This is a genomic window from Phyllobacterium sp. 01N428 (genome assembly GCF_056399405.1).
Genome location: NZ_JBFTRH010000009.1, coordinates 172,724 through 219,985, shown reverse-complemented (window position 1 = coordinate 219,985; position 47,262 = coordinate 172,724). Strand labels below are relative to the sequence as shown.

The window sequence follows — 47,262 nt, the reverse complement described above, 5'->3', positions numbered from 1 at the left end:
CTGCAAACCTTAGGGCGCATTCAGCAACCGCCAGCGGCGCCCCGCCCTCGTTGTGCCGGTATATAGACCCCACCCAACAAAACTGTCAACACGCCTTTTTCAATTTCTCAAAACTTTTTCCAACCACCACCCAACCCTGTGGATAAGCGCAATTTCATGCCTGGCGCAAACGCATTCTTAACCAAACGTCCGGCCGCTTCAGCGCATCGAACCAAAGCCCGTCAGGAAAGAGGTGAGATTGTCGGAAAGCGCATCGCAGAGGTAACCGCCCTCCTGAACGATGACGGAAGGCAGGCGTAACGCCGCGATGCGTTCGGCAATTCTTGCGAATCCCGCGGTGGATACCGCAAGCCCGCCGAAGGGATCGCCCTCGAAGGCATCAAGGCCAAGCGCGACGACGAGCGCCTGCGGTGCAAAGGCCTCGATGCGCCGGCATGCGGAGTCGAGAGCTTCCAGAAATATATCGTCGCCGGATTTGCGTGCCAGCGGCAGGTTGTAATTGTAGCCGAGCCCTGCCCCCTCGCCGCGCTCGTCGGCATAGCCCCAGAAGAATGGATAGAAGCGCACCGGATCGGCATGGATCGACACGGTAAGGACGTCGGCTCGGGCATAGAAAATCCCTTGCGTACCGTTGCCATGATGCAGATCCACGTCAAGAATGGCCACGCGATCAGCATGCTTGCGCAGCGCTTGCGTGGCGACGGCGGAATTGTTGATGAAGCAGAACCCGCCGGCAACGTCGGCGAAGGCGTGATGACCGGGGGGGCGGCAGAGGGCATAGGCGGCTGGTTCACCCGACATCACCGTTGCGGCTGCCTCCACCGCGCTCCAGGCGCTCCAGCAGGCACTTTCGAAGGTTTCCGCGGAAATCGGGCAGGACGTGTCGGCCATATGGTAGCCGGCCTGGCCGACCGCCGAGGCCGGATAGCTGCCGGAGCGATCGATGGGGTGAATATTCGGAATGACTTCCTGCGAGGCACCCGGGATCATCTGCCAGCGCCGATAGATGTTTTGCAGGAACTCGAGATATTCCGGCGAATGCACCGCTGCGATCGGGGCGAGACCATGATCGGACGGGTGGTGAATACTGCAACCTGCGGCCCGCGCGCCGGCAAGCAGGCGATCGATACGTTCGGGTTTTTCCGGATTGGGCTGCGGCGCGCCGCTCGAAAGGAAACCCTTCGGGTCGTGACGCCGCTGCTCTTCCGCGTAGAACGTTTTCATCGCCTCTCCTCGTCGATTTCATGTTCCGCCAGTGCGATGAAGGCATCGCCATAAATGGCGTGGATATGTTCGGCTTGCGACCACTCTATGCCAAGGCGGCCATAGAAATTCTGGGCGCCGAGATTGGCTGTATCCACGGAAAGCCGCAAGTAAGCGGCACCGTTTTCGCGGGCGCGGGCGGCAGCCGACTTAAGCAGGCGCTCCCCGACCCTGCTGCCGCGAAAGGCCGGCTCGACGTAAATGTCCTGAACATAGATGCCGGGCCTGCCGCGCCAGGTTGAGAAACTTCGAAAGTACAGGCACATGCCGGCAAAAGCGCCGCCAATCTCGGCGATAAGCGTTTCGAAAGCAGGCTTGTCGCCGAAACCGTAGCGCGCAAGATCCTCCGGCGAACTCGTCACCCGCGCTTCAGACCCCATGCCCCGTGCCATCGCAACAATCGCATCATGCAAGAGCTGCACGTCGCTCGCCTCGGCGAGGCGAATGGACACCGGCGCCATCAGAAGGCCACCCGGTCGCCGCCCTTCAAGGCGAGCATGCTGCGGGCCTCGGCCGGCGTTGCTACATCGAGCGACAGGGCATCGAGAACCGTCCGGATGCGCCGCACCTGATCCGCATTGGACCGAGCAAGTTCGCCGCGCCCGAGCATGAGGCTGTCCTCGAGGCCTACCCGCACATTGCCACCCATCGCGGCAGCCATCGAAATCATCGGCATCTGGTGACGACCCGCTGCCAGCACCGAGAAATCGTAGCTGTCGCCGAAGAGCTTGTCGGCAATACGCTTCATGTGGGTAAGATTTTCAGGATCAGCCCCGATACCGCCGAGGACCCCGAATACGAACTGGATGAAAAGCGGTCCCGCGACAAGCCCGCGATCACGGAAATGGGCAAGCGTATAGAGATGGCCGACATCGTAGCATTCGAACTCGAAGCGCGTGCCACAGCCCTCGCCGAGCCGCTTCAAAATATCCTCCATGTCGGCGAACGTGTTCTTGAAAATGGTGCTGCGCGTCGCTTCGAGGAGCTGCGGCTCCCAGTCGTGCTGCCAGGCGGTGTAGCGGTCAAGAGCAGGAAAAAGCCCGAAATTCATCGAGCCCATATTGAGCGAACACATTTCCGGTTCGGCCTGGAGCGCCGCGGCGAGGCGGTCGTCGAGCGTCATAACCGAGCTGCCGCCGGTCGAGATATTGATGACCGCATCGCAGGCCTGCTTGATGCGCGGCAGGAATTGCATGAACACGCCCGGATCGGCCGAGGGCCGGCCGCTTTGCGGATCGCGCGCATGCAGATGCAGGATCGAAGCGCCCGCCTCCGCCGCATCGATGGCCTGCGTCGCGATCTCGTCCGGCGTGACGGGAAGATACGGGCTCATGGTCGGCGTATGAACCGAACCGGTGACCGCGCATGTGATGATGACTTTTTTCCTCGCCATATCGCCCTCAACCGTTAGCGGGAAGATCGAGTTCACTTGCGAGCTGGCGCAGCGTGTCGTCGAGAATATTTGCGATTTCCGCGATCTCGTCGCGGGTAGTGATCATCGGCGGACATACCAGGAAATGATCGCCCTCGACTCCGCCGCGCGTACGCCGCGAATAGATGATGAGGCCTTTATCATATGCGATGTCGACGACGCGCTGGAAGGCATTCTTCTCCTTCGGCAATGGCCGCATCGTCGATTTGTCGGAGACGAATTCCGCTGCGAGAAGCAAGCCCTTGCCGCGCACATCGCCGATGAACGGATAGCGGGCGGCCAGCGCAACGAGCTCGGCCTTGAGAAGTTCGCCCATGGCCGCGGCATTGCCGACGAGATCATGCCGCTCAATTTCATCAAGAACCGCGCCGCCGGCAGCGCAGGCCAGCGGATTTCCGGCATAGGTATAGCCATGCTGGAAGCCGCCATTGTCAAGCACCGGCTGGACCATGCGCGAGGGTGCTACCATGGCGCCGAGCGGGCTATATCCGGAGCCGAAACCCTTCGACAGGGCGATGAGGTCCGGCCGGCAATTCCAGTGGTCGCCGCCGAGGAACTTGCCGGTGCGGCCGACGCCGCTCATGACTTCGTCATGGATCAAGAGCACGCCGTAGCGGTCGCAAATCTCGCGAATCCGGCTGTAATAGCTGTCCGGTGCGACGAGCGCGCCGGTTGATGCGCCGCCGATCGGCTCCATGATGAAGGCGAGGACTTCTTCCGGCCCTTCTGCGAGGATCGCTTCTTCGAGCTTGTCGGCGTAGCGCAGGCCGCGTTCCTCCATCGAGAAGTTATCGCGGTCGAGATAGGTTGTGGGCGCCGGAATGCTGGGCATTTCCTTCATCATCAGCCGGAATGGATCGGTCAGCGCCGCATAGCCCGTAACCGCAAGCGCACCGAGCGTGCCGCCGTGATAGGAGGGGAAACGCGATATGACCTTCCAGCGCCGGCTTTGGCCAATCGCCAGCGCGTATTGCCGGGCGAACTTCAGGCAGGATTCCACTGCCTCCGAACCACCGGAGACGAAGAAAACCTTGTCCATGCCAGCCGGCATATAGGCCGAGATGCGGCGCGCGAGATCTTCGGCGGGCTCGTTCTCGAAATGCAGCCGATATGCGAACGTGACCTTGTCGAGCTGCTTCTTCATCGTCTCGATGACATGGCGATTGCCGTGGCCGATATTCACCACCATGGCGCCGCTCGAACCGTCGATGTAGCGGTTGCCTGCTTGATCCCACAGGTAAATACCCTCGGCCCGGTCGACGAGCGGACGCCGCAGGCGGCTTTGGTAGAAGAGGTGCGAGGCGGCGCGCGGTGCAGGCGTGATCTTCGGCATTGGCTGGCTGGACATCTTTATTCCGTTGTTATCGTTGAAGGTAGCGGTCGAGGACGTTGGCAGTGACACGTTCGACCATTGGATCGCGGCGCAAGAGCCCGGAAACCCACTCGCAGGTTCCGGCGTGGAAGACCTCGCCCTTGCCGCGCGGAAAGTTTACGATCATGCCAGCGCCGCGCTTGTAGCGCTCGACGGCCGCATCGCCATGATTGCCGGCAAGAACATCGGCGACGAAGAGCGCATCCTCGTCGCCGAGGAACTGGGCGTCCGCAGGGATATCTGCGCTTTCCTCCTTGAGCGAGGAGAGACCAAGGCCAAGAATCTGCAATCCTTCCGGCGGGTTGCCTTCGCCGGTCGGCTCCGGCAGCCCGTGACGGATCACGTAGTCGAGGCCATCAACCTCGTAGCCGAAAATGTGGCTATCTGCACCGAGGACGTCGCCATAGTAGATGCCCGTCCCCGCGAAAGCCCAATGCTCCGGCCGGTAAATCGGAAATCCGCGCGCGCCGCGCGGTGCGCAGCCGCCCCAGCCGGCATAAAGTCCATACGTGGCATTAAGGCCGAAGGTCTCGGCGCCAGGGCGGCCGATTTCCTTCGCCTCCCATGAATTGGTGACGCGGCGAATATCGCCCGCGTGATAGAAGGGGTCTTCGGCGCGGGCGCGATATTTATAGCAGACCTGACGCTTGCCGGCGTTCTCGAGGCGGGTCTGCCACATGAAATTGCCGGCAAAGCGGGCGACGCGGCCGCCGCAATCGACATAGTCGTCAACCGCATCGCGCATCTCCCAGGTCCAGTACTCGTCATGGCCGACGAAGACGACGCAGTCATAGAAACCGATCAGATCGGGGGAAAAATGCAATTCGTGCTGGGTGACAAGATCGACACCATAGCCTGCACTCTCCGCCCAGCGAAAAAAGTGGCCGTCGTAACTGGCCCAGCCCGCAGAGGCATATTTCTTGGAATAACCGTTGGCATAGGCCCACTCCATGTGCGGATAGCGGGGCACCGTCGCAGGCGGAAGCGTGATTTCGAGCGGCACCCGCGGGGCTGTCGCGGGCAGGCGCACGAAACCGCGACCGAACGGTCTTTCCATGCTCACAATCGGCGCAAACTGATTGCGTTCCGGGCCGGTTATGCCCTGATAGTGGTTGGAGCCTCCCCAGCTGTTATAGGCAGCCCATGTTCCGCTGGCTGCGACCTGGAGAATGCGGCCGGCCTTTCTCCCTGGCGCCGGCTGCACGATAAACAGATGGTCGCAGGCGATGGGCGCGCCCTTGCGGCCCTCCGCGGTCAATCGCACCCGGTAGGCACCGGACGGCCACTCCGTTCCTATATTGAAATCAAATGCCGCCTCCCAGCCGCACCCTTCGACCGAGCATTGATCCGGGGTTTCCTGCCAGTAAGCACGGATATTCTCGGCTTCGAAGACGACCTCGACAGAGGCACCATCGCGGAAGATTTCTATAGCGAAGGTCGGCGCCGTCGAGCTGACGAAAAGCGTCACCCGTGCGCCCGGCTCATAGGACCATGCGTCGGTGTAGCACCAGATTTCGCCGCGATCGCCATCCATTCCCGGATATTCGTAATAGTGGCCGAGCACGGCTTCACGCCGTTCGGATTCGGTCAGTCCAAAGTCGGGAAAATCAGATTTTGCGTGCACGATGGCCACCTCCCTGGCCAGGATCGTTCACATTCATGCATCCCCCGTGACGAATAGTCAAAATGCGGCGGGGCATGCCGGAGCTATCAACGACCGGCCGCACCCTTGCACGGCCGGTCGACTATTGTTTTCAGAAAAGCGACTATGCCTTGTTCTTGTTGTAGACGTCGAAGACGACGGCGGCGAGGAGAACCAGTCCCTTGATCACCTGCTGCCAATCGATATTGACGCCCATGATCGACATGCCGTTGTTCATGACGCCCATGATGAAGGCGCCGATCACCGCCCCCATGACCTGGCCAACACCACCCATCGCCGAAGCACCGCCGATAAATACGGCCGCGATAACGTCGAGTTCGAAGCCGAGGCCCGCCTTCGGCGTTGCGGTGTTCAAGCGCGCCGCGAAAATCAGTCCGGCGAGAGCCGCAAGCACACCCATGTTGACGAAGGTGAAGAACGTCAGCCGCTCGGTCTTGATGCCCGAAAGCTTCGCCGCCTTTTCGTTGCCGCCCATGGCATAGATACGCCGCCCGATGGTCGTGCGCTTGGTCACGAACACGAAGAGCGCGATCAATAGCGACATGACGATGAGGACGTTGGGGAGCCCCTTATAGGACGAGAGCAGATAGGTCAAATAAAGGATGATGCCGGCAATGATCAGGTTCTTGGCAACGAAGAGCGCAAAGGGCTCACCCTGGTAGCCATGCTTCTCACGCTTGGCGCGTCCGCGAATGCTGAAATAGATCATGAGCGCGACGAGGACGATGCCGATGAGCATCGAGGTTATGTTAAAGGTCGTTCCGCCAAAAACATCGGGAATGAAACCCGAGCTCAAAAGCTGGAATTGCTGCGGGAATGGGCCTACCGACTGGCCGCCGAGCAGCCAGAGTGCGAGGCCCTTGAAGACAAGCATGCCGGCGAGCGTCACGATGAATGACGGGATCTTGTGATAGGCGACCCAATAGCCCTGCGCCGCGCCGATGGCGCCGCCCATGATCAGGCAAAGGATGGTCGCGGGAATATAGTGGATGTGCCACTGCACCATCATCACGGCGGCAAGCCCGCCGACAAATCCCGAGACCGAGCCAACCGAAAGGTCGATGTGCCCTGCCACGATGACGAGCAGCATGCCCAGCGCCATGATGATGATATAGCTGTTCTGCAGCACCAGATTCGTCAGGTTTACCGGTCGGAAAAGCGTTCCGTTCGTCGTGAACTGGAAGAAGATCATGATGAGGATCAGGGCGAGCACCAGACCGTATTCGCGGAAATTGCCTTTCACGGCCGATCCGTCGGTCTTGAAATCCTTCTTTCCCTGCGTTGCTGCTGTTTCGATAGTCATGATGCTTTCCCTTCAGCACGGATAATGGCGCGCATGATCTTTTCCTGGGTGGCTTCGCTTGCCGGCATTTCGCCGACGAGCCTGCCCTGGTTCATCACATAGATCCGGTCGCAGACGCCAAGCAGCTCCGGCATTTCCGACGAGATCATCAGGACGCTTTTGCCTTCGCTTACCAATTGGTTGATGATTGAATATATCTCATATTTTGCGCCGACATCGATACCGCGCGTCGGCTCGTCCAGGATCAAAAGTTCGGGATTGGCGAAGAGCCATTTCGACAGAACCACCTTCTGCTGATTGCCGCCGGAAAGGTTGCCCGTCTTCTGATAAATGCTCGACGAGCGGATGTTGGTTTTGCGGCGATATTCATTCGCCACTTTCAGCTCGGCCATGTCGTCAATGACACCATTCTTCGATACGCCGTCGAGATGGGCGATCGTCGTGTTGTGCTTGATATGGTCAATCAGGTTGAGCCCGTAGGTCTTGCGATCTTCCGTGACATAGGCAATGCCGTTGTCGACCGCCTTGCCGATCGTCGAGACATCGACCTTCTTGCCCTTGATGAAAACCTCGCCGCTGATCTTCTGGCCGTAGGCCTTGCCGAAGACGCTCATGGCGAACTCCGTGCGGCCTGCGCCCATCAACCCGGCAATGCCGACGACCTCGCCTTTGCGCACATTGAGATTGATGCCGTTGACGACGGTTCGGTCGCCATGGATGTGGTGGTGAACGACCCAGTCCTTCACCTCGAACACCACCTCGCCGATGTTGGGGTCCCGCGTCGGAAAGCGATCCGCCAATTGGCGCCCGACCATCAGGGTTACGATGCGGTCCTCGGAAATGTCCTTCTTGTCGAGCGTCTCGATCGTCGCGCCGTCGCGCAGGACGGTGATGCGATCGGCAACCTTACCGACTTCATTGAGTTTGTGCGAAATCAGGATCGAGGAGATGCCGTGCGCCTTGAATTCCAATAGGAGGGAAAGCAGCGCGTCGCTGTCCTTTTCGTTGAGGCTCGCGGTCGGCTCATCAAGAATGAGCAGCTCGACCTCCTTGGAAAGCGCCTTGGCGATTTCGACAAGCTGCTGCTTGCCGACACCGAGATTGGTGATCAGCGTCAGCGGATCTTCCTTGAGCCCGACCTTGGCAAGGAGTTCGCGGGTACGCGATTCTGCGACATGCCAGTCGATGATGCCGAATTTTGCCGGTTCGTTGCCGAGGAAAATGTTCTCTGCAATCGACAGCAAGGGAACCAGAGCCAGTTCCTGGTGGATGATGATGATGCCCTTCCTTTCGCTGTCGGCGATATCGCGAAAGTGCTGTTCTTCACCCTTGTAGTGGATTTCGCCCTCGTAGCTGCCATGCGGATAAACGCCGCTCAGCACTTTCATCAGCGTCGATTTACCGGCGCCGTTCTCGCCGACGAGCGCGTGAATCTCACCCTTGCGCACATTGAGATTGACATTGTTGAGCGCTTTCACACCAGGAAACGTCTTGGTGATGTTGCGCATTTCGAGGATAGTATCCATCAAGGTCCTCATCGATGCCCTTGCGACCGCTGGTCCGGCATCGCTCCCTTTGCATTTTTATTGGGCTTTGCGGTGCATTACCACCGGATTCCGCCAAAGCCACTTGTCAAGAAAACAAACCCCGCGCGGTAAGGCGCAGGGTTCGCTTCAGTTCGGTTGATTACTTCACCTGGTCTTCCTTGTAGTAGCCGGATCCAACGAGAATTTCCTTCCAGTTGGACTTGTCGACTTCGACTGGCTTCAGCAGGTAGGCCGGAACGACCTTGACGCCGTTATTGTACGTCTTGGTGTCGTTGATTTCCGGCTGATCGCCCTTCAGAACGGCGTCAATCAGGTTGGACGTTACCTTGGCAAGGTCACGCGTGTCTTTGAAGATGGTCGAATACTGCTCGCCGGCAATGATCGACTTGACCGACGGTACTTCCGCATCCTGACCGGAAACGAACGGGAACGGCTGATCCTTCGTGCCGTAGCCGACGCCGCGCAGCGACGAGAGGATACCAATCGACAGACCGTCATAGGGCGACAGGACGGCATTGACCTTCTTGTCGGTGTAGTAGGCCGAGAGAAGGTTGTCCATGCGCGCCTGGGCGACGGCGCCGTCCCAACGAAGCGTACCGACCTTGTCCATGCCCATCTGGCCAGATTGTACGACGAGCTTGCCGCTGTCGATCAGCGGCTGCAGGACGGACATTGCGCCATTGTAGAAGAAGAAGGCGTTGTTATCGTCAGGCGAACCGCCAAAGAGTTCGATGTTGAACGGGCCGGCTGCGTCCGGCAGTCCAAGTGCCTTCACCAGAGACGAGGCCTGGAGCACGCCAACCTGGAAATTGTCGAACGTGGTATAGTAGTCGACGTTCGGGCTGTCACGGATCAAACGGTCGTAGGCGATGACCTTGATGCCGGCATCATGTGCCTGCTGAAGGACATTCGACAGGGTCGTACCGTCGATCGCTGCGATGACCAGAACCTTGACACCCTTGGTGACCATGTTCTCGATCTGGGCGAGCTGGTTTGGAATATCGTCTTCCGCATACTGCAGATCGGTATTGTAGCCGCGCTCTTTCAGCGTCTTGACCATGTTGTCGCCATCGGCGATCCAGCGGGCCGAGGATTTCGTTGGCATTGCAATGCCGACAGTGCCCTTGTCCTCAGCAAAGCTTTGCGCGCCCATCACGCTCAATGCGAGCAGGCTTGCAGCAAATAGTTTCAGGATTTTCACGTCTGTTCCTCCCAGTTTTCCATCAAATTCGATGTGGCAATCCGAGCCTCAGCCGTTGGATTTTCTGCACCGAACCAGTTCCTCCCAGAGCGGGGTCGCACAACACTTATCGCAAAAGTATTACTTTTGAAATAGGCCTTTACACGTGTCGAAAAAATGTCGCGACCCCCTGCGGCGACGCTCGGCATAAGCCAGCCAAGCCGTTTACATCAATATAATACTATTATATTATTTTTGGAAGAAGGTTCGGCCGCTTATGTGTGGGACCTATAATTCATATACCCAAATATGCGGGAGGAAAGCCTTGAATCTGGTTCAATTGATCAATGCCAATGGAAAGCGGCAGGTTGCCGCGCGTCTTGGCGATGAGTTCCGGCACATAAAGCGCACAAAGTCTGTGCTCGAACTCGCCCATGCTGCCATTGAGGCCAAGACCAGCATCGCAGAAATTGTCGAGAGGCGCGGCCTCGGCAAGAAGGTAGACGTCGAAGCGGCCTATCGGGAGGGCCGCCTGCTTGCCCCGATCGACACCCATGATTCGGCGCATATCCACCTCACAGGTACCGGCCTTACGCATCTGGGTTCCGCGGCGACCCGCGACGCAATGCACCGCAAGATCGGCGACGCCAAGGAAGAGACGCTGACCGATTCGATGAAGATGTTCCGCATGGGTCTCGACAACGGCAAACCCAAGAAGGGCCAGACCGGCGTGCAGCCGGAATGGTTCTACAAGGGCAACGGATCGATGCTGACGGCACCGGGCGAGCCACTCCTGTCGCCCGCCTTCGCTGACGATGCGGGCGAGGAACCGGAGATCGCTGGTATCTACGTCATCGGCCCTGACGGCTCGCCGTTTCGCATCGGATTTGCGCTCGCGAACGAATTCTCCGATCACGTCATGGAGCGCGTCAACTACCTTTATCTGGCCCATTCCAAACTTCGGCCCTGTTCTGTCGGTCCAGAACTGATCGTCGGCGACCTGCCTGCTGATATCCGCGGAACGTCGCGCATATTGCGCAAGAACAAGACCATCTGGGAGAAGCCGTTCCTGTCGGGCGAGGACAACATGTCCCACACAATCGACAATCTCGAGCACCATCATTTCAAATACGGCGTGTTCCGCCAGCCCGGCGATGTTCATGTGCATATGTTCGGGACGGCCACGCTCTCTTTTGCCGATGGTGTGAAGGCAGAAAATGGCGACATCTTCGAAATCGAAGCGCCGGCGTTCGGTTTGCCGCTTCGCAACCCGCTCAAGATTGAAAAGCCGTCCAAGGTAAAAGTCAAAGCTCTCTAAGCCCTGCGCGATGTGCGGATCGCCGGTTTTAGCCGGCGGTCCCCTGCCCCGCAGCCACCACGCGCTCGGCGCCCTCGCGTATCACCACTCGCATAGCCTCTTTCGCCGCCTCCGCATCGCCGGCCTTGATGGCGTCGGCGATTGCCGCGTGCCTTGCGACGGAACGCACGTGGCTTTCGGAGTTCGGGATCGGCGAACTGATGGTAAATGTAGTAACCAGCGCGACTTCAATCAGGGCACTGATGGATCGCATGAAGGGGTTTCCCGAGGCCTCGGCAATGGCGATGTGAAACTGCAGATCGCTGTAGACGAAATCGGCCGCGGATTCGCTCGCGCTGCCCATCTTGCCAACCCAGTGGTAGAGCGTTTCAAGCTGAGCTTCGGTGCGGCGCAAGGCAGCAAGGCCCGCCGCTTCCGGCTCCAGAGCCAGCCGCATCTCGACGATGCTCGAAAGGAAATGGGCACTTGCCCCTGCCTCGAAATGCCAGACGAGGATGTCAGGATCAAACAGGTTCCATTGCGAACGCTCGCGCACCCGCGTGCCGATCTTTGCTTTCGGCTGGATGAGGCCTTTGGCAGCAAGCGTTTTAAGCGCCTCGCGAAGAACAGTACGCGAGACACCGAACCGATCCAGGAGTTCGGCATCGCCGGGTAGGATCGTGTTTTCCGGGTAAGCGCCGCTGATGATCTTAAGGCCGAGATCACGCATGACGTGGCCATGATGGGTACGTGATTGGCCCGCCGTGCGGAAGTCATAGTTGAGGAGATCGTTGTCTGCCAACTTTTTGCCTGCTATGTGCTTCGTGGGCAAAATCAGCCAACATTTGCCGCTGCTTAGCGCAAAAGCGGCAATGCCTCCCAGCTGTCCTCCCAACCTCTTGCCTCTATTTATAATATAATAATATCAATAACAATCTACAAAGCTTTATGCACACCCGAATCAGTCATTTTGATCGGTCGTTCGACGTCCCTATTATCGCAAACCGTGGGACTTGCACGTCGCCACTTGCATTATTTGATCGCTTTTCAGAACAACTTGCGCATGGTTGCACGGCACGGTTGATGCCGCGCACTTGGCTGCGGCTGGAAGCTGTGTTCTTATAAATCGAAGGAGACAGCAGACATGACGACACGCGGCTTTACGGGCCGGGGGCAATCCCCTGAAATCAAGGATCGCGTCCCGCCGGGGCAATCGCTGACAGAAGATTTTCCGGTTCTTTCTGCCGGCCCAACGCCGCGCGTTCGCACAGAAGATTGGAAGTTCACGCTCAAAGTTGGACCGAAGCCGGTCATCTCCTGGAACTGGGACGAGTTCAACGCGCTGCCGCAAACGAAGCTTACCCGCGACATTCATTGCGTGACCGCCTGGTCGAAGCTCGATACGCACTGGCAGGGCGTGCTCATCGACGATATTCTAGCCGAAGCCAATCTCGAGCCGCCCACCGACTTTCTTCTTGCGCATGGCTACGACGGCTATACGACGAACGTGCCGGTCAAGGATCTTACCGGTGGCAGAGCGATGATCGCAACGTCCTACGACGGCAAGCCGCTGACCGCGGATCATGGCGGACCAGCGCGGCTGCTCGTGCCGCACCTTTATTTCTGGAAGTCGGCAAAATGGATCAACGGCCTGCAGTTTACGGCGCGCGACGAACCTGGCTTTTGGGAATTGCGCGGCTATCACATCTATGGTGATCCATGGCGCGAACAGCGTTACACCGGCGATTAGGGCCTGAATCGTGCAGGACCAATCGGCGAACGCGCGAGTCGAATGGCAAACGGCGACCATAACCGGGATCGTTCGCCAGACAGCTCGCGTGAGCAGCTTTTTCTTCGCTCCCTCCCTACCCTTCGTCTACAAGGCCGGCCAACACGTCGATGTCCGGCTGAGCGCGCCGGACGGCTATCAAACGCAGCGAAGCTATTCCATCGCCTCTACTCCCGACAGCGGTGCAACGATCGAGCTTGCCATCGAGCGGCTCGATGACGGCGAGGTATCGACCTTCTTTCATGACGTGGCGCAGATCGGCGACGAGATCGAATTGCGCGGGCCGATCGGCGGACACTTCATCTGGACCGTCGCTGAGGGCGGGCCGATATTGCTGGTCGGTGGCGGCTCCGGCGTCGTGCCGCTCGTCTCCATGCTGCGCCATCGAAAGGCCCGGAGTTCGACTATCCCGGCGCTTCTTCTCTATTCGGCGCGAAGCTGGGATGAACTGATTTTCCGCGATGAACTGCTTATGCTTGCCGAGTCAGAAAACAATTTCGACTTGGCACTTGCCCTGACGCGCGACCCGGAGGCGCGCGCAAACCACTATACCCGTCGCATCGATGCATCCATCGTCAAGGAAAGCTTGGCCCGCCTTCCGGCCTCGCCCAAGCAAACGTTTGTCTGCGGCTCCAATGCATTCGTCACCACGGCTGCCGACGCGCTGGTCGCGGGCGGTACACCCGCCGGCTCCATCCGTGTGGAGCGTTACGGCGTCTAGCGAAACAACCTGTGCCTAATGGGCAACCGGCCTGCCGATGCGCATTCCGTTGCTTGCGTCAAACAGATGCGCATGTGCCGGGTCAATCGAGACCGTAATCACATCGCCGGGCCGGATCGAGAGTCGTTCGCGGAAGAGGCAGTTGATCTCCTGATCGCCTATGCTGCCCACCACCATGATTTCCGATCCGGTCGGCTCCACGACGTCCACCTTTACCGCGACGCCCTCGGATGCAACCTTAATGTGTTCCGGGCGAATGCCGTAGATGGCCTCATTGGAAGACGCTCTCTCCGTGCCCTTCGGCAGCGGCAGTCGCACACCATCACTCGTTACGAAAGCGTCGCCTTCGACATTGCCCTTGATAAAATTCATCGCCGGGGAACCGATAAAGCCGGCAACGAACAGGTTCGCCGGATAGTCGTAGAGGTCGAGGGGCGTGCCGATCTGTTCGACCAACCCGTCCTTCATGACCACGATCTTGTCGGCCATGGTCATGGCTTCGATCTGGTCGTGCGTCACATAAACAATGGTCGTGCCGAGGCGCTGGTGCAGGCTCTTTATCTCGCTGCGCATCTGCACGCGAAGCTTGGCATCGAGATTTGACAGAGGTTCGTCGAATAGGAAAACTTGCGGATCGCGCACGATGGCCCGGCCCATGGCCACACGCTGGCGCTGGCCGCCCGAAAGCTGGCGCGGAAACCGGTCGAGCAGTTTCTCGAGCCCGAGAATTTCAGCGGCGCGCCCAACGCGGCTCGCCTTTTCCTGCTTAGGCGCATTCTTGAGCATGAGCGCAAAGCCCATATTGTCGGCCACCGTCATGTGCGGATAGAGCGCGTAGTTCTGAAACACCATGGCAATGTCGCGTTCCTTGGCGGGCAGGTCGTTGACCACGCGATCACCGATGGCGATTTCGCCGCCGGTGATCTCCTCCAGGCCGGCAATCATGCGCAGCAGCGTCGACTTCCCGCAGCCGGACGGCCCAACGAGGATGACAAATTCGCCGTCATCGATATCGACGGAAACGCCATGCATGACATTAACATTGCCGTACGTCTTGGTGACGTCTTTGATGGATACCGAGGCCATGCGACCCTCCTTGGATAATCAGCCGCCCTTGACCGCGCCGGCGGTAAGCCCGGCGATGATCTGGCGTTGCGCAAAAACGGTGAGCAGCAGGACCGGCAAGGTCACGATAAAGGCGGCGGCCGCAAGCGGTCCCCAACTTACCTGCTCAAATGAAAGCATATTGTAGACAGCAACGGGCAAAGTCCGCGTTTCGCGGCTGGCAAGCACAATGCCGAAGACGAAGTTGTTCCAGGAGAAGATAACCGCGAGGATGAGCGACACGACGATTCCGGGCTTGGCAATCGGCAGGGCCACCATGCGAAATACCTGCCAGGACGTCGCGCCGTCGATCATTGCCGCCTCTTCGAGCTCCATCGGTGTCGTCTCGAAATAGCCGATCATGATCCAGATCACGATCGGAACCGTCACCACGAGGTGAATGATGATCTGGGGCCACAGTGTTCCGAGCAGCCCGAGGGTCTGGAACAGGAGAAACAGTGGAATGAGATAGGAAAGTCCCGGCGTCATGCGCGCGATCATGACGACGATGGCTGCCTTGTTTGCGCGCAGTCGGGCGATGCCGTAGCCGGCCGGCACGCCGACAAGCAGCGCAAGCAACGTCGCCGTACCTGTCACGAGCAGACTGTTCCAGAAATAGTGCAGGAAATCGTTTGTCGCGAAGATCTCCGTGTAATTAGACCAGGCAAAATTCTCCGGAATGAAGATCGGAGGATAGGCGCCGTTGTCGATTTCATATTTCAGCGAAAGCGACAGCATCCACAGAAAGAAGAAGATCGCGGGCGAGACGATGACGAACACGACAAGGGCGGTTCCGAGGGACTTCAGCAGGCGGCGGCGGGCCATCAACGGTCTCCTCAGCTATTCCACTTTGTCCGCTGGCGCAGATAAAGCAGAGCCAGCGACATTGTGATGATGACGATGAAAAACACGACGGCGAGGGCCGAACCGTAGCCAATGTCGTAATAGGCAAAGGCCACATTGTAGAGATAGATATTGATCGTTTCCGACGCGGTTCCCGGACCGCCCTGCGTCATGGCAAAGATGATATCGAAGCTTTTGAGCGCATCGATCGAGCGGATAATCACGGCCACCATCATGAACGGGAGGATCATCGGCAGCGTGATATAGCGAAACTTCTGCCAGCCATTGGCGCCGTCGATTTCAGCGCTCTCGAAGGGGTCACGCGGCATGGCTGCGAGCCCGCCGAGAACGATCAGCATGACGAGCGGCGTCCACTGCCAGGTTTCGACCAGAACCAGCGACGGTATCACGGTGTTCTGGTTGAAGATCCATTCCTGCGGTCCGATGCCGACGAGCGACAGAAGATAGTTGAGGACGCCAAGCTGCGGGTGGAACATCATGGTCCACACCAGCGCGATTGCAACGGGCGTTGCCATCATCGGCATGACGAAGATCCCACGCAAAAGGCCGCGCATCGGCAGTTTGCTGTCAAACACCAAGGCGGCAATCGTTCCGAGAACCAGAGGGGCCACGACCGACAAGACGGTGTAGACCACCGTGTGAACCATGGACTCCCAGAAGCGCTGGTCACCGGCGATGCGGGCGAAGTTGGCAAAGCCAACAAAGCGCTGATCACCGCCGAGATGCCACTCATTGGCGCTCATCCACAGGGTGAACGCCCAGGGGAAAATGATGACCGCCCCGACAATGACCAATGCCGGCACGACAAAGGGCCAATAGCTCGGCTTGAGCCGGCTCTTGCCTTTCTTCGCTTTGGCATCTTGGGCAAAACGGGTCATTGTCGGGGCAGCTGTTGTCATGACGACTTCGCCTAGCTTTCGCTGCGCGCGAGGACGGGACGGAACTCCTCCGTGGCGCGCTTCAATTCAGTTGCGGGATCGGCGCCGCCGAGCAGATTGGTCAGTCCGACACCCATCACATCGCGGAATTCGGTGACGGGGATGATGACGGGCAGACAGAGCTTGCTGACCTTGGCCGATTCCGAAAGCGCCGTGACCCAATCCTGCGGCATGGTTACGTTCTTGCGCACTTCTGGGTCGTTGAGGATGGAGTTGCGGAATGGAACGCCGGAACCCGTCTGCAGCAAGCGTGCACCCATCTCCTTCGAGATTGCCCATTGGCAATAGAGGTAGGCGGCTTCCTTGTTTGACGAGCCTTCCGTCACGCCAATGCCGTCGCCGAATGTCGGCGCAGCCTGGGCATTCGGTCCCTTGGGCATGACGCCGTAGCCGACCTTGCCGACGACGCGCGATTTCTGCGGGTTTTCGAGCGGCGGTGCAAAACCGATACCATCGAGCCACATCGCGACCTTGCCCTGGAGAAAGCTTGACTGGCACTCGGCCCAGTTGAAACCGGTGACGCCGGGAGGTGCCGATTTGGTCATCAGCCGCTGGTACAAGGTGGCCGCTTCGATCGCTTCGGGCGTATCGGTCTGCAGGGTCCCGTTCTCCACGGTGCTCTTGCCATAGCCGAGCATCAGGCTCGCCCAGACGGGGGTGTTGGCGTTTTTCATGCCGCGCGCGACGAAACCATAGGTTCCGCTTGCGGCATCGGTGAGCTTTTCGGCAGCTGCAACCAGTTCGTCGAACGTCTTCGGATACTCGACGCCCTTCGCGGCAAAGAGATCCTTGTTCCAATAGAGAATCCAGTAGTCGACGGAAAAGGGGAGCCCGCCGAAACGGCCATTCTGATCCTTTGCGAAGGCGAGGCCAGCTTCGGCGAAATCGCTCTCGGTGAGGCTCGGTTCGGTAAGGCTTGGATCCTTGAGGAACGGAGTAAGGTCAGCCAGCCATCCACCCTTTTCAAACTGGCGCTTCTGCACGTGATAGCTGATGTGGATGACGTCGAAGCTCGGCTTGCCGGAGGTCAGCTCGATCACCGCCTTCTGGCGCTGCTGCTGTTCCGGCGTCTGTTCGGAATTGACCTTGATGCCGGTCAATTCCTCGAATTCCTTCTGGTATTTCTGCAGGATGTCGCCGCGCGGGCTCTTGATCAGGTTCACCTCGAGCGTGGTGCCGGCAAACTTCTTCCAGTCGACATTTGCGAATGCGGGCTTCAGGCCGGTCATGCTTGCAGCGCCGAGCGCTGCCGAACCTGCCAGGAACTGCCGGCGTGTCGGGTTCAGGAATTTCATGCTCATTGTCTCCTCCTCGTGTCGTTTTTCGACGGGGCAACTCCCATTGCCGGTGTCGGGCTTTCAAACCTTCAATGCAAGATTCCTCGCATTGTTGATGTGCACGGCTATCGCTTCCATTGCCGTTGGCGGATCGCGGCTCTCAATCGCAGTCAGCACCGCGAGATGCTCGCGCATGACCGGAATGACCCGGCCGGTGATGCGGAAGCGCTCCTGATTGATGAGCCGCATCTTGATCGCATTGATCCGATAGGCCCGCGAAATGATCCCGTTATCGAGCGAATCGATTATCGTTTCATGCAGGTCCCAGTCTATAGCCTGAGCGCGCAGTTCGAGCTCCGGCGTTTCTCTGTTCTGCAGGGCCTCTTCAAGCGTATCCTCATGCTCCTTGCGCAGCTTCGCCAGAAGTTCCTCGGAAGCGGAAACGCAAAAGACCGCGATAGCCTCCTTCTCCATGAACAGGCGAAACTGAAAAGCCTCCCGGATCAGGTTGATATCGATATGCGCGATCTGTATGCCGCGCTGCGGTATGGTCCGGACGAGACCTTCGGCCTCAAGCCGCGGCACCAGTTCCCGGATCGCGCCGAGCGGCATGCCCGTCATCGCCACGAGTTGGCGTTGTGAGACGAACTGGCCGGGACTGATATCGCGGGCAAGGAGATGCTCCGTGAAACTTGCATAGGCTTTTTCTCGCAGTCTCACCGGTTCGTTGCCATCATCCATGCGCGATCTCCGTCCCCCGAGCCCTCAGTTACTCCCTTATTACGCGGCGGCAGCAATAAACAAGCGGTCGAAAATGCCGGTGACCCGCTTGGCGTCCGTATCCGACAGGCCCTGCAGTGGCGCTCGCGTCCGGCGCCAAGCATCGTCCTGATTATGATGCGCCAGAATAGCTTTCACGGCAGGCACGACCGGAAACTTCAAAATTTCTTCGACAGCTTCGATGACAGCCGGATCGTCGCGGCCCTCTTCGATGAGCGGCAGCAGGCGGTCAGGATAGAGATTGGCCATGCCTGAAATCGACCCTTGCGCGCCGAGCCGAACCGCTGCGGCCAGGGTGCGTTCGTCACCGATTAGGATGGCGAGATCCTTGTGCTTGGCAAGAAGGGCCTGGGTATAGGTCCAGTTGCCCGAGGAATCCTTGACACCGGCGATGGCTCCGGGAAACGCTTCGCGCAAACGGGAGACCAACGCGACCGAAATTTCGACAGCGGTGACCGACGGGATATTGTAGATGATAATCCCGCGTAGGCCCGCACCTATTTCCTTGAACACGGCCGAGAACCAGTCGAAGAGCCCATCGTCACTGACGTTCTTGAAGTAGGACGGCGGAGCGAGCAGTACACCGCGGCACCCGGCATCAAGAGCAAGCCGAGACTGCGCAGCAGCATCGACATACGAATTGGCCATCACGCCGACAATGATCTGCGACGGCTCCAGCCCACCTTCGATAAATGCACGAATGACATTGCCGCGCTCATCATAACCGATCGAGGAGCCCTCTCCCGTCGTGCCGAATAGGGTAACACTGCGGCAGCCACGGCCGAGACAATCCTGCGCATGCGCGAGTGCCTTCGGCACGTCGATTTGCATGTCGGCGTCAAAAGGCATGGTCAATGCTGCGGAAAGTCCAAATCGTTCAGCCCGAGACACCTGCTTCTCCCAATCTCATTGCTCACTAGAGACATACTAACATGTTAGTTGAAAGTCAACGTGTCTGTCCTGACTTTTTAGTCAGCAAAATTGGCACTGATTGAGATGGAGCTTTCTCGATTGGACAGATTTGTCCCGGCCCGGCCCCAATGTGCTCGACTAGGCCAGAAAAGCGTCGAGTTCGGCTTTCGTCGGGGCGCCGCTTCTGCCACCGAAGCGGGAACACTTGATAGCAGCCGCGGCGCTGGCAAAGCGCATGATCTGATAGATTGGGTAATTGCGCGATAGTGCCCAGGCAAAGGTGCCGTGGAACACGTCACCGGCAGCAAGCGTATCGACGACATCCACCTCGAAGGCGGGCATGTGACGCACCTCCCCTTCAAGTTCATCGTACCAGAACGAGCCTTTGTCACCCCCAGTCACCGACACAAATGCGCCATCGCGGCCGTAAAGGGCGGCCAGCGCAACGGTCGCCTTTTCGGGATCGCTTTCGCCCGTCACTCGTTCGGCGGCGGGCTCGGAAGCCACGATATGCGAGGCGAGCGGCAGCAGCATTTCCAGCGTTTCGAGTGAAGCGGTGTCGGCGTCGAGAATACCATGGACCTCAGCCTCGCGCGCTGCCTTCAGGACCTTGGCTGCCGCAAGCGGCCAGCGAACATCCGTCATCACAACGTCGAAGGTGCCTTCGATAACCGGCGGGATTTCGCTTGGGGCGGAGAGCAGTCCGGCGTCGTAATAGGGAACGATCACCCGCTCGCCCGCCGCGTCGACGAATATCGAAGAGAACGCCGAACGGGCATCGGCAACGCTGCGCACGTGCGAGCAATCGACGCCCTCGGCGATGAGTTCGGCGACGGCGCGCCGCCCGATCTCGTCATCGCCCGTCGAGGCGAACAACGAGACGCTGCCGCCTAGCCGCGCGATGCTGGCTGCTGCACTCGAGGCCATGCCGGCAGCTATTTCGACCGCCTCCTGGGGAATATACTTTCCGGGCCCGGGCGGCAGTCGGTCCAGCCGGAAGATCGTGTCCATGGTGAGCGCGCCCACGCAAAGAATTTTCGGAGTGGCTTCATTGGCCATGGAATGGAACCTTACAGATGAGGTTTGGCAGCGATATTGCGCCGGGAAACGCCCGCGGGCAGGCATCAGTTAGCGTTTCTAAGGTGTGCTTGGCAACAGGGTCGCTTGCGATCTACAACCCTTGGAGGTAATTGACTTTTCGCGTCGAAACCGGAGACACTTGGTCCCACCTTCACGGGGGGAATCGCAACAATGAAAGAGGCCGCCTTGAAACCGGTCGTCTACGCGCTTTTCGACAAGCGAACCAGTTCAGTCCAGTATGTGGTCAGCGATCCGTCGACGAAGCATTGCGCCATCATCGACCCGGTGCTGGATTTCGACGAAAAATCAGGTTCGACCGCGACGTTCAATGCCGATCAACTCCTGGAATATATCGACCGGCACAGCCTGAAGGTCGATTGGATCCTCGACACCCATCCCCATGCCGATCATTTTTCCGCCGCTCAATATCTCCGATCGAAAACCGGTGCGCCAACCGCAATCGGCGACAACGTCGTCGAGGTCCAGGAGCTATGGAAGAAGCTTTACAACTGGCCGGACTTTCCGGCCGATGGCTCGCAATGGGACAAGCTGTTTGCACCGGGCGAAGGCTTCAACATCGGTGCGCTGAACGGACGCATAATGTTCTCGCCGGGTCACACGCTGGCCTCGATCACCTATGTCATCGGCGATGCAGCCTTTATCCACGACACCATGTTCATGCCGGACAGCGGCACTGCCCGCACTGATTTTCCCGGCGGCAGCGCCGAACAATTATGGCACTCGATCCAGGCGATCCTCGCATTGCCGGACGAGACGCGTGTTTTCGTTGGCCACGACTATCAACCCCGAGGACGCGAGCCGCTTTGGGAAAGTACGGTCGCCGCGCAAAAGGCGAATAACACGCATATAGCCAAATGCCGAAACGCCGCTGATTTCGTCGCGATGCGCACGGCGCGGGACAAGACCTTACCGATGCCGCGACTGATCCTTGCCGCGCTGCAGGTCAACATCAATGGCGGGCGGCTGCCGGCGCCGGAGTCGAACGGCAAACGCTATCTGAAGATACCGCTGGACGCCCTCGACGGCGCAAAGTGGGATTAGCGAAGAGGCTCGCTACCGCAAGGATAGCGAGCCTCCCTCCTCCCCAAGATCCAGGTTTCAGGCGACCTCGTGATTCGCAATGCGCTCGAGCGCTCGAACAAGACCCGAATGGTCGAGGCCGCTGTCGCCATTGGCTGCGCAACTGTTGAAGAGTTCCTGCGTCGACGCCGTGTTGGGCAGGGAAACGCCCAGGGTTTTCGCGCTCTGCAGAGCGAGATTGAGGTCCTTCTGATGCAGCGAGATCCGGAAACCCGGATCGAAGGTGCGCTTGATCATGCGATCGCCATGCACTTCGAGGATACGCGACGAGGCAAAACCGCCCATCAGCGCCTCGCGCACCCGGGCCGGGTCTGCCCCCGCCTTGGAGGCAAGGACCAGCGCTTCCGAAACCGCCTCAATGGTGAGGGCAACGATGATCTGGTTGGCAACCTTGGTCACCTGCCCATCGCCGCAATCCCCGACCAGCGTAATGTTCTTGCCCATCAGCTTGAAGAGCGGCAGCGCGCGGTCGAAAGCCTCCTGCGAGCCGCCGGCCATGATGCTGAGCGTTGCGCCCTTGGCGCCGACCTCCCCGCCCGACACCGGGGCATCGATATATTCGCTGCCCGTCTCGCGCACCTTTTTGGCAAACTCCTTGGTTTCGATCGGCGAGATCGAACTCATGTCGATGACGAGCTTGCCCGGCTTCAACCCGAGAACGACGCCGTTTTCACCAAAAAGAACGTCCTTCACTTCCGGCGTGTCCGGGAGCATCAGGATGATGATGTCGGTCTTTTCGGCAAGCGCCTTGGGGCTCTCGACGATCTTCAGACCATTGTCGATGAGTTCCTGCTTTGGGGCGATGAAGAATTTCGACGTGTAGAGCACATGCCCCGCGTCCTGCAGGTGGCGCGCCATCGGCGTGCCCATGATACCCAATCCAATGAAACCTATGTCAGCCATTTACTCAGCTCCTCATCCTGATGATATCCGCCTGCTTGTAGGCAGCTGATGTTTCGTTCAGCCATCCAAGCCCGCGTTGCGTTTCCGTTTTTGGTTTGTATTCGCAGCCGATCCAGCCGTCGTAGCCGGCTGCGTCGATCGCCTTGAAGACGAAAGGATAATTGATCTCTCCGGTACCCGGCTCGTGACGACCGGGATTGTCGGCTAGCTGCACGTGAGCGATCAGTTGCTTGTAGCGCTCATATGTTGCGACGAGTTCGCCGCGCGTCCGCTGCTGGTGATAGAGGTCATATTGGATAAAGAGGTTGTCGCTTCCGACTTCTTCGATGATAGCGGCCGCCTGTTCGACCGTATTGAGGTAGAACCCCGGAATGTCGTAGGTGTTGATCGGTTCGATCAGCAGTCGAATATCGTATTTCGCGAGTTCTTGGGCGGCCAGGCGAAGATTGTGCACGAATGTGGTGCGCAGCGCATCTTCGGAAAGGCCATTCGGAGCGATCCCGGCAAGGCAGTTGATCTGCTTGCAGCCCAGCGCCGTCGCATAGTCGATTGCCGTCGCAACGCCCCTCCGGAACTCGTCGATGCGGTCCGGGAGAACGGCAATGCCGCGCTCCCCGGCCGCCCAGTTTCCGGCCGGAAGATTATGCAGAACCTGGACAAGATTGTTGTCGGCGAGGACCTGTTTCAGCTCCTCGACATTATAGTCGTAGGGGAAGAGGTATTCGACGGCCTCAAAGCCGGCTTCGCTTGCCAGCGCGAAACGTTCAAGAAACTGCACTTCGTTGAAAAGCATCGTCAGATTGGCGGCAAATCTAGGCATTCATGCCTCCTGAAGAAATGAAATTGCAGGTTTAGTCGAGATAGGCCGCAACCGCAGTCGGCACGTCCTCATTGCGCTCGGCAAGGTCTTCGAACTCGACGACAGCGTTGATATCGGGACCCATTGCGACATTGGTCACGCGTTCGAGGATGAACTCGATCACCACAGGAACACGGTGCTCGTCCATCAGCGCCTGCGCCTCCTGGAAAGCCTCGGCGAACTGATTGGGGCTGCGGACCCGGATCGCCTTGCAGCCGAGCCCTTCGGCGACCGCTACATGATCGACGCCGTAACCCTTCTCCGCATCGCCTGACGCATTGATATTGTCGAAGGCGAGGCTCACTTCGAAATCCATGTCGAAGCCGCGCTGCGCCTGACGGATCAGGCCGAGATAGGAATTGTTCACGACGACGTGCAGGTATGGCAGCTTGTGCTGTGCGCCGACTGCGAGCTCTTCGATCATGAACTGGAAATCATAATCGCCGGAGAGCGCAACGATCGGACGATCTGGATCGGCCGCACGCACGCCGAGTGCTGCCGGCAATGTCCAGCCGAGCGGGCCCGCCTGGCCGCAATTGATCCAGTTGCGCGGCTTGTAGACATGCAGGAACTGCGCGCCGGCGATCTGGCTGAGACCGATGGTCGTCACGTAGCAGGTCTCGCGGCCGAGCACCTTGTTCATTTCCTCGTAGACACGCTGCGGCTTCAGCGGTGTCTGGTCGAAATGGGTCTTGCGCAGCATGGTGCGCTTGCGGCTGCGGCATTCCTCCGCCCAAGCCGACCAGTCACGCAACTTTCCTGCGGCTTTCCATTCGGTCGCAACATCGAGAAACAGCTTCAGCGCCTTGCCCGCATCGGAAACGATGCCGAAATCCGGCGAGAAAACGCGGCCGATCTGGGTCGGTTCGATATCGACATGGACGAACTTGCGCCCCTCCGTATAGGTCGAGACATTGCCGGTATGCCGGTTCGCCCAGCGATTGCCGATGCCGAGCACGAAGTCGGAGGCGAGCATGGTCGCATTGCCGTAACGATGCGAGGTCTGCAGACCGCACATGCCCGCCATCAGCGGATGATCGTCCGGGATCGTGCCCCAGCCCATCAACGTCGGGATGACCGGAACACCGGCGATCTCGGCGAACTCCACCAGAAGGTCGGAAGCGTCGGCGTTGATAATGCCGCCGCCGGCAACGATCAGCGGCCGATCGGCCTGGTTGAGCATCGTCAATGCCTTTTCGACCTGCGCCCGCGTTGCTGCCGGCTTATAGGCCTCGAGCGGTTCGTAGGTGTCGGGATCGAACTCGATCTCTGCCAGTTGCACGTCGATTGGCAGATCGATCAGCACCGGACCTGGACGACCCGATCGCATGATATGGAAGGCCTTCTGGAAAACATAAGGAACGAGGCCTGGCTCCATGACCGTCACCGCCCACTTTGTAACGGGCTTGGCGATCGAGGCTATATCGACGGCCTGGAAGTCCTCTTTGTCGAGGCGGGCCCGCGGCGCCTGCCCGGTGATGCACAGAATTGGGATCGAATCGGCCGAAGCGGAATAGAGGCCGGTGATCATGTCGGTTCCGGCTGGACCTGACGTGCCGATGCACACACCGATATTGCCATGTTCCGCGCGGGTGTATCCCTCGGCCATGTGCGACGCGCCTTCGACGTGGCGCGCAAGGATGTGGCGGACAGTGCCCCGCGCCTTCAGCGCGGAATAGAACGGATTGATTGCAGCTCCCGGTACGCCAAAGGCGCAATCGATCCCCTCCTTTTCCAGAATACGGACTGCTGCATCGACGGCACGCATTTTTGTCATTGTCATTCCTCCAAATTCAATGAGAGCATAATCCATATCTGGCACTTCACAACAACAATATGGAAATAACTTCCATGATATGGAAATAAAGATTTTCAATAAAACTGGTAAAATGGGCTGCCCGCAGCTATGGCACATGAGGGCATACGAAACGGGACACGCAGCGATCATGGCTTTGCAGGGCACATCATTGAAGGGGAAGCGGGGGCGCAAGGCGAATGAGAACGCAGCTCCGTCTTCCGTCCAGGTCTTGGATCGAAGCTTGCATTTGCTCAAGCTCATCGCGGATGCGGACGGCTCGACACTCATGGACCTCGCGGACCATACCGGCATGGCGCCATCGACTGTCCACCGGCTGCTGACCTCGCTGGCCAATCACGGCATGCTCACCCATGACCCGGAATCAGGCGACTGGACAATCGGCGTTGGCGCCTTCGAGATCGGCAACGCCTTTCTGCGTTATCGCAAGCTCGGTTCCATCAGCCGCCCCTTTCTCAAGCGGCTGATGGACGAATGCGGCGAGACGGCCAATGTCGGCATCGAGGATGAAGGCGACGTCGTCTTTATCTCCCAGATCGAAAGCCATGCACCGATGCGGGCGTTCTTCCGTCCCGGACGGCGCGGGCCGATTCATGCGTCGGGAATAGGCAAGGCAATTCTTTCGACCTGGTCGGATACCGATATTGCCCAGGCGCTCACTGGCAAGACGCTCGCGCACTTCACAGCACATACGCTCGATACGCTGCCGGCACTCTTGAAAGACATCCAGCATATCCGTTCGCGCGGCTGGTCGATCGACGACGAGGAGCACACGCTCGGGATGCGCTGCATCGCTGCCCCGCTGTTCAATGAACATGGCGAAGCCATTGCCGGGATTTCGGTATCGGGTCCCGCCGTCCGCCTGCCCAAGGAGAAGCTCAACCTGCTCGGGCCGGTCATACGCCGTACAGCGGATGAATTGACAAAGGCGATGGGCGGACGCCGACCGGACGAACTTTAAGGCCCATCCAGTCGCTGTACCTGTCTACGCGGTCTGCAGTTACGGCAAAGCCCGAGCCTTAGAAGGCGCCCCCGTGTCGATCCTGCTCTTCATCGGCTTGCCAGCGACATAGACTTCGGCGACCGAGCGGTCATCGCCCATCGTCTGCAGGATGAAGAGCTCTTCGGCAAGCGTCGTTGCCGTGCGCATGCGCAGTTCCATCGCGGGCTTCGCCTTGCTGTCGAGAACGACGATATCGGCATCGCCTCCGGTCCGGAGGGACCCGATGCGGTCTTCGAGACCGAGCGCGCGGGCATTGCCGAGCGTCATCATGTAGTAGGATGCGAATGGCGACAGACGCTGGCCCTGCACGTGCAGCACCTTGTATGCCTCGCTCATCGTCTCCAGCATCGAGAAGCTTGTCCCGCCGCCGACATCGGTCGCGACAGAAATGCGTGCGCCGAGCGAACGGAAGCGGTCTCGGTCAAAGAGGCCGCTGCCGAGGAACAGATTTGAGGTAGGACAGAAAACGGCGACCGACTTCGTCTCGGCGAGCACGGAAATTTCGCGATCCGACAGGAAGATGCAATGGCCGAGCAGCATCTTTTCGCCGAGAAGGCCGTACCCGGCATAAATATCGGTGTAGTCCTTGGCCGACGGATAGAGCGAGGTTGCAAATGCGATCTCGTCGCGGTTTTCCGAAAGGTGCGTCTGCACGTAGCATTCGGGATGTTCGCGCACCAGGGCCTGACTCATTTCCATCTGCCCGGGCGTCGAGGTGATGGCAAAGCGCGGGCTGATGGCATAATGCGCGCGGCCGCGTCCATGCCATTTGGCGATCAACGCCTTGGTATCGTCATAGCCCGACTGCGGCGTATCGCGGAGCGCGTCGGGCGCATTGCGATCCATCATTACCTTGCCGCCGATCATCAGCATGCCGCGCTTTTCGGCTGCCGTAAAATAGGCATCGACGCTTTCGCGGTGCACCGAGCAATAGGCCACAGCTGAGGTCGTGCCGTTGCGCAGCAATTCGTCCATGAACCGTCCCGCGATGAAATCGGCGTGGGCGTTCGACGAGAATTTCTGTTCCTCGACAAAAATATAGGTGTTGAGCCATTCGAGGAGCTGCGCCCCATACGAGGCAATCGCCTGGGTCTGCGGAAAGTGCAGATGGGTATCAATGAAGCCCGGCATAATAAGATTGGGGCGGTGATCGACGATCTTGGCATCGGCGGCGACCGGGGCGATGGCGGCATATTCGCCGGCATCGACGATCTTGCCGTCCTCGACCAGGACCGCGCCATCTTCGAAATAGTTATAGGCCGACTGATCGTCGATGCTGGTGGGCTCCTCGACGAATGTCAGCACACGGCCGCGCAAAATGAGCTTGTTCACTGAACGGTTCCTCCCTTGACGGCACTCTCATACCAGGAGACGAGGAGCTTGCGTTCCTCGTCGGTAATACCGCTGACATTGGCGGGCGGCATGGCATGCGAGCGGCCGGCTTGCAGATAAATCTCCCGGGCATGGGCGGCGATCTGCCCGTCCGATTCAAGCACCACGCCCTTGGGCGCTGTTATGATGCCCTCCCAGCCGGGTTCCTTTGCGTGGCACATCGCGCAGCGGCCAAGCACCGTGTCGCGAACCTTCGGAAAGGCTTCGGCACTGACGAATGGCTGCTGCACGGCGGAGAGCTTTTCTTCCGCGCTCTCGCCCGACAGAATCTTGGGCACGGTGGAGAGCCACATGATGATGATGAAGAGAATTGCCGTCGCCAGCCACGTCCAGGTCGGCTCACCCTTGCGGGCATGGCGTGTGTTGAACCAATGGCGGATGGTGACGCCCATCAGGAAGACCAGCGAGGCGATGATCCAATTGTATTTCGTGCCGAATGCCAGCGGATAGTGGTTGGACAGCATCAGGAACAGCACCGGCAACGTCAGGTAGTTGTTGTGGGTCGAGCGCTGCTTGGCCTGCTTGCCCAGCGCGGGATCTGGAGTCTTGCCGGCAATCAGGTCCGCGACGACCTTCTTCTGGTTGGGAATAATGATCATGAAGACGTTGGCCGACATGATCGTTGCCGTGAAGGCGCCGAGATGCAGGAAGGCCGCACGTCCTGTGAAGAGGTGCGTATAGCCCCAGGCCATGAAGACGAGAACGAAATAGAGCAGAACCATCAGCCGCGTGTCGTTGCGGCCGAGCGGCGACTTGCAGATGGTGTCATAAACCACCCAGCCGCCGAAAATCGAGGCGAGCGAAATCGCAATGGCGACCGAACGCGATACGTCAAGGACGTGCGGGTCGATCAGATAGAGGTCGGCTCCGGCATAATAAACGATGCAAAGCATCGCGAAGCCCGACAGCCAGGTTGCATAGGATTCCCATTTGAACCAGGTCAGATGCTCGGGCATTTGTGCCGGCGCAACCAGATATTTCTGGATATGGTAGAAGCCGCCGCCATGCACCTGCCACTCCTCGCCATAGGCCCCGGCCGGAAGCCCGGGACGCTGACGCAGGCCAAGATCGAGCGCGACGAAATAGAAGGACGAGCCGATCCACGCGATACCGGTGATGACATGCAACCAGCGGAAGGCGAAATTCAACCATTCCCAGGCGACGGCGTATTCGTACATGTGGCTCTCCCTTTTAGTCGGAAGAGTATGTGCCAAAGCCTATGCCAAGAGGAAACCGGCTAATGCACCCATCTCTTTCAAAAAAAACTTTAAAATGCTAGATCAATGGGCAGTGTAGGGATTGTGCGAAAACAATGTCGTACCTTGATAATCTTCGCGTTTTCGTTCGTGTCGTCGAACTCGGAAACCTGTCTGCCGCCGGACGCGACCAGCGCGCTTCTCCGGCCGTTGCGAGCAATCGCATCAAGGAGCTGGAGCGGCATCTTGGTGTGCGCCTCTTCAATCGTACCACGCGTAAGCTGACGCCTACCGAACACGGCCGGGTATTCTACGACGGCGCCGTCAAGATCATCGAGGCGATCAACGAGGCGGAAGCGGCCATCGCCGATCTTGCCAAGAAACCGAAAGGCGCGATCCGAATTACCGCCCCGCTCGGTATAGGCAGGCGGCTCATCGCGTCAGGCATTCCCGAATTCCATGACAAGTACCCCGACATCGAAGTGCGCCTGCGTCTTTCCGACCACAACATCGACATCATGAGTGAGGGCGTCGACGTTGCTTTCAAGCTGGGCATCCTTGAGGATTCCAACCTGCGCATGCGCGGCATCATGAATTGCGAACGCGTAATCTGCGCCTCGCCGGAATATCTTGCCAGGCGCGGAACCCCGGCGACCCCGGATGATCTGATTGCCGACCATCACGACTGCCTGCTTCTGCGCTATCCGGGGTCCAAGGAGTACTATTGGACGCTGCAGACGCCCGAAGGCTTGCGCAAGCTCGAGGTCAGCGGACCTTATGATTCAGACGATGGCGATGTTCTGACCCGCTGGGCGCTCGACGGGCGCGGGATCATCAACAAGCCGCTTTTCGAAGTGAAGAGCCATCTCAACGACGGCGAACTGGTACCCATCCTCGAAGACATGCCGCCGGCGAGCATCCAGCTTGCTGCGATCTATCCGCACAAGCGTTTCCAGGATCCGAAGGTTCGCCTGATGATCGATTTCATGACCGAGCGCTGCCAGCGTCTCGTTACGGAAATGCTGAAATAAGCCTCGACCGGTCAGGCCGGAATGCGCAATTTGCTACTGCGACGCCGGCGTTCCGTTGCCCGTAGTTAAGCGCTGCCGTCATGACTTCCGCGGCCGCGAGCGCAGCAATGACCGGTGGACGCTTGTCCTTGACAGCTGTACCGCCGACAGGGCAAACCAGCCTCTCGAAGACCTCTGGGCGGCCGACTTCCCGCGTCAGCCAGTTGCGGAATGTCGCACGCTTCGTTTTCGATCCGATCATGCCGACATAGGACGCGTCGCTTCTGGCGAGCGCTTCGGCGGCGATGAGGAAGTCGAGCGCATGATCATGGGTCAGGATGACAAAGGCGCTCCCCTCCGGGGCGTCGCGCACGAGCGCTTCAGGCATGGCGGTCAGACAGGTCTCGACACCCGAAACCTGTGATGCCGACAATTCTTCTTCGCGCGTGTCGACCAGAATGACCCGGAGCGGCACCAGCGAAAGCGCCATGGCCAGTGCGTCACCGACATGGCCCGCGCCGAAAATATAGACATGCGGGCGCTGGGCGATTTCGCGGTCGACCTTTTCAACAAGCGCGGCGGCGGCATCGCGGTCGACAGGCTTGAAGTCGAGGGCAACACGACCGCCGCAACATTGGCCGATTTCGGGACCGAGCGGCACGGTCAGCGCCTCGATCTCGCTCCCGCGCTTCAAAGCACGGCGGGCATGATCGACGGCTATGTATTCCAGCTGGCCGCCGCCGATCGTGCCAAAAATGCAATCCTGCGCCACCAGCATCCAGGCGCCGGCGTCCCGCGGCGTCGAACCATCGGCCGCCTTTACCTCAACGAGGACGACACGTTTGCGCCGGTTGAGGAAATCCCTGATATCGTCGCGATTGCTCGGCATGGACAATCACCTCCCAGCTTCCCGCAAGCGCTCGACAGCCATCAACACGCGTTCGGGCGTTGCCGGCGCGTCAAGGCGCGGAGACAGGCGATAGTCCGCAACGCTTGCCACCGCCATCGACAGCGCTTCCAGCACCGAGATCGCCAGCATGAATGGCGGCTCACCAACGGCCTTCGAACGGCGGATCGTCTCTTCGCGGTTTACGGACCAGCTGGCGAGATTGACATTGAATTGGCGTGGCCGGTCGGAGGCCAGCGGGATCTTGTAGGTCGATGGCGCGTGGGTGCGCAGCCGTCCCTTGGCATCCCACCAGAGTTCCTCGGTGGTCAGCCAGCCCATGCCCTGCACGAAGGCGCCTTCCACCTGGCCAAGATCGAGAGCCGGATTAAGCGAACGCCCGACATCGTGAAGAACATCGGTCCGGTCGACCTGATATTCCCCGGTCAGGGTATCGATGCTGACTTCCGATACCGATGCACCGTAAGCGAAATAGTAGAACGGGCGGCCGCGACCTTCGGACCGGTTCCAATGTATTTTCGGCGTCTTGTAGAATCCGGCGGCGGAAAGTTGCACGCGTGCGCCATAGGCCGCCCTGATGAACTCGTTGAAGGGAACGAGATTGTCGCCGGCCCGCACCATGTTCGGCTCGAAGAAAACCTCTTCCTTCGCAACGCCAAATTTCTCGACAGCGAAATCGACAAGCCGCGCCTTGATCTGCTGGGCCGCATTTGCGGCAGCCATACCGTTTAGATCGGAGCCCGACGAGGCCGCTGTTGCAGAGGTGTTCGGCACTTTCGCCGTCGTCGTCGCAGTGACCTTGATGCGGTCGAGATCGACCTGGAACTCGTCCGCCACAACCTGCGCAACCTTGGTATAGAGCCCCTGCCCCATTTCCGTGCCGCCATGATTGAGATGGATCGAGCCATCGGCATAGACGTGAACGAGGGCGCCTGCCTGATTATACTCGGTCTTGGTGAAAGAAATGCCGAATTTCACCGGCGTCAGCGCGATGCCCTTACGGATGATGCGGCTCTCGCGGTTGAAATTAAGGATGGCCGCGCGCCGTGCAGCGTAATCGGACGATTCCTCGAGTTCCGCCACGATCTGCGGGATAATGTTATCCTCGACCGTCTGGTGGTAAGGCGTGACGTTCCTGCCATCGCCGCCATAGAAATTGGCTTTGCGGATGTCGAGCGGATCCTTGCCGAGCGCATAGGCGATCTCCTCGATCATGCGCTCGCCGCCGACCATGCCCTGGGGACCGCCGAAACCGCGAAACGCGGTGTTGGAGACTGTGTTGGTCTTCAACGGGCGCGAACGAAGCCGGACATGCGGATAAAAATAGCAATTGTCGGCATGAAAGAGAGCGCGGTCCGTCACGGGTCCCGACAAATCGGCGGAGAAACCGCAGCGGGCCGAATAGGTCGCGTCTACGGCCTCGATACGGCCTTCATCGTCAAATCCGAGTTCGTAGGCGACGTGGAAGTCGTGGCGCTTGCCGGTCGCAACCATGTCGTCATCGCGGTCAGGGCGTATCTTCACGGCGCGGTTGTATTTCTTGGCAGCAATCGCTGCGGCGGCAGCAAAAAGATTGGCCTGCGTTTCCTTGCCGCCGAAACCCCCGCCCATGCGCCGCACATTGACCGTGACGGCATTCGACGGAACGCCGAGCACGTGCGCGACCATGTGCTGGGTCTCGCTCGGGTGCTGGGTCGAGGAATAGACGATAACCTCGTCGTCCTCGCCGGGAATGGCGAAGGAGATATGGCCTTCGAGATAGAAATGATCCTGTCCGCCGATGCGCATCTCGCCCACGAGGCGATTTCTGGCCTTGGACATGCCCGCGACAATGTCGCCGCGTTCGAGTTTCAGCGGATCGATAACGAGGGGATAATTGGCCCTCTCCGCCTCAAGAACATCCGTGACGTGGTCCAGATCACGATATTCTATCTTCGCCTTCGTGGCCGCCTGGCGCGCCATCTGCCGGGTTTCGGCGATGACGGCGAAAATCGGTTGACCATGAAACTCGACCTTGCCGACCGCAAAGACCGGATCGTCGTGCTTGCCGGCAGGGCTGACATCGTTGTGGCCGGGAATGTCGTCTGCAGTGAGCACACCGACAACGCCTTCGCAGGCAGCGACCGCATCGAGATCGATCGAGACAATCTCGGCATGTGCCCGCTGCGACAAGCCAAGGTAGGCGTGGAGCGTGCCAGCCGGTTCGGGCATGTCGTCGATGTATTCGGCGGTACCGGCGACATGTTTGTGGCCGGACTCATGCGGCAGTTTCTCGTGGACGCCACCACGGATGCTTGTGATCGGTTGTATCGAATTCATCGCATCCTCCTCAACCAGCCACGGCGTAGCGGTTCAACCGCACGCGCTTCTCACCAGCGGATTCGAGATAGAAGCGCCGCAAGAGGTTTTTCGCAGTCAGCATTCGGTAATCGGCGGAAGCGCGCCAATCCGTCAGCGGCGTGAAATCCTGTGGGAATTGCTGGATCGCAGCCTCAATCGATGCCTCGTCCCATATCACACCCACCAGAGCCTGCTCGACTGCAGCGGCACGCTTTGGCGTACCAGCCATGCCGCCGAAGGCGATCACCGCGCTCTCGACGCGTCCCTGCTGGTCGAGCCGGACACGGAAAGCGCCGCATACGGACGAGATGTCTTCGTCGAGCCGCTTCGATATCTTGTAGACGGCAAAGAGATCGTCGGACGCGAGGCGTGGAATGCGAATGGCTTCGACGAACTCGCCGGGGGTACGATCCTGTTTGCCGTACTCGATGAAGTATTTCTCTATTGGAACCGAACGCCTGACATGGCCCTTGCGCAGTTCGACGACAGCGCCAAGACCGATAAGTGCGGGCGGCGTATCGCCGATTGGCGAACCATTGGCGACGTTGCCACCCACCGTCCCCATGTTGCGCACCTGCTCGCCGCCGATCCTGTTCCACAACTCCTTCAGCTGCGGGAAATGGCGGGTGATGGCCGGATAGGCCTCGGTATAGGTGACGCCCGCGCCGAGGACGAGATGGTTCGGCTCCTCTGTGATCTGGCGCAAATCATCGAGCCGCGACAGGAATACGACCGGGCCGATATCGCGCATGAACTTCGTCACCCAAAGGCCGACATCAGTCGAACCCGCAACGATCGTTGCTCCGGGATGGGTTTCGAGCACGTCAGCGAGATCGTCGACATTTGCCGGGACAATGAGCTGTTGCTTGCCTTCGCCGATGGCAACGCGCTTGTTGTCCTTGAGGGCGAGCAATTGCTCCGTAATGCGCGCTCGTTCGGTGACGAGCGGATCCCTACTGGCATCGCCCGCCGCCGAAATGCTCTCGGCGGCGCGAATGATCGCGGCATAGCCGGTGCAGCGGCAAAGATTGCCCTGCAGGGCCTTTTCGATGGCCTCGACGCCGGGATGCGGATCTTCCATCCAGAGGCCGTAAAGCGACATGACGAAACCCGGCGTGCAGAACCCGCACTGCGATGCATGCGTGTCGACCATGGCGCGCTGGACGGGATGGAGGCTGCCATCCTTTGCCGCGAGCGCCTCGACCGTCACCACATGGCAGCCATCGAGCGAACCGACGAAACGGATGCAGGCATTGACCGACTCATATTTAAGCCTGCCATCGAGCAGCCGGCCGACGAGCACCGTGCACGCGCCGCAATCGCCCTCCGCGCACCCTTCCTTGGTGCCACGCAGCTTCCGGCCCAGGCGAAGGAAATCGAGCAGGGTTTCGGTAGCGGCGATATTGCTGAGTTCGACGAGGGTGCTGTTGAGAACAAAGCGGACGCAATTGCGGATCTTGCTAGCCATGGCGCATCAGCTCCCGCGATAGGTCGAATAGGCAAAGGGCGCCACAAGCAGCGGCACATGATAGTGCGCCTTTTCGTCGTCTATGCCGAAGCGGATCGGCACGACGTCGAGAAACGGCGTCTCTTCTCGGCCGCCGAAATAGGCGCCGACATGAAAACGAAGCTCGTACGCCCCTGAACGCATGGTCTCACCCGAAAGCAATGGACTGTCGCAGCGGCCATCATCGTTGGTAAGGGTGCTGTGCAAAGGCTGCAGCGCATCGCCTTCGATGCGATAGAGATCGACCTTGAGTCCGGCGGCTGGTTTGCCGCTCGCCGTGTCGAGCACATGGGTCGTCAAGCGCCCGGTCGCATCGTTGTGAGAATGCATCGTTCCTCCTCCCGTGGAGAACTTCTTAAAATATCCAACACTCAGTTTGTCGTTTGGCGTGCTCGCGGGGTAGCCGGAGCTTGGTAAAGGGACTTTCAAATTTTTCAGGGGGAATGCTTCGCCGGTAATTTGAGTAATCAGAAAACGGAGTGAAGGACTGAGGAGGAGAATTCCGTGAGATATCCCCGCGACATGCATGGTTATGGCGGTAAAGCGCCCCGCGCGAATTGGCCTGGCGATGCGCGCATCGCCGTTCAGTTCGTCGTCAATTACGAGGAAGGCGGCGAGAACTGCGTCCTGCACGGCGATGCGGCGTCCGAGGCCTTCCTGTCGGAGATTGTGGGCGCGCAGCCCTGGCAAGGCCAGCGCCACTGGAACATGGAGTCCATCTACGAATATGGCGCACGCGCCGGTTTCTGGCGTTTGCATGAGCTGTTGACCTCGAAAAATGTCCCCGTCACCGTCTATGGCGTCGCCACGGCATTGCAGCGCTCACCGGCCCAGGTTGCGGCGATGCTCGATGCGGATTGGGAAATCGCCTCGCACGGGCTGAAATGGATCGACTACAGGGATTTCACGCCGGAGGCCGAGCGCGAGCACCTGCTAGAGGCTATCCGCATCCACACTGCCGCAACCGGCGAGCGGCCAAAGGGCTGGTACACCGGCCGCACGTCAGTCAATACCGTTGATCTTGTCACCGACGAAGGCGGTTTCGACTATGTTTCCGATTCCTATGCCGATGACCTGCCTTACTGGTATGAGCACAAAGGCAAGTCGCAGCTGGTAATCCCCTATACGCTCGACGCCAACGACATGCGCTTCGCGACCCCACAAGGGTTCAACTCTGGCGATCAGTTCTTCGCTTATCTGAAGGACAGTTTCGATACGCTCTATGCAGAAGGCGCAGCCGGCTCGCCCAAGATGATGAGCATCGGCCTGCATTGCCGGCTCATCGGCCGTCCTGGCCGCAGCGCCGCGCTCGCACGCTTCATCGACTACGTACAATCCCATGAAAAAGTGTGGCTCGCCCGCCGCGTCGACATCGCGGAACATTGGGCCGCTAACTATCCCTACAAGCCTCACGCCGCGCGCCCATCCGCACTTGACGAAACGACCTTCGTCGACCGCTTCGGCGGCGTATTCGAACATTCGCCGTGGATTGCCCGCCGGGCTTTTGCCGGGGAGCTTTCGCCCGCCCATGACACGGCATCCGGGCTGCATGCGGCACTGCGCACAGTGTTTCGCATGGGCACGCAAGAGGAAAGGCTCGCCGTCCTCAATGCCCACCCCGACCTTGCCGGCAAACTGGCGCAGGCAAAGCGCCTGACCGAAAGTTCGACGCAGGAACAGGCTTCCGCGGGGCTCGACGCCCTGACCGACGAGGAACGGGCCGAATTCACGAATTTGAACACCGACTACGTCAGGCGGTTCGGCTTTCCCTTCATCATCGCTGTCCGGGGTTTGAACAAGCAAGCGATCCTTGAAGCATTCAAGACCCGCATCGCCAATGATGGCGAGACCGAGTTCAACACAGCCTGCCGCCAGGTCGAAAAGATTGCCCTGCTGCGCCTGCGCGACATGTTGCCGGACGGAGGCCGGGCCGATGCGTGAAATACTGATTCAGAAATTGACGCGGGAAGCCTTTGCACCTTTCGGGGACGTCATCGAGAGGGAAGGCGCGCACAGCTTTCCCATCAATCATGGCATGTGCACCCGATACCATGACCTTGCCAAGGTGGAGACCACGGGTGACAACGCCAGCACCCTGATCAGCCTCCTGCGCGGCAGGCCTTATGAACTGCCGCTGGAGCTTGGCATGGTTGAACGCCACCCGTTCGGGAGCCAGGCTTTCGTGCCGCTCTCGGCCAACCCGTTCCTCGTGGTTGCCGCGCATGACGGATCTGGCGGACCCAGCGATCCTGTCGCCTTCATTACTTCTCCGGGCCAGGGCGTGAACATTCACCGCAACGTCTGGCACGGCATCCTCACACCGCTTGGCGGCGAAAGCGACTTCGTCGTGATCGACCGGGGCGGCGACGGAATCAACCTCGAAGAACACTTCTATGCGGAGCCGTTCCTGGTCCGTTGATCGAGAGAACATGCCCTGACTTCAAACAAAAATGCCGCCCCAACTCACACGGGCGGCCTTCTTTTGTAATCGGATGGGTCAGTTGAGCGGGATCGAATTGCCGCCCTTGCTCGCCTGGTACTGCGCCGACAGATCATCATACTTGCGCGCGATCGAAGCGGCCCGTTCCTGCAACCTCGTCCGATCAGCTTCCGGTTGCTGCGCAATCAGCTTGTGGATCGAATAGCTCTTCCAGAAGGCGTTCTCGGCGTTATAGCCGCCGGGCTCCAGCGTGAAGACCTCTTTCAGGATCTTCAGGTCATGCGGAATGGCGAAGGCATCGCGGGAATCCTCATGGCTGAAGAAATAGTAGAAATTGTCGAAGCCGGCCCAGGTGATCGCCGAAAGACACATCGAACATGGCTCATGCGTCGACAGGAAAATGAGATCGCGGGAATCCGGGCGCTTGTCGCCATCGACCTCGTAGAACCGCTTCAGCGTATGGACTTCGCCGTGCCAGAGCGGATTTTCCGTCTCGTTGTTGGTTTCGGCCAAAACGACCGACAGGTCCGATTTGCGCAGGAGCGCCGCGCCGAAAATCTTGTTTCCGGCCGCAACGCCCTTCTCCGTCATCGGAATGATTTTTTGTTCCATTGCATCGAGCAATGCGTCGAGCACCTTTGTGATTGAAGTTTCTGATGGCATTTTTGGTCTTTCTTTTCGGGTTGATACGACCTGATCCGAACTGCTGAATTGCGCCCGGACCAGGTTGCACTGTTAGACCGGGAACAGGGCGAACCGCACGACAAAGAGGATAGCTACGAGCCATGTCGCGGGATGGATCGAACTTACGCGTCCGGTCAGCGTCTTCAGCACGACATAGCTGATGAAGCCGAAGGCGAGACCGTTGGCGATCGAGTAGGTGAACGGTATCATCAACGCAGTCAGGGCGGCCGGCGTCGATTCAGTCACGTCGCGCCATTCGATGTCAACGAGTTCATGCATCATGAGGCCGGCGACATAGAGCAGCGCAGGCGCCGTTGCATAACCCGGCACGGATGCAGCGAGCGGCGCAATGAACAGGGCAGCAAGGAACAAAACGGCGATCGTCAGTGCCGTAAGGCCTGTACGTCCCCCAGCCTGAACACCGGACGCGCTCTCGACATAGGCCGTGGTGCTGCTGGTGCCGAGAAGCGAACCGGCAACGATCGCGGTGCTGTCGGCAAAGAGAGCGCGGCCAAGATTGTTCGGTTTGCCTTCTTCGATGAGGCCGGCGCGCTTGCTGACGCCGATGAGTGTACCGGTTGCGTCGAAGACTTCGACCAGAACGAAGACGAGGATGACCTGCAGGAACCCCGTATGCAGTGCACCGAGAACATCAAGCTGCAGGAATGTCGGCGCAAGGCTCGGCGGAGCCGAGAAGACGCCCTTGAATTCGCTGACGCCGAGCAGCACCGACAGGACCGTCACGGCGAGAATGCCTATAAGGATCGATCCACGGACCTTCATGGCGTCAAGCGCGGCAATGATGAAGAAGCCGAGAATTGCAAGCAACGTGCCCGTCGCGCCGAGATGGCCCAGCCCAACGAATGTTGCCGGATTGGCAACGACGATGCCGGAGGTCTTAAGGGCAATAAAGGCAAGGAACAGACCGATACCGGCTGCGATCGCGCTGCGCAGCGATTTGGGAATGCCGGCGACGAGCCAGCTGCGCACCCCGGTTACCGTCAGCAGCAGGAAGATACAGCCGGAGATGAATACGGCGCCGAGCGCCTGCTGCCAGGTGAAGCCCATGGCCCCGACCACCGTAAAGGCGAAGAAGGCATTGAGACCCATGCCCGGCGCCATGCCGATCGGCCAGTTGGCGACCAGGGCCATGACGGCAGAGCCCAAGGCGGCCGCGATGCAGGTCGCCACGAATATGGCGTTGCGGTCCATGCCGGTCGAGGACAGGATCTCTGGATTGACGAAGATGATGTACGACATCGTCAGGAATGTCGTGATACCGGCCAGCACTTCCGTGCGTACGGACGTGTTGTGGCCTTTGAGCTTGAAAAGCCTGTCGAGCATTGTTCCTCCCCTTGGCAAAACGCCGAGTCTCCGGCTGCCGCCCGGTGCGTTATGCACCAGAAAGCATGGCATCCGTTCTGATTTTCAATAGTTCTCCACTTGAAAAAATGATTGTCGTGCACTCCTCTGCACGCGCATCATTCTCCCGGTGTCGCCACCGCAAAGCCGATTGTGCGTTTTTCGCACAATGGATGCTAGGTGCCCATTCCGCATTCATTTGCGAAACACCTTCAATAAATTCTTGATTTCGAAAGCCAAAGAAAATGCCGTCAACCCTGGAGATTCGAGGCTCGTTCAGCGCGTTGCCACGATGAACAGGCGCGGGAAAGGCAATAAGACCGTGCCATCGCGCATAAGGGAATAGTGTGGGGCGATGCGCTCCCTGTACTCCTCAAGAAAACGCAAACGCTCGTCTTCGTCAAGCGCCGCAAGATAAGGACGCAGCCCCGATCCCTTGAACCATTCGATAATCCCATCAAGACCTTGCAGGGGATGATGGTAGGTCGTGCGCCAGACATCGACGCGTTGCGCCAATGGCCGCAACAACTGGTAGTAGAATGAGGCGTCGCCAACCTTGGTGCGCGAAAGATCGGCCTGCGCTATCTTCTTGGCCCAGGCGCCCTCTCTCGCCACCTCGCGCATCGCCACGTGAGTGGGTTGCTCGAGGTTGTCGGGCATCTGCAAGGCCAGCGAGCCCACCTCATTGAGGAAGCCGAGCAGCCGCGGAAAGAGCTGGCCGTGATCTGGCAGCCATTGCATGACGGCATTGCCATAGAGCAGGTCAACCTTCTCCCCGGGTTGCCAGGCGTCGATGTCGGCCACGGCGAATGACAGGTTCGGAAGGCGACGTTTTGCCTGCTCGATCATTTCCGCAGACGAGTCGATGCCGGCAATGACCGCACCCGGATATCGTTTGACGAGGAGTTCGGTCGAATTGCCCGGACCGCAGCCAAGATCCACTGCCCGCTTTACGTTCTGATTGGGAATAGCGTTCAGCAGGTCATTGGCCGGGCGCGTGCGCTCGTCTTCGAATTTCAGATACTGGTCTGGCGACCACACAGCCTTTGCCACTTTTGGGCCTCCGTTTCAAAGATTCGCCGGCAGGATATCCGAAGGGTCCCGGGATTACAGCCATTATTGATCAACAGGCCGGAACCGGCTGGACAAGCTCAGCAAAACAGAATCTCATTGCAAACATAAGTTGTAGAAACCGGGATGGAAGCGGCGATGACGCATAAACGGATTCTGTCGATTATTTTCATTTGCTTCGGCGTTCTCGCCTGGCCCGCTTATGCTGCTGCCTATACCGCCTATACAACGGGCAACGTGAACATTCGCACGGGTCCGGGCACCGGCTACGCAAAAGTCGCGACTCTCGCGCCAGGGTTACGGGTCGATGTTCTCGCTTGCGAAGGCCGTTGGTGCCACGTCGGCTATCAGGGGCTGCGCGGCTGGCTGTCGGCCAACTACATCGATCGCGCCGTTTCGACGCGTCCGCCGGCAGTCGTCATCCAGCCGACGATCGTCGTCAGGCCGCCCTACCGGCCTCCATATTATCGCCCGCCTGCATACCGTCCGCCGCCACCCTATTATCGGCCTCGGCCGAACTGCCGGATCGCGCCGGGCTACCCCTGTCCGTAATGTAAGCGACCGGCTGGTCGCGCTGGCGGCGCATCAGGGTTTATTCGACTGAAATCGCATAAAAATTCTCGACCAGCTGTCGGGATTGGCGTTACCTGTTCGTCATCACTCAGAGAGGAACGAACGCGAATGCTCTACGCCATTTTTTGCTACAATCCGGAGGATGTCGTCGGCGCCTGGACCAAGGAAGAAGACGATGCAGTCATGGAGCGGCTTGGCAAAGTCCAGGACAAGCTCAGGGAGCAGGGCCGGCTCGGGCCCGTCGCGCGTCTCTTACCAACGACTGCGGCAACGACGCTGCGCAAGGGTCGTGACGAGCCGATTATCATCGATGGCCCATTTGCCGAGACCAAGGAGCAATTGCTCGGTTTCTACGTCATTGAGTGCGCATCGCTCGAAGAGGCCATCGACACGGCAAGGGATCTTGCCGTCGCCAATCCGGGCACCGGTTCCTACGAAATACGCCCTGTCTCCATCTTCCGGCCCGGAGTCGATCTGACATGAGCGAAGGGTGCTGGATCGACGCAGCATTGACGGCCGCCCGCCCCCAGGCGGTGGGTGCGCTGCTGCGTTATTTCCGCAATCTCGATATCGCCGAAGAAGCCTTTCAGGAGGCATGCCTGCGTGCCTTGAAAAACTGGCAGACGAACGGGCCCCCTCGCGATCCCACAGCCTGGCTGATCTTCGTTGGGCGTAATAGCGCCATTGATGGCGTCAGGCGTCAGGCGAAGCAACAGCCGCTGCCGCCCGAGGAATTGCTGTCAGACCTTGGCGACCGCGAGACCGCGATTGCCGAGAAGATCGACAATTCCGACTATCGCGACGATATATTGCGACTACTTTTTATCTGCTGCCATCCCGATCTTCCGGCAACCCAGCAGATCCCGCTCGCCCTGCGCATCGTTTCCGGGCTGTCCGTCCGTCAAATTGCGCGCGCATTTCTGGTTAGCGAGAGCGCCATGGAACAGCGCATCACCCGGGCGAAATCTCGTATCGGCAACGGCGATGTTCCGTTCGAAACGCCAGGGCCCGTCGAGCGTTCCGAACGGCTCGCGGTCGTTGCCGCCATGGTCTACCTTATCTTCAACGAAGGCTATTCGGCTGGCGGCCATGAGCAGCAGGCGCGTTTCCCGCTCTGCGATGAGGCCATAAGGCTGGGGCGGCTGCTGCTGCGCCTCTTCCCGGCCGAACCTGAAATCATGGGGCTCACCGCCCTCCTCCTTCTGCAAAGTGCGCGTAGTGCCGCCCGCTTCGACGCCGACGGCGCGGTCATTCTTCTCGAAGATCAGGACAGGCGCCTGTGGAACAGCAAGATGATCGCCGAGGGCCTCGCATTGATTGACAAGGCGATGCGCCATCGCCGCCCCGGTCCCTATCAGATCCAGGCGGCGATTGCCGCGCTGCACGCGAGGGCCGCGCGGGCCGAGGATACCGACTGGACGGAAATCGATCTGCTTTACGCCGCGCTCGAACGGCTGACCCCTTCGCCAGTTGTTACTCTCAACCGGGCCGTTGCCGTCGCGAAGGTGAAGGGGCCGGAAGCCGCCCTTGCCTTGATCGAGCCGCTGGAGGAAAGACTTTCAGGCTACTTCCACTTCTTCGGCGTCAAGGGCGGCCTGTTGATGAAGGTCGGACGCACCAAGGAAGCACGCGAAGCTTTTAATCATGCAATTTCGCTGGCGAATACGGCGGCCGAAGCGGCCCATATCAGGATGCATCTCGACAGGCTCGCCGAAGGCTAGACAATCTGTTTCAGTTGCTGTCGGTTTGGCGGCTTTTCGTTCGTCCTTGAGTTGAGGTTCATCAATCAAGGAGAAATCCCATGGACGAGAGACATGCAGTCGAGGCGGCCATCAAGGCCTGGTCCAGCGCCATAACTGCCAAGGATGCCGCAACAGTAATTTCGAACCTGACCGACGACGTCGTACAATTCACCCTAGCACCGCCGCTCCAGCACAAGGGCAAGGACGCGGAAGATCTTGCAGGCTGGTTCGACACCTGGGAAGGACCGATTGGCGGTGAAGCGCGCGATGCGCGCATTGAAGTCGGCGGCGACGTAGCCTTCGCAACAAGCCTCGTGCGCATGACCGGCACCAAGACTGACGGCCAGAATGTCGATCTCTGGTTCCGCCAGACCCTTGGCCTCGTCAAGCAGGAGGGCACCTGGCGGATCACCCATGTCCACAGCTCAGTACCGTTTTACATGGACGGAAGCATGAAGGGCGCCTTCGACCTTAAGCCGTAAACGCCATCAAGCCATGTCGATCGGGGTCTTATGCGCCTCGATATCATGCGGGACGATGGTCTGGCGCTCGACCATGCGATGCACGCGCGGATTGTCTTCGCCGCGATGAAGCTTACGGATGCGATCCCAGATCTCGGCATCGGCGTGCGTCCGCCGCTGGTTGTGGCGGACATATTCGACCCAGGTTGGAGTGTGGTAGCTCTCGGTCCACACTTCTGGATTTTCGAGATCGCGCATCAGCGCCCAATGGCCCGCGCCATCGCGAATGCGCACGCGCCGCCGCTCGGCCATGACGCTGAGAAACTCCGGAACGTCTTCCTCGGCAATGATGTAGTCGATCATGATGACGATAGGGCCGCTGCGCGGTTTCAGATCGAGCGCCAGCAGGGGCTCGCTGAAGCGGTTGAGCGGATCGAGATTGAGCGTCTTGAATTCCGGCAAGGCATAGCGGAGGCCTATGGCGGCACCCGCAAGCATGATGACGCTCGATGCGAGCAGCGCCTTGTCGGCCCCATATTCACCGGCCATAACACCCCAGAGCCAGCTGCCGGCAGCAATTCCGCCGAAGGTGGTGGTCTGGTAAAGCGACAGGGCGCGTCCTACCACCCAACGCGGCGTCGAAAGCTGGACGGTGACATTGAACAATGAGAGCGCGAGTACCCAACAGGCGCCCGCAGCAAGAAGGGCTGCATTGGTCGGCCAGGTGCTCGGGCTTACGGCTGCAATGGCGGAGCTCACGGCAAATCCGGCAAAAGCAATGCGGACGATTGCTTCGCTCGACAGGAACTCGCGCAGCCGCGCGCTGAGGAGCGCCCCGCCGATGGCGCCGATTCCGAACGATCCCAGCATGACGCCGTAGACGAGCGGACCGCCGCCCACCAGATCACGCGCGACGAGCGGCAGCAGCGCCAGCACGGCGCTCGCCGAAAAACCGAAGATGAAGCCACGGAAGATCACCTTGCCGATATTGGGCGACATGGCAACGTAGCGCAGACCCGCAGAAATCGCCCGCCCCATCGTCTCGCGCGGCAAGGTATTGGGCGGGTATTTCGGCTGCCAGTGCATCAAGGCGAATATGATCGGAAAGTAGCTAACCGCGTTGACGGCAAAGGCCGCCGCCGCGCCCGCTGCGGCGACGATAACACCGCCGACCGCCGGGCCGACGCTTCGCGTAATGTTGAAACCCATGCTGTTGAGCGCGACGGCGCCCGGAAGATCGTCGCGGGGCACCATATCGCCGACGGATGCCTGCCACGACGGATTGTTGAGCGCGGTTCCGCAACCGAGCAGGAAGGTAAATGAGAGGAGGAGCCAGGGCGTGATCAGCCCGAGATAGGCGAAGACGGTCAGGAGCACTGAAATGACGACCATGAAGGTCTGCGCCACGATCATGACAGCACGGCGATTGAAATTATCCGCGAGCGCACCGGAAATGAGCGAAAACAGCATGATCGGCAGGGCGGTCGATGCCTGCACGAGTGCAACCATATCGACCGAACTCGAGATCGTGGTCATCATCCATGCGGCGCCGACCGCCTGAATGAGTGATCCGAAATTCGAGGAGAGATTGGCGATCCAGATCGTGCGGAACGTTTCGTGTCTGAACGGCGCAAGTGGCGATATTCGGTCTGGCACCTCGAATGCTTCCTGTTTGCGGTGATGGCTCGTAGTGCCCTTATAGGCGAGCCTGCCGCGAATTCCAGTTCCTGCGAACGATGAGTGCGTTCAACTTACGTTTTCGGTCTTAAGGAAGTGTGGGTGAGGCTCGCCCTTCCTCTCCCTTGTCGAGGGGGACGGCGCCCAATAAAAAGGGACGCCGCATCATTGCGAACGTCCCTTGAATTCGATTGAGCACTGCACTCATCATCTACGGTGCAATTGCTGCTTTGCGCGCCCCTCGTTCAAATGGTTTCCCCATGGCGAGCCTCGTCCCCGTCGGATCGGTGCACCTGGCCACCCGGCTCTCCGCCAGGTCCCCACTGGTTTGGCGCAGCACCTGATCCAACAGGCTCACCATGAGGAAAGTCGTCAATGCGAAGAAAATGCCGAGGCTAAACATCACGCCACCTCATCATACATCGCGTTGATCTTGTAGATTGCTTCCGAACGGTTCGTGACGCGCAGCTTCTTGAGAATATTGCGGACATGAACTTTGACGGTGTTCGGTGCAAGGTTCAGCGTATACGCAATGGACTTGTTCGCCTTACCGAGCCGCAGCACCTGAATGACGTCCTCCTCGCGCGGTGTAAACATCGCCCCCCGCTTGGATTGGTAGCGCCTCGTCCCCAGGATGCGCTGGATATCAGTCAGATTTTCGGCCGCAACAAACACACCCCCGGCCAACGCCATCGAAATTGCTTCCATGCAGACCGATATGCCGGCATTGCCTGGAAGATAGCCCCGTGCCCCATGCTCGAGAACGGTCAGTATTTGCTGGAAGCCGCAAATATCGGCCTGGACGATGACCGGTGCGTTCGGGAATCTCAGCACCAGTTCCTCGATTTCGAGCACAATCGAGTTATCCATGAATCTTGAATCGTCGACACACACGAGAATGGCTGAAAACTCCGAGGCATCGAAGTCTTCGATATCATTCACCGAGCCGAAATTGACGATATGCAGGCCGAGCCCATTCGCAAGGAGACCCCAGGAGAGGTGCTCGCGAGAGAGCACGCGCCCGTCGATGATGGCAAGCGACTTTTGCGGCCGTGGATTTTCCGAAGCGATATGCAGCGTGGCACGACGGGCAGCTGTACGTCGGTCGGCAATTGGCCTGCCATCCGGTATTCGCTCATACGTGATTCCTGACATGATACTCACCCCTAAAACTTACTCACTGATTTTCCATCAGTTGTTTGTAACTCTAAGTTGTACGACATGATTTACTGCGATGGCCGGTCGACCTCTTGAGCACTTTTCAGCCGGCCACGGCTTACTCCACTTTGGTGTCCGTTCCTTCACTTGCCTGAATGTTTCAGGGAGCGAATTGTCTAACGGAAGCCCATAGTTGTCGATTTTCCGGGAAAGCGCTTCACCCTGCGGGGTGAAACAAAAAAAACTGCAAATTTTTTGTTTGAAAGGAGGTTTAAAGGCCTTCCAGGCCTGCAACCATCCGGATCAATTCGACCTGGTTGGCGGCATTGGTCTTGGCATATAAGCTCTTGATTTGCGACCTGATCGTCTCTCGGGAGAGCCCCGCCTCGGCGGCGATTTCATCGGCCGTCCGGCCGCCGATCAAGCCGTTCAAGGCCCTGACTTCGGCACCGGTAAGCGCATACATTTCGCGGAACTCCGCAAGGTCGAATACGCGCGGCGTCGTGCGTTGCGGCTCGAGAATCACGACGACAGTCGGCCCCTCGAAGAAGAACGAGAACCTGTCCTTCTGGACATGGATCAACGTCACCTTGACGTCATCGACCTGAAAACTCGCATATTTCGGCTCGTGCGACGTGCGATCGAGCATCTTCTGCAACATGGCTTCAGCATCGTGCGAGGCGATGTGCAGTTTCCCCAGCGCGGAGGTGCGCACACAGTTTCCCTGCTCCATTATCTTCTGCGCGGTCTCCGAGGCGGACTTTATCCGGGAACTGTCGCCGACGATAATCAGCCCGACATCGATGGCGTCGAAAGCAAGACCCCGGGCTTCCTTGCTGAACCTGTTGAATGAACGGTTCTGATAATATTTGAAGACCCTGTTGAGATGCGGCGCCAGTCGGGTCAGCAATTCGGCCGCTTCGGCAGTGCGCTCAGTTTCTCGCTCGCTGGTTAGAATGCTTAAAAGAAAAGACCGCCCTTCAGTGCGAACGATCGTTACACCCACTGCAGATTCGGCGCCGGCCGGCACAAGAAAGTCGCTATAGAACTCGGTCTTCACCAGCCGGTCATAGGGCAGCATCTGTTCCGCCGTTACACCGATACCGATCTTGCGGTTCGCGGCCCTCGGCATCCACGGATTGATGCGGCAGAAATAAGTGTCGTACTGGTTGACCTGCTTGGAGGTCATCCCGGAGGTCAATGACAAGGCGCCAGTTGCCTTGTACTGATCATGATAAAAGAGGGTTGATTTGCCGTCCGGAAGGGTCGCCGCAAGCCGATCGAGAAAATGCTGCCAGCTGGTTTCACCCAGGAGGGAAGCATATACGAGGTCAATGAACTCGTCGTCGATAAGCTTCAAGTCGTGCTTCATCCCACTTTGCCGCTGAACTGTCTTATCTTGCGCGAGTATAGCGCTGCGAGAGAATTTTTCCACAGCAACCCTAGATAATCGGAGCAATGGCTCCGATGCGCCAACTTGCTCCAAGACCGCGGGAACTCCGTACGGACAAAGCCCATTAGCTAAATATATAACCCCA

43 protein-coding genes are annotated in these 47,262 nt (G+C 59.1%); 12 read left to right on the top strand and 31 right to left on the bottom strand.

Features of this window, described 5'->3' with window-relative positions; genetic code table 11:
- Positions 1-198 precede the first annotated feature (198 nt).
- The 8 genes from AC1DNI_RS20575 to chvE form a co-directional block, all read right to left on the bottom strand.
- A complete protein-coding gene (locus tag AC1DNI_RS20575; RefSeq protein ID WP_477693229.1) occupies positions 199-1,224 on the bottom strand; it encodes a histone deacetylase family protein in 1,026 nt (341 codons plus the stop codon).
- Positions 1,221-1,724, bottom strand: a complete 504-nt coding sequence (locus AC1DNI_RS20570) for an N-acetyltransferase family protein (protein ID WP_477693228.1) — start codon at positions 1,722-1,724, stop codon at positions 1,221-1,223. Before AC1DNI_RS20570 ends, AC1DNI_RS20575 begins: the two co-directional genes overlap by 4 nt.
- On the bottom strand, positions 1,724-2,656 hold the full coding sequence (gene kce, locus AC1DNI_RS20565) for a 3,5-dioxohexanoate:acetyl-CoA acetone transferase (RefSeq protein ID WP_477693227.1): 933 nt from the start codon (positions 2,654-2,656) through the stop codon (positions 1,724-1,726). Before kce ends, AC1DNI_RS20570 begins: the two co-directional genes overlap by 1 nt.
- Before the next feature lie 7 nt (positions 2,657-2,663).
- Positions 2,664-4,043 (bottom strand): aminotransferase family protein, encoded by a 1,380-nt coding sequence (locus AC1DNI_RS20560; RefSeq protein WP_477693226.1) that lies wholly within the window; start codon positions 4,041-4,043, stop codon positions 2,664-2,666.
- A 13-nt stretch (positions 4,044-4,056) separates the two neighbouring features.
- A complete protein-coding gene (locus tag AC1DNI_RS20555; RefSeq protein ID WP_477693238.1) occupies positions 4,057-5,694 on the bottom strand; it encodes a N,N-dimethylformamidase beta subunit family domain-containing protein in 1,638 nt (545 codons plus the stop codon).
- A 139-nt stretch (positions 5,695-5,833) separates the two neighbouring features.
- Entirely contained in the window at positions 5,834-7,033 is a 1,200-nt protein-coding gene (gene mmsB / locus AC1DNI_RS20550; protein WP_027232827.1) for a multiple monosaccharide ABC transporter permease, read from the bottom strand.
- Entirely contained in the window at positions 7,030-8,562 is a 1,533-nt protein-coding gene (mmsA, locus tag AC1DNI_RS20545; RefSeq protein ID WP_477693225.1) for a multiple monosaccharide ABC transporter ATP-binding protein, read from the bottom strand. The genes mmsB and mmsA overlap by 4 nt, the downstream gene beginning before the upstream one ends.
- Before the next feature lie 157 nt (positions 8,563-8,719).
- Positions 8,720-9,733 carry a multiple monosaccharide ABC transporter substrate-binding protein gene (gene chvE, locus AC1DNI_RS20540; RefSeq protein WP_153670454.1) on the bottom strand — a complete coding sequence of 338 codons (1,014 nt, stop codon included), beginning with the start codon at positions 9,731-9,733 and terminating at the stop codon, positions 8,720-8,722.
- Between the two features lie 352 nt (positions 9,734-10,085).
- On the opposite strand from chvE, the gene araD1 reads away from it, so the two are divergent.
- Positions 10,086-11,078 carry an AraD1 family protein gene (gene araD1, locus AC1DNI_RS20535; RefSeq protein ID WP_477693224.1) on the top strand — a complete coding sequence of 331 codons (993 nt, stop codon included), beginning with the start codon at positions 10,086-10,088 and terminating at the stop codon, positions 11,076-11,078.
- Positions 11,079-11,106: 28 nt separating this feature from the next.
- On the opposite strand, the gene AC1DNI_RS20530 is transcribed toward araD1, so the two are convergent.
- Positions 11,107-11,859, bottom strand: a complete 753-nt coding sequence (locus AC1DNI_RS20530) for a FadR/GntR family transcriptional regulator (RefSeq protein ID WP_477693223.1) — start codon at positions 11,857-11,859, stop codon at positions 11,107-11,109.
- A gap of 342 nt (positions 11,860-12,201) precedes the next feature.
- On the opposite strand from AC1DNI_RS20530, the gene AC1DNI_RS20525 reads away from it, so the two are divergent.
- Complete coding sequence (locus AC1DNI_RS20525) at positions 12,202-12,807, top strand: sulfite oxidase-like oxidoreductase (RefSeq protein WP_091951705.1); 606 nt, start codon at positions 12,202-12,204, stop codon at positions 12,805-12,807.
- Positions 12,808-12,895: 88 nt separating this feature from the next.
- The gene (locus AC1DNI_RS20520; RefSeq protein WP_477693222.1) at positions 12,896-13,567 is read left to right on the top strand and encodes a ferredoxin reductase; all 672 of its coding nucleotides are present in this window, start codon (positions 12,896-12,898) and stop codon (positions 13,565-13,567) included.
- 15 nt (positions 13,568-13,582) lie between these two features.
- Here AC1DNI_RS20520 and AC1DNI_RS20515 read toward each other — a convergent pair whose 3' ends face one another.
- The 7 genes from AC1DNI_RS20515 to AC1DNI_RS20485 all read right to left on the bottom strand — a co-directional run bounded on the left by AC1DNI_RS20515 (position 13,583) and on the right by AC1DNI_RS20485 (position 20,501).
- On the bottom strand, positions 13,583-14,653 hold the full coding sequence (locus tag AC1DNI_RS20515) for an ABC transporter ATP-binding protein (RefSeq protein WP_477693221.1): 1,071 nt from the start codon (positions 14,651-14,653) through the stop codon (positions 13,583-13,585).
- An 18-nt stretch (positions 14,654-14,671) separates the two neighbouring features.
- Positions 14,672-15,496 (bottom strand): carbohydrate ABC transporter permease, encoded by an 825-nt coding sequence (locus AC1DNI_RS20510; protein ID WP_027232834.1) that lies wholly within the window; start codon positions 15,494-15,496, stop codon positions 14,672-14,674.
- A gap of 11 nt (positions 15,497-15,507) precedes the next feature.
- Positions 15,508-16,413 (bottom strand): carbohydrate ABC transporter permease, encoded by a 906-nt coding sequence (locus tag AC1DNI_RS20505; RefSeq protein ID WP_477693237.1) that lies wholly within the window; start codon positions 16,411-16,413, stop codon positions 15,508-15,510.
- A 32-nt stretch (positions 16,414-16,445) separates the two neighbouring features.
- Positions 16,446-17,774, bottom strand: coding sequence for an ABC transporter substrate-binding protein (locus AC1DNI_RS20500; protein ID WP_162737161.1), 1,329 nt, complete (start codon positions 17,772-17,774; stop codon positions 16,446-16,448).
- Between the two features lie 57 nt (positions 17,775-17,831).
- Complete coding sequence (locus tag AC1DNI_RS20495; protein ID WP_091951715.1) at positions 17,832-18,491, bottom strand: GntR family transcriptional regulator; 660 nt, start codon at positions 18,489-18,491, stop codon at positions 17,832-17,834.
- Between the two features lie 39 nt (positions 18,492-18,530).
- Positions 18,531-19,421: a dihydrodipicolinate synthase family protein gene (locus AC1DNI_RS20490; RefSeq protein ID WP_477693220.1), complete on the bottom strand. Its 891-nt coding sequence runs from the start codon at positions 19,419-19,421 to the stop codon at positions 18,531-18,533.
- A 159-nt stretch (positions 19,422-19,580) separates the two neighbouring features.
- Positions 19,581-20,501 carry a PfkB family carbohydrate kinase gene (locus AC1DNI_RS20485; protein ID WP_477693219.1) on the bottom strand — a complete coding sequence of 307 codons (921 nt, stop codon included), beginning with the start codon at positions 20,499-20,501 and terminating at the stop codon, positions 19,581-19,583.
- Positions 20,502-20,693: 192 nt separating this feature from the next.
- Between AC1DNI_RS20485 and AC1DNI_RS20480 the strand changes: the two genes are divergently transcribed.
- A complete protein-coding gene (locus AC1DNI_RS20480) occupies positions 20,694-21,584 on the top strand; it encodes an MBL fold metallo-hydrolase (protein ID WP_477693218.1) in 891 nt (296 codons plus the stop codon).
- A gap of 57 nt (positions 21,585-21,641) precedes the next feature.
- Here AC1DNI_RS20480 and AC1DNI_RS20475 read toward each other — a convergent pair whose 3' ends face one another.
- From AC1DNI_RS20475 to gcl, 3 genes are read right to left on the bottom strand one after another with little or no spacing between them, the layout of a single operon-like run.
- Positions 21,642-22,526 (bottom strand): 2-hydroxy-3-oxopropionate reductase, encoded by an 885-nt coding sequence (locus AC1DNI_RS20475; RefSeq protein WP_228016837.1) that lies wholly within the window; start codon positions 22,524-22,526, stop codon positions 21,642-21,644.
- Between the two features lie 4 nt (positions 22,527-22,530).
- The gene (hyi, locus tag AC1DNI_RS20470) at positions 22,531-23,346 is read right to left on the bottom strand and encodes a hydroxypyruvate isomerase (protein ID WP_477693217.1); all 816 of its coding nucleotides are present in this window, start codon (positions 23,344-23,346) and stop codon (positions 22,531-22,533) included.
- 31 nt (positions 23,347-23,377) lie between these two features.
- Positions 23,378-25,162, bottom strand: a complete 1,785-nt coding sequence (gcl, locus tag AC1DNI_RS20465; RefSeq protein WP_477693216.1) for a glyoxylate carboligase — start codon at positions 25,160-25,162, stop codon at positions 23,378-23,380.
- Between the two features lie 169 nt (positions 25,163-25,331).
- Between gcl and AC1DNI_RS20460 the strand changes: the two genes are divergently transcribed.
- On the top strand, positions 25,332-26,162 hold the full coding sequence (locus AC1DNI_RS20460) for an IclR family transcriptional regulator (RefSeq protein WP_091924928.1): 831 nt from the start codon (positions 25,332-25,334) through the stop codon (positions 26,160-26,162).
- 39 nt (positions 26,163-26,201) lie between these two features.
- Here AC1DNI_RS20460 and guaD read toward each other — a convergent pair whose 3' ends face one another.
- Together guaD and AC1DNI_RS20450 are read right to left on the bottom strand one after the other, a co-directional pair.
- The gene (gene guaD / locus AC1DNI_RS20455; protein WP_477693215.1) at positions 26,202-27,536 is read right to left on the bottom strand and encodes a guanine deaminase; all 1,335 of its coding nucleotides are present in this window, start codon (positions 27,534-27,536) and stop codon (positions 26,202-26,204) included.
- Complete coding sequence (locus AC1DNI_RS20450; RefSeq protein ID WP_477693214.1) at positions 27,533-28,774, bottom strand: urate hydroxylase PuuD; 1,242 nt, start codon at positions 28,772-28,774, stop codon at positions 27,533-27,535. The genes guaD and AC1DNI_RS20450 overlap by 4 nt, the downstream gene beginning before the upstream one ends.
- A gap of 134 nt (positions 28,775-28,908) precedes the next feature.
- On the opposite strand from AC1DNI_RS20450, the gene AC1DNI_RS20445 reads away from it, so the two are divergent.
- A complete protein-coding gene (locus tag AC1DNI_RS20445) occupies positions 28,909-29,823 on the top strand; it encodes a LysR family transcriptional regulator (protein ID WP_477693213.1) in 915 nt (304 codons plus the stop codon).
- Here the strand turns inward: AC1DNI_RS20445 and xdhC are convergent.
- The 4 genes from xdhC to uraH are packed head-to-tail and all read right to left on the bottom strand — an operon-like array spanning position 29,804 to position 34,886.
- Positions 29,804-30,691 carry a xanthine dehydrogenase accessory protein XdhC gene (xdhC, locus tag AC1DNI_RS20440; protein WP_477693212.1) on the bottom strand — a complete coding sequence of 296 codons (888 nt, stop codon included), beginning with the start codon at positions 30,689-30,691 and terminating at the stop codon, positions 29,804-29,806. The two genes, AC1DNI_RS20445 and xdhC, sit on opposite strands and share 20 nt — an antisense overlap.
- A gap of 6 nt (positions 30,692-30,697) precedes the next feature.
- Positions 30,698-33,028: a xanthine dehydrogenase molybdopterin binding subunit gene (gene xdhB / locus AC1DNI_RS20435; RefSeq protein ID WP_477693211.1), complete on the bottom strand. Its 2,331-nt coding sequence runs from the start codon at positions 33,026-33,028 to the stop codon at positions 30,698-30,700.
- Positions 33,029-33,038: 10 nt separating this feature from the next.
- Positions 33,039-34,517 carry a xanthine dehydrogenase small subunit gene (gene xdhA, locus AC1DNI_RS20430; protein ID WP_477693210.1) on the bottom strand — a complete coding sequence of 493 codons (1,479 nt, stop codon included), beginning with the start codon at positions 34,515-34,517 and terminating at the stop codon, positions 33,039-33,041.
- Positions 34,518-34,523: 6 nt separating this feature from the next.
- Positions 34,524-34,886, bottom strand: coding sequence for a hydroxyisourate hydrolase (uraH, locus tag AC1DNI_RS20425; protein ID WP_477693209.1), 363 nt, complete (start codon positions 34,884-34,886; stop codon positions 34,524-34,526).
- Positions 34,887-35,060: 174 nt separating this feature from the next.
- On the opposite strand from uraH, the gene puuE reads away from it, so the two are divergent.
- Together puuE and AC1DNI_RS20415 are read left to right on the top strand one after the other, a co-directional pair.
- Complete coding sequence (gene puuE, locus AC1DNI_RS20420; RefSeq protein ID WP_477693208.1) at positions 35,061-36,497, top strand: allantoinase PuuE; 1,437 nt, start codon at positions 35,061-35,063, stop codon at positions 36,495-36,497.
- On the top strand, positions 36,490-36,975 hold the full coding sequence (locus AC1DNI_RS20415; protein WP_477693207.1) for an ureidoglycolate lyase: 486 nt from the start codon (positions 36,490-36,492) through the stop codon (positions 36,973-36,975). Before puuE ends, AC1DNI_RS20415 begins: the two co-directional genes overlap by 8 nt.
- A gap of 78 nt (positions 36,976-37,053) precedes the next feature.
- On the opposite strand, the gene AC1DNI_RS20410 is transcribed toward AC1DNI_RS20415, so the two are convergent.
- From AC1DNI_RS20410 to tam, 3 genes are all read right to left on the bottom strand, one after another.
- Positions 37,054-37,659: a deaminase gene (locus AC1DNI_RS20410; RefSeq protein WP_477693206.1), complete on the bottom strand. Its 606-nt coding sequence runs from the start codon at positions 37,657-37,659 to the stop codon at positions 37,054-37,056.
- Between the two features lie 72 nt (positions 37,660-37,731).
- Positions 37,732-39,024, bottom strand: a complete 1,293-nt coding sequence (locus AC1DNI_RS20405) for an NCS2 family permease (protein WP_091924801.1) — start codon at positions 39,022-39,024, stop codon at positions 37,732-37,734.
- Between the two features lie 294 nt (positions 39,025-39,318).
- Positions 39,319-40,095, bottom strand: coding sequence for a trans-aconitate 2-methyltransferase (gene tam, locus AC1DNI_RS20400; protein ID WP_477693205.1), 777 nt, complete (start codon positions 40,093-40,095; stop codon positions 39,319-39,321).
- 156 nt (positions 40,096-40,251) lie between these two features.
- Here tam and AC1DNI_RS20395 point away from each other — a divergent pair, with 156 nt between their 5' ends.
- The 4 genes from AC1DNI_RS20395 (at position 40,252) to AC1DNI_RS20380 (ending at position 42,910) form a co-directional block, all read left to right on the top strand.
- Positions 40,252-40,665 carry an SH3 domain-containing protein gene (locus tag AC1DNI_RS20395; protein WP_477693204.1) on the top strand — a complete coding sequence of 138 codons (414 nt, stop codon included), beginning with the start codon at positions 40,252-40,254 and terminating at the stop codon, positions 40,663-40,665.
- Between the two features lie 129 nt (positions 40,666-40,794).
- A complete protein-coding gene (locus AC1DNI_RS20390) occupies positions 40,795-41,169 on the top strand; it encodes a YciI family protein (RefSeq protein ID WP_477693203.1) in 375 nt (124 codons plus the stop codon).
- Complete coding sequence (locus tag AC1DNI_RS20385) at positions 41,166-42,407, top strand: RNA polymerase sigma factor (RefSeq protein WP_477693202.1); 1,242 nt, start codon at positions 41,166-41,168, stop codon at positions 42,405-42,407. Before AC1DNI_RS20390 ends, AC1DNI_RS20385 begins: the two co-directional genes overlap by 4 nt.
- An 80-nt stretch (positions 42,408-42,487) precedes the next feature.
- Positions 42,488-42,910 carry a YybH family protein gene (locus AC1DNI_RS20380; protein WP_477693201.1) on the top strand — a complete coding sequence of 141 codons (423 nt, stop codon included), beginning with the start codon at positions 42,488-42,490 and terminating at the stop codon, positions 42,908-42,910.
- Between the two features lie 6 nt (positions 42,911-42,916).
- Here AC1DNI_RS20380 and AC1DNI_RS20375 read toward each other — a convergent pair whose 3' ends face one another.
- From AC1DNI_RS20375 to AC1DNI_RS20365, 3 genes are all read right to left on the bottom strand, one after another.
- On the bottom strand, positions 42,917-44,545 hold the full coding sequence (locus tag AC1DNI_RS20375; RefSeq protein WP_477693200.1) for an MFS transporter: 1,629 nt from the start codon (positions 44,543-44,545) through the stop codon (positions 42,917-42,919).
- Positions 44,546-44,968: 423 nt separating this feature from the next.
- Positions 44,969-45,721, bottom strand: a complete 753-nt coding sequence (locus AC1DNI_RS20370) for a helix-turn-helix transcriptional regulator (protein WP_051615243.1) — start codon at positions 45,719-45,721, stop codon at positions 44,969-44,971.
- A gap of 274 nt (positions 45,722-45,995) precedes the next feature.
- Positions 45,996-47,096, bottom strand: coding sequence for a helix-turn-helix transcriptional regulator (locus AC1DNI_RS20365; protein ID WP_051615245.1), 1,101 nt, complete (start codon positions 47,094-47,096; stop codon positions 45,996-45,998).
- Between the last annotated feature and the right edge of the window lie 166 nt (positions 47,097-47,262).

Coding starts and splice junctions, on each gene's coding strand:
- chvE (WP_153670454.1), bottom strand. CDS start 9,733: ATGGGCGCGCAAAGCTTTGCTGAGGACAAGGGCACTGTCGGCATTGCA.
- kce (WP_477693227.1), bottom strand. CDS start 2,656: ATGGCGAGGAAAAAAGTCATCATCACATGCGCGGTCACCGGTTCGGTT.
- gcl (WP_477693216.1), bottom strand. CDS start 25,162: ATGACAAAAATGCGTGCCGTCGATGCAGCAGTCCGTATTCTGGAAAAG.
- AC1DNI_RS20510 (WP_027232834.1), bottom strand. CDS start 15,496: ATGGCCCGCCGCCGCCTGCTGAAGTCCCTCGGAACCGCCCTTGTCGTG.
- AC1DNI_RS20460 (WP_091924928.1), top strand. CDS start 25,332: ATGGCTTTGCAGGGCACATCATTGAAGGGGAAGCGGGGGCGCAAGGCG.
- xdhC (WP_477693212.1), bottom strand. CDS start 30,691: ATGCCGAGCAATCGCGACGATATCAGGGATTTCCTCAACCGGCGCAAA.
- AC1DNI_RS20395 (WP_477693204.1), top strand. CDS start 40,252: ATGACGCATAAACGGATTCTGTCGATTATTTTCATTTGCTTCGGCGTT.
- AC1DNI_RS20390 (WP_477693203.1), top strand. CDS start 40,795: ATGCTCTACGCCATTTTTTGCTACAATCCGGAGGATGTCGTCGGCGCC.
- AC1DNI_RS20485 (WP_477693219.1), bottom strand. CDS start 20,501: ATGGCCAATGAAGCCACTCCGAAAATTCTTTGCGTGGGCGCGCTCACC.
- AC1DNI_RS20525 (WP_091951705.1), top strand. CDS start 12,202: ATGACGACACGCGGCTTTACGGGCCGGGGGCAATCCCCTGAAATCAAG.
- AC1DNI_RS20570 (WP_477693228.1), bottom strand. CDS start 1,724: ATGGCGCCGGTGTCCATTCGCCTCGCCGAGGCGAGCGACGTGCAGCTC.
- AC1DNI_RS20575 (WP_477693229.1), bottom strand. CDS start 1,224: ATGAAAACGTTCTACGCGGAAGAGCAGCGGCGTCACGACCCGAAGGGT.
- AC1DNI_RS20445 (WP_477693213.1), top strand. CDS start 28,909: ATGTCGTACCTTGATAATCTTCGCGTTTTCGTTCGTGTCGTCGAACTC.
- xdhB (WP_477693211.1), bottom strand. CDS start 33,028: ATGAATTCGATACAACCGATCACAAGCATCCGTGGTGGCGTCCACGAG.
- AC1DNI_RS20480 (WP_477693218.1), top strand. CDS start 20,694: ATGAAAGAGGCCGCCTTGAAACCGGTCGTCTACGCGCTTTTCGACAAG.
- AC1DNI_RS20450 (WP_477693214.1), bottom strand. CDS start 28,774: ATGTACGAATACGCCGTCGCCTGGGAATGGTTGAATTTCGCCTTCCGC.
- AC1DNI_RS20560 (WP_477693226.1), bottom strand. CDS start 4,043: ATGTCCAGCCAGCCAATGCCGAAGATCACGCCTGCACCGCGCGCCGCC.
- AC1DNI_RS20385 (WP_477693202.1), top strand. CDS start 41,166: ATGAGCGAAGGGTGCTGGATCGACGCAGCATTGACGGCCGCCCGCCCC.
- AC1DNI_RS20505 (WP_477693237.1), bottom strand. CDS start 16,413: ATGACCCGTTTTGCCCAAGATGCCAAAGCGAAGAAAGGCAAGAGCCGG.
- AC1DNI_RS20475 (WP_228016837.1), bottom strand. CDS start 22,526: ATGGCTGACATAGGTTTCATTGGATTGGGTATCATGGGCACGCCGATG.
- AC1DNI_RS20365 (WP_051615245.1), bottom strand. CDS start 47,096: ATGAAGCACGACTTGAAGCTTATCGACGACGAGTTCATTGACCTCGTA.
- AC1DNI_RS20380 (WP_477693201.1), top strand. CDS start 42,488: ATGGACGAGAGACATGCAGTCGAGGCGGCCATCAAGGCCTGGTCCAGC.
- uraH (WP_477693209.1), bottom strand. CDS start 34,886: ATGCATTCTCACAACGATGCGACCGGGCGCTTGACGACCCATGTGCTC.
- AC1DNI_RS20495 (WP_091951715.1), bottom strand. CDS start 18,491: ATGGATGATGGCAACGAACCGGTGAGACTGCGAGAAAAAGCCTATGCA.
- mmsB (WP_027232827.1), bottom strand. CDS start 7,033: ATGACTATCGAAACAGCAGCAACGCAGGGAAAGAAGGATTTCAAGACC.
- AC1DNI_RS20415 (WP_477693207.1), top strand. CDS start 36,490: ATGCGTGAAATACTGATTCAGAAATTGACGCGGGAAGCCTTTGCACCT.
- AC1DNI_RS20500 (WP_162737161.1), bottom strand. CDS start 17,774: ATGAGCATGAAATTCCTGAACCCGACACGCCGGCAGTTCCTGGCAGGT.
- xdhA (WP_477693210.1), bottom strand. CDS start 34,517: ATGGCTAGCAAGATCCGCAATTGCGTCCGCTTTGTTCTCAACAGCACC.
- AC1DNI_RS20370 (WP_051615243.1), bottom strand. CDS start 45,721: ATGTCAGGAATCACGTATGAGCGAATACCGGATGGCAGGCCAATTGCC.
- AC1DNI_RS20405 (WP_091924801.1), bottom strand. CDS start 39,024: ATGCTCGACAGGCTTTTCAAGCTCAAAGGCCACAACACGTCCGTACGC.
- AC1DNI_RS20515 (WP_477693221.1), bottom strand. CDS start 14,653: ATGGCCTCGGTATCCATCAAAGACGTCACCAAGACGTACGGCAATGTT.
- AC1DNI_RS20410 (WP_477693206.1), bottom strand. CDS start 37,659: ATGCCATCAGAAACTTCAATCACAAAGGTGCTCGACGCATTGCTCGAT.
- hyi (WP_477693217.1), bottom strand. CDS start 23,346: ATGCCTAGATTTGCCGCCAATCTGACGATGCTTTTCAACGAAGTGCAG.